The 57,671-nt window shown below is 73.9% G+C and carries 41 protein-coding genes, 1 pseudogene and 1 riboswitch (2 of these 43 running past the window's edge); of the genes and pseudogenes, 25 read left to right on the top strand and 17 right to left on the bottom strand.

The annotated features are described in order from the left end of the window. Nucleotides 1–332: the final stretch of an alpha/beta hydrolase family protein gene (locus AC07AL_RS08940; RefSeq protein WP_478317257.1), read on the top strand. Its footprint begins 1,168 nt before the window's first position; 332 of the gene's 1,500 nt are visible here — the last part of the coding sequence; its start codon lies off the left edge, out of view; the stop codon is at nucleotides 330–332. A 111-nt stretch (nucleotides 333–443) separates the two neighbouring features. Here AC07AL_RS08940 and AC07AL_RS08935 read toward each other — a convergent pair whose 3' ends face one another. Next, entirely contained in the window at nucleotides 444–932 is a 489-nt protein-coding gene (locus tag AC07AL_RS08935; RefSeq protein ID WP_478317254.1) for an SRPBCC family protein, read from the bottom strand. Nucleotides 933–995: 63 nt separating this feature from the next. Here AC07AL_RS08935 and AC07AL_RS08930 point away from each other — a divergent pair, with 63 nt between their 5' ends. Further along, nucleotides 996–1,592 (top strand): TetR/AcrR family transcriptional regulator, encoded by a 597-nt coding sequence (locus tag AC07AL_RS08930; RefSeq protein WP_363586191.1) that lies wholly within the window; start codon nucleotides 996–998, stop codon nucleotides 1,590–1,592. A gap of 41 nt (nucleotides 1,593–1,633) precedes the next feature. Here the strand turns inward: AC07AL_RS08930 and AC07AL_RS08925 are convergent, their stop codons facing one another. The 3 genes from AC07AL_RS08925 to AC07AL_RS08915 all read right to left on the bottom strand — a co-directional run bounded on the left by AC07AL_RS08925 (nucleotide 1,634) and on the right by AC07AL_RS08915 (nucleotide 4,160). Continuing rightward, nucleotides 1,634–2,566, bottom strand: a complete 933-nt coding sequence (locus AC07AL_RS08925; RefSeq protein ID WP_478317253.1) for a glycoside hydrolase family 18 protein — start codon at nucleotides 2,564–2,566, stop codon at nucleotides 1,634–1,636. A 227-nt stretch (nucleotides 2,567–2,793) separates the two neighbouring features. Then, on the bottom strand, nucleotides 2,794–3,219 hold the full coding sequence (locus AC07AL_RS08920) for a VOC family protein (RefSeq protein ID WP_478317252.1): 426 nt from the start codon (nucleotides 3,217–3,219) through the stop codon (nucleotides 2,794–2,796). 122 nt (nucleotides 3,220–3,341) lie between these two features. Next, complete coding sequence (locus tag AC07AL_RS08915; RefSeq protein ID WP_363631840.1) at nucleotides 3,342–4,160, bottom strand: LLM class flavin-dependent oxidoreductase; 819 nt, start codon at nucleotides 4,158–4,160, stop codon at nucleotides 3,342–3,344. A gap of 829 nt (nucleotides 4,161–4,989) precedes the next feature. Between AC07AL_RS08915 and AC07AL_RS08910 the strand changes: the two genes are divergently transcribed. The 13 genes from AC07AL_RS08910 to AC07AL_RS08850 all read left to right on the top strand — a co-directional run bounded on the left by AC07AL_RS08910 (nucleotide 4,990) and on the right by AC07AL_RS08850 (nucleotide 31,445). Then, complete coding sequence (locus AC07AL_RS08910; protein WP_478317251.1) at nucleotides 4,990–11,469, top strand: amino acid adenylation domain-containing protein; 6,480 nt, start codon at nucleotides 4,990–4,992, stop codon at nucleotides 11,467–11,469. Further along, nucleotides 11,466–14,444: a type I polyketide synthase gene (locus tag AC07AL_RS08905; protein WP_363586186.1), complete on the top strand. Its 2,979-nt coding sequence runs from the start codon at nucleotides 11,466–11,468 to the stop codon at nucleotides 14,442–14,444. Before AC07AL_RS08910 ends, AC07AL_RS08905 begins: the two co-directional genes overlap by 4 nt. Further along, a complete protein-coding gene (locus AC07AL_RS08900; protein ID WP_478317250.1) occupies nucleotides 14,441–19,006 on the top strand; it encodes a non-ribosomal peptide synthetase in 4,566 nt (1,521 codons plus the stop codon). Before AC07AL_RS08905 ends, AC07AL_RS08900 begins: the two co-directional genes overlap by 4 nt. A gap of 136 nt (nucleotides 19,007–19,142) precedes the next feature. Then, complete coding sequence (locus tag AC07AL_RS08895) at nucleotides 19,143–20,042, top strand: phytanoyl-CoA dioxygenase family protein (protein ID WP_363619761.1); 900 nt, start codon at nucleotides 19,143–19,145, stop codon at nucleotides 20,040–20,042. A 2-nt stretch (nucleotides 20,043–20,044) separates the two neighbouring features. Further along, a complete protein-coding gene (locus AC07AL_RS08890; protein ID WP_478317249.1) occupies nucleotides 20,045–21,457 on the top strand; it encodes a cytochrome P450 in 1,413 nt (470 codons plus the stop codon). Next, a complete protein-coding gene (locus tag AC07AL_RS08885; RefSeq protein WP_478317248.1) occupies nucleotides 21,454–23,310 on the top strand; it encodes a non-ribosomal peptide synthetase in 1,857 nt (618 codons plus the stop codon). The genes AC07AL_RS08890 and AC07AL_RS08885 overlap by 4 nt, the downstream gene beginning before the upstream one ends. After that, nucleotides 23,307–24,041, top strand: a complete 735-nt coding sequence (locus tag AC07AL_RS08880) for a DUF6875 domain-containing protein (protein ID WP_363631851.1) — start codon at nucleotides 23,307–23,309, stop codon at nucleotides 24,039–24,041. Before AC07AL_RS08885 ends, AC07AL_RS08880 begins: the two co-directional genes overlap by 4 nt. After that, nucleotides 24,038–24,274 carry an MbtH family protein gene (locus tag AC07AL_RS08875; RefSeq protein WP_400808226.1) on the top strand — a complete coding sequence of 79 codons (237 nt, stop codon included), beginning with the start codon at nucleotides 24,038–24,040 and terminating at the stop codon, nucleotides 24,272–24,274. The genes AC07AL_RS08880 and AC07AL_RS08875 overlap by 4 nt, the downstream gene beginning before the upstream one ends. Beyond that, the gene (locus AC07AL_RS08870) at nucleotides 24,271–25,548 is read left to right on the top strand and encodes an ATP-grasp domain-containing protein (RefSeq protein WP_400987354.1); all 1,278 of its coding nucleotides are present in this window, start codon (nucleotides 24,271–24,273) and stop codon (nucleotides 25,546–25,548) included. Before AC07AL_RS08875 ends, AC07AL_RS08870 begins: the two co-directional genes overlap by 4 nt. Before the next feature lie 121 nt (nucleotides 25,549–25,669). Continuing rightward, nucleotides 25,670–26,980, top strand: a complete 1,311-nt coding sequence (locus AC07AL_RS08865; RefSeq protein ID WP_363586178.1) for an MFS transporter — start codon at nucleotides 25,670–25,672, stop codon at nucleotides 26,978–26,980. 132 nt (nucleotides 26,981–27,112) lie between these two features. Beyond that, the gene (locus tag AC07AL_RS08860; protein ID WP_363631853.1) at nucleotides 27,113–28,051 is read left to right on the top strand and encodes a LysR family transcriptional regulator; all 939 of its coding nucleotides are present in this window, start codon (nucleotides 27,113–27,115) and stop codon (nucleotides 28,049–28,051) included. Nucleotides 28,052–28,443: 392 nt separating this feature from the next. Next, nucleotides 28,444–28,614 (top strand): hypothetical protein, encoded by a 171-nt coding sequence (locus AC07AL_RS08855; protein WP_363586176.1) that lies wholly within the window; start codon nucleotides 28,444–28,446, stop codon nucleotides 28,612–28,614. After that, nucleotides 28,611–31,445 (top strand): hypothetical protein, encoded by a 2,835-nt coding sequence (locus AC07AL_RS08850; protein WP_478317247.1) that lies wholly within the window; start codon nucleotides 28,611–28,613, stop codon nucleotides 31,443–31,445. Before AC07AL_RS08855 ends, AC07AL_RS08850 begins: the two co-directional genes overlap by 4 nt. Nucleotides 31,446–31,520: 75 nt before the next feature. On the opposite strand, the gene AC07AL_RS08845 is transcribed toward AC07AL_RS08850, so the two are convergent. After that, nucleotides 31,521–32,060 carry a hypothetical protein gene (locus tag AC07AL_RS08845; RefSeq protein WP_478317246.1) on the bottom strand — a complete coding sequence of 180 codons (540 nt, stop codon included), beginning with the start codon at nucleotides 32,058–32,060 and terminating at the stop codon, nucleotides 31,521–31,523. Nucleotides 32,061–32,424: 364 nt separating this feature from the next. Between AC07AL_RS08845 and AC07AL_RS08840 the strand changes: the two genes are divergently transcribed. The 3 genes from AC07AL_RS08840 to glsA all read left to right on the top strand — a co-directional run bounded on the left by AC07AL_RS08840 (nucleotide 32,425) and on the right by glsA (nucleotide 34,517). Then, nucleotides 32,425–32,847: a DUF6325 family protein gene (locus AC07AL_RS08840; protein ID WP_400328034.1), complete on the top strand. Its 423-nt coding sequence runs from the start codon at nucleotides 32,425–32,427 to the stop codon at nucleotides 32,845–32,847. A 46-nt stretch (nucleotides 32,848–32,893) separates the two neighbouring features. Continuing rightward, nucleotides 32,894–33,196 (top strand): SHOCT domain-containing protein, encoded by a 303-nt coding sequence (locus AC07AL_RS08835; RefSeq protein WP_363586172.1) that lies wholly within the window; start codon nucleotides 32,894–32,896, stop codon nucleotides 33,194–33,196. A 76-nt stretch (nucleotides 33,197–33,272) separates the two neighbouring features. Further along, entirely contained in the window at nucleotides 33,273–34,517 is a 1,245-nt protein-coding gene (gene glsA, locus AC07AL_RS08830) for a glutaminase A (RefSeq protein WP_478317245.1), read from the top strand. Nucleotides 34,518–34,535: 18 nt separating this feature from the next. On the opposite strand, the gene AC07AL_RS08825 is transcribed toward glsA, so the two are convergent. Then, a complete protein-coding gene (locus tag AC07AL_RS08825) occupies nucleotides 34,536–36,236 on the bottom strand; it encodes an AbgT family transporter (RefSeq protein ID WP_363631859.1) in 1,701 nt (566 codons plus the stop codon). After that, nucleotides 36,233–37,732, bottom strand: a complete 1,500-nt coding sequence (locus AC07AL_RS08820) for a leucyl aminopeptidase family protein (RefSeq protein ID WP_478317244.1) — start codon at nucleotides 37,730–37,732, stop codon at nucleotides 36,233–36,235. The genes AC07AL_RS08825 and AC07AL_RS08820 overlap by 4 nt, the downstream gene beginning before the upstream one ends. Nucleotides 37,733–38,039: 307 nt before the next feature. Between AC07AL_RS08820 and AC07AL_RS08815 the strand changes: the two genes are divergently transcribed. Continuing rightward, nucleotides 38,040–38,864, top strand: coding sequence for an SAM-dependent methyltransferase (locus AC07AL_RS08815; protein ID WP_363619732.1), 825 nt, complete (start codon nucleotides 38,040–38,042; stop codon nucleotides 38,862–38,864). Nucleotides 38,865–39,072: 208 nt separating this feature from the next. Here AC07AL_RS08815 and AC07AL_RS08810 read toward each other — a convergent pair whose 3' ends face one another. From AC07AL_RS08810 to AC07AL_RS08795, 4 genes are all read right to left on the bottom strand, one after another. Then, on the bottom strand, nucleotides 39,073–39,429 hold the full coding sequence (locus AC07AL_RS08810) for an immunity 51 family protein (RefSeq protein ID WP_363586167.1): 357 nt from the start codon (nucleotides 39,427–39,429) through the stop codon (nucleotides 39,073–39,075). A 141-nt stretch (nucleotides 39,430–39,570) separates the two neighbouring features. Next, nucleotides 39,571–40,443, bottom strand: coding sequence for a HEAT repeat domain-containing protein (locus AC07AL_RS08805; protein ID WP_400808243.1), 873 nt, complete (start codon nucleotides 40,441–40,443; stop codon nucleotides 39,571–39,573). 168 nt (nucleotides 40,444–40,611) lie between these two features. Further along, nucleotides 40,612–41,925, bottom strand: a complete 1,314-nt coding sequence (locus AC07AL_RS08800) for a cytochrome P450 family protein (RefSeq protein WP_400808246.1) — start codon at nucleotides 41,923–41,925, stop codon at nucleotides 40,612–40,614. Nucleotides 41,926–42,099: 174 nt separating this feature from the next. Continuing rightward, nucleotides 42,100–43,101 (bottom strand): LacI family DNA-binding transcriptional regulator, encoded by a 1,002-nt coding sequence (locus tag AC07AL_RS08795; RefSeq protein ID WP_478317243.1) that lies wholly within the window; start codon nucleotides 43,099–43,101, stop codon nucleotides 42,100–42,102. Nucleotides 43,102–43,280: 179 nt separating this feature from the next. Here AC07AL_RS08795 and AC07AL_RS08790 point away from each other — a divergent pair, with 179 nt between their 5' ends. Both AC07AL_RS08790 and AC07AL_RS08785 read left to right on the top strand, forming a co-directional pair. After that, nucleotides 43,281–44,222 (top strand): nitrilase-related carbon-nitrogen hydrolase, encoded by a 942-nt coding sequence (locus AC07AL_RS08790; RefSeq protein WP_350876327.1) that lies wholly within the window; start codon nucleotides 43,281–43,283, stop codon nucleotides 44,220–44,222. Between the two features lie 253 nt (nucleotides 44,223–44,475). Next, nucleotides 44,476–45,225, top strand: a complete 750-nt coding sequence (locus AC07AL_RS08785) for a DUF4232 domain-containing protein (protein WP_478317242.1) — start codon at nucleotides 44,476–44,478, stop codon at nucleotides 45,223–45,225. Between the two features lie 28 nt (nucleotides 45,226–45,253). Here the strand turns inward: AC07AL_RS08785 and asnB are convergent, their stop codons facing one another. Both asnB and AC07AL_RS08775 read right to left on the bottom strand, forming a co-directional pair. Next, nucleotides 45,254–47,101 carry an asparagine synthase (glutamine-hydrolyzing) gene (gene asnB, locus AC07AL_RS08780; RefSeq protein WP_363583518.1) on the bottom strand — a complete coding sequence of 616 codons (1,848 nt, stop codon included), beginning with the start codon at nucleotides 47,099–47,101 and terminating at the stop codon, nucleotides 45,254–45,256. A gap of 207 nt (nucleotides 47,102–47,308) precedes the next feature. Next, nucleotides 47,309–47,710 (bottom strand): annotated as a pseudogene (locus AC07AL_RS08775) (short-chain fatty acyl-CoA regulator family protein); the annotation flags it as partial. A 155-nt stretch (nucleotides 47,711–47,865) separates the two neighbouring features. Here AC07AL_RS08775 and AC07AL_RS08770 point away from each other — a divergent pair. From AC07AL_RS08770 to AC07AL_RS08760, 3 genes are read left to right on the top strand one after another with little or no spacing between them, the layout of a single operon-like run. Next, nucleotides 47,866–49,371: an MmgE/PrpD family protein gene (locus AC07AL_RS08770; protein ID WP_478317241.1), complete on the top strand. Its 1,506-nt coding sequence runs from the start codon at nucleotides 47,866–47,868 to the stop codon at nucleotides 49,369–49,371. After that, nucleotides 49,371–50,276, top strand: a complete 906-nt coding sequence (gene prpB, locus AC07AL_RS08765; protein WP_478317240.1) for a methylisocitrate lyase — start codon at nucleotides 49,371–49,373, stop codon at nucleotides 50,274–50,276. The genes AC07AL_RS08770 and prpB overlap by 1 nt, the downstream gene beginning before the upstream one ends. Before the next feature lie 20 nt (nucleotides 50,277–50,296). Next, nucleotides 50,297–51,445, top strand: coding sequence for a bifunctional 2-methylcitrate synthase/citrate synthase (locus tag AC07AL_RS08760; RefSeq protein ID WP_478317239.1), 1,149 nt, complete (start codon nucleotides 50,297–50,299; stop codon nucleotides 51,443–51,445). On the opposite strand, the gene AC07AL_RS08755 is transcribed toward AC07AL_RS08760, so the two are convergent. After that, complete coding sequence (locus tag AC07AL_RS08755) at nucleotides 51,391–52,857, bottom strand: short-chain fatty acyl-CoA regulator family protein (RefSeq protein ID WP_478317238.1); 1,467 nt, start codon at nucleotides 52,855–52,857, stop codon at nucleotides 51,391–51,393. The two genes, AC07AL_RS08760 and AC07AL_RS08755, sit on opposite strands and share 55 nt — an antisense overlap. 17 nt (nucleotides 52,858–52,874) lie before the next feature. Further along, nucleotides 52,875–53,735 carry a dihydropteroate synthase gene (gene folP / locus AC07AL_RS08750; protein WP_363619702.1) on the bottom strand — a complete coding sequence of 287 codons (861 nt, stop codon included), beginning with the start codon at nucleotides 53,733–53,735 and terminating at the stop codon, nucleotides 52,875–52,877. A 114-nt stretch (nucleotides 53,736–53,849) separates the two neighbouring features. Here folP and metF point away from each other — a divergent pair, with 114 nt between their 5' ends. Next, nucleotides 53,850–54,767 (top strand): methylenetetrahydrofolate reductase [NAD(P)H], encoded by a 918-nt coding sequence (gene metF / locus AC07AL_RS08745; protein WP_478317237.1) that lies wholly within the window; start codon nucleotides 53,850–53,852, stop codon nucleotides 54,765–54,767. 107 nt (nucleotides 54,768–54,874) lie between these two features. Here metF and metE read toward each other — a convergent pair whose 3' ends face one another. Together metE and AC07AL_RS08735 are read right to left on the bottom strand one after the other, a co-directional pair. Then, entirely contained in the window at nucleotides 54,875–57,190 is a 2,316-nt protein-coding gene (metE, locus tag AC07AL_RS08740) for a 5-methyltetrahydropteroyltriglutamate--homocysteine S-methyltransferase (RefSeq protein ID WP_478317236.1), read from the bottom strand. Between the two features lie 177 nt (nucleotides 57,191–57,367). Further along, nucleotides 57,368–57,564: riboswitch (cobalamin riboswitch) on the bottom strand. 42 nt (nucleotides 57,565–57,606) lie between these two features. Further along, on the bottom strand, nucleotides 57,607–57,671 hold the end of the coding sequence (locus AC07AL_RS08735) for an ECF transporter S component (RefSeq protein WP_478317235.1). The gene runs 841 nt beyond the window's last position; 65 of the gene's 906 nt are visible here — the last part of the coding sequence; its start codon lies off the right edge, out of view — the gene reads right to left on this strand; it ends in the stop codon at nucleotides 57,607–57,609.

The following is a 57,671-nucleotide window of genomic DNA, read 5'->3' as shown; positions in this document are numbered from 1 at the left end:
AGCCGACGCTCGCGCTCACCCAGGCCATCACCCCGGCAACCGACCCGCGCTACCTGCCCCGCCTCACCGAGGCGCTCAAGTCCAGCACCGCGACGAGCTACCGGCTCACCATCCCCGGCGCCGCACATCTCACGTTCATGGACGGCCCCCTGTATCTGCCGCCCGTGCCCTCGATCGTCGGCTCCCTGGGCCGCACGGAGAGCCCGCGCGTCGTCGCCGCGGCCACCCTCGCCTTCCTGGACGCCACTCTGCGAGGCAAACCCGGCGACCTGGCCGGCGTTCTGCCGGCCTACGGCAACCTCACCGTCCACCGCCCGGACAACAGCGGCTGACCAACTGTTCCGGGGCACGTACGCCTGCCGGACGAGGACAACGGCATCAGACGAGATCATCAGCCGGACGGCCGTGCCCGAAACCGCTGGTAGGCGGCCCCGCGTCGTTGTTCACCTGTGGGCGAACGCGCGGAGCAGGCGTACGTACGGGGTCCAGCGGGCCGGGCGGGCCACCGTGCCCGTGCAGGCGAGCTCGGCGCGGTCCAGGCCGTCCTCCAGGCAGGCGTCGTGCATCGGGCGCCAGGCCGCCGGCCAGGTCAGGCGCGCCAGGCCGCCGGCCTTCATCGCGAGGGTGTGCCGCAGCACGGTGCGTTCTTCGTCGACGGGCAGCACCGTGAACTCGTGGAAGCCGTGGAATCCGCGCGGCCCGCTGAAGGTGAAGCGGACCCAGGCCCCGGGCACGTAGGCGGTGACCGTGTAGCGGACCGGGCCGTGGCCGCCGGTCGCGCCGACCGCCAGTGGGCGGTCGAACTCCATCGCGGGCCAGTCCGAGTGCGGCCAGAGCCGGTCCGCCGGGCCGCCTGACAGGTTGTCGACGAGCGCGCCCACCTCGCTCGCCTTGGCGGCCAGCAGGCGCTCGTGCACGTTGTAGACGCCCATGCGTCCTCCCCTTCAGATTATTAGAGACCATCCTCTAATAATCTGGAGGGTACCCTCTGATTCATGGCGAGACCACCCCGCTTCGACACCGACCAGATCCTCGACGCCGCCGTCCGGCTGGCCGCCTCCGCCGGGCCGGCCGGCGTGACCATGTCCGCCGTCGCCCAGGCGATCGGCGCGCCGAGCGGGTCCATGTACCACCGCTTCCCCGGCCGTACGGCACTGCTCGCCGAGATGTGGCTGCGCACCGTGGAGCGTTTCCAGGAGGGGTACTTCGCCGCACTCGGCAGCGCGCCCGACCCCCACCCGGCCGCCCGCGCGGCCGCCCGGCACGTCATCTCCTGGAGCCGCGCCCACCCGCAGGAAGCCTCGCTCCTCCTCTACGGCGCCGAGGAGTTCGGCCGCGCCGACTGGTCCGAGGACCACAAGGAGCGCGCGGACCTCGGCAGCCGGCGCGTGCTCGACTCCATCGCCTCCCTCGCCGAAGCCCTCGGCGCGGCGGGCCCCCGGGACCACGAGCGCATCACCCTGGCCCTGATCGACCTGCCGCTGTCGGTGGTCCGCCGCCATCTGCGCGCCGGGCAGCCACTGCCACCGCACGCAGAAGACCTCACCGAGGAATGCACGACGGCTCTGCTGGCCGGCGCGGGGGCTCCGTGATCGGACTCCCCGAAGCCGGAGTCCTCCGCGGAGCTACACCGTCAGGCCCTGGCCGCCGGGGCGACGAGCGCCTGACGGACGGCGCAGTACCAGCTGGCGGGGCCGGTGGGGCAGTCGGGGCCGTCGACGTTGCGGGAGAGTGCGTACTCCCAGCCCGCGGCACCGGCGAAGTCCGGGTACTTGTCGGCGAGAGCGCGCAGGGTCCGCTGGAGGACCGGCATGTCGACGTAGCCCCCGCAGTCCAGGTTGTCGTTGGTGATGCCGGCGGCGACGACCTTGGACGCGGGGAACTGGTTCTGGATGACCGCGTCGTAGTCGGCGGTGTCGGCGAGGCTGCCGTTGCCGCAGTAGAACTGGGTGTTGTACCAGCGGATCAGGGGGCCGACCTGCTTTTCGAGCGTGCGGTAGTCGAGGAAGGGGAGGTTGCCGCCCTCGGGCAGGGTGAGCTCTCCGGGCCCTGGGGCGAGAGTGATCAGGAAGTCCGGCCCGAAGTCGGAGCGCAGCTGGCGGATGAGCCTCTCGGCGGTCGCCTCGTGGAACGCTTCCTCGACGTCGAGGTCGATGCCGTCCAGCCGGTACGTCCTGAGGGCGTCGCGGACGGGCGGGTAGTACATGCCGAAGTCCTTGTCGAGCAGCCCGTACGTCCCCTGCGCGGCGCCGCCGAGGAGTGCGGTGACCTTGACGCCCTTCGCCTGCACCGAGGCGATGTCACGCCACATCTGAACGTACTTGAGCGCGGAGGGCGGGTCGTCGTTCAGGGTGAGGATCGGGTACTGGGTGGGGTTGTTGAGGTGGAACGCGGCCACCTCCACCACGTCCGCGTGACCGATCAGGGGCACCGGGGAGACGTAGTGGCTGTCCGGGTCACCTGTGGTCGTGCCGGTCTGGTAGAACGCGACGACGTGGCGGGTCGCCGACGTCTTCGCCGCGGGAGAGGTGCCTCGCACCCCATCCGGGTGTCCGTGACTGCTCATGGACGGGTTCCTCCTGGTGGTCGGCCACAGACCTGCTGTGGGTCACCAGGAAGCGTGCCGCCCCGCCTGGAGGGTCGCGCGCATTCCCACCACGCGTCCTGGAATTCCACTCCGCCAGCCCCGTACCACCGCCGCCGCCCATCGGCCCGGCCCGCCGGGTCGAGGCCGGCGAGGTCGGTGTCGCGCTCGGCCCGACGAGCTCCCCGCCTCGCCGGCTCGGGGGAGGCTCAGTCGACGCAGAACTCGTTGCCCTCGACGTCCTGCATCACGATGCACGAATCGTGGCCGTCGTAGAGCAGTTGCACGCGTACCGCGCCGAGCGCGACCAGCCGGGTGCACTCGGCTTCGAGCGTGGCGAGGCGCTCTTCGCCCACGAGCCCGGTGCCGACCCGCACGTCGAGGTGCACCCGGTTCTTGACGACCTTGCCTTCGGGAACGCGCTGGAAGAACAGTCGCGGGCCCTCGCCTGAGGGGTCGCTGCAGGCGGACCACGAACCCCGGTCCTCAGCAGGCTGGGAGCGGTCGTACTCGTCCCAGGTGGCGAACCCCTTCGGCGGCGGCGATTCGTACCCCAGCACCTCGCACCAGAAGCGGGCGACGCGCTGGGGTTCCGCGCAGTCGAAGGTGACTTGGAACTTCTTGATCAATGACATAAGCGCACCATAACAGGGGTGCTGTCGCTCATCTCCGGCCCAGGAGCCGCACGTTGGCGCTCCCGAAACGGCAGGGGCGCGGGTCCTCCAGGAGAACCGGGAGCCACGCAGCCGCGGGAGTGCTAGCCGAACGACGTGGTGACGGTGTGGTGGAGCCGGGCAATCTCGTCCTCCCAGTCGGGGACCGCGCGGGCGGGGACCAGGATGACGTGTTCGACGCCGACGTCCGCGAACTCGGCCAGGCGCTCGCGCAACGCCCGGTCGCCGCCGACGGCATAGACATCGCGGCTGGTGCAGCCCTGCTTGTGGGCCGAGACCTCGGCGTCCAGCTCGCGCCGGAGTTCGGGGGTGTCGATGGCGGGCGGCACGTAGACGAGCTGCACCGCGCGGGTGATGTGCTCGGTGCGGCCGAGGTGCTGCCGCTCCTCGTCGAGGACCTTCAGGCGCCGACGGTACTCGGCAGGGGTGATGAACGCGGGGACCCAGCCGTCCGCGAGGGCGGCGACGCGCCGTACGGTCCCCTCCCTGCCTCCGCCCAGCCACACGGGCGGCACCCCGGTCGGGCCGCTGCCGCTGGATTCCCCGGCGGACTCCCCGACGAGGCGGCGCAGGCGGCGCAGGATGTCCTCCAGGGCGGCGGCCGCTTCGGCGGGGTCCCGGATGAGGGCCTCGCGGGGGCCGCCGATGCCGAGCTGGGCGACGAACCGGCCGTTGGACCGCCGGTACAGATCGGTCAGTTCGCGGACCACGGCGGACGGTTCCAGGCCGGCGGCGACCAGGACGTGCGGACCGAACACCAGGGCGGATGTCCGGTGGGCCACTTCCCGTGCCAGCTCAAGCGGCGGGGGCATGTCGTCCCCGTTGTTGTTGTAGAACCAGAACGAATCGAATCCGTGCTGCTCCACCGCGTCGAGCAATTTCCACAAGTGGTCCCGCGTCACGTCATGACGCAACGAGGTACCGAAACAGAAGCCGAATTGCAGACCCATGAGACCTCCCTGTCGAGATATTGCCTGCGGGGCACGGCCGCCTGCCAGGCGGGCGGTCGATGAATTGGCGGGAGCCATATGAATACCGACTTCAGGTCCGCGATCCACAGGATTTTCCACTCCTGTCGAACCCTTTCGAACCCTGTCGAAATAAGGGGTCTCCGCTCACCGTGCGCAGCCGACGAAGCAGATCAGATACACCTTCGCCTGGAACGTACCACAGGGGTCAAGCCTTCGAGAAGTGCGCCAATCCAGGCCCGAAGCTCATTTACCGAGCCATATAACATCCTTTAACCAATCTTCGCAAGGTCCACAGGTTTCACTCAAACCAACGGTGTGATTCGCCCCAAAGTGCGCTCTTGCGCCGCCCCCGAGGCGGCAGGGGCGTCGGCGGAAGCACTGGATCCGGTGTCGGGAGAGGCGGGCATAGCCCTATGTCCAGAAAGTCGCCTTCCCTGCACCTTCGAGAATGAGACATTCCGTTTGCTCGTTCTTGAAAAACTCCCAGGGTACATACAGACTCGTTTCGTGAACGGACCCCGGCGTGCCGGAGGTCCGACCCGGGGCACCGATCCCCGAGGGCGCCGACCGCACCTTCACGTACGCGCCCCTGGTTCCCCTCTCAATTCGCCGTCGCCGGCATCCGCCCGCTCACGGGCGAACTCTTCGAGTTTGCAGAGCCCCATGCCCGGATGGCCGCACGGCTTCATTCTTCCTCTCGACACCCCGCGCTCGGACCACCGGCCGAGTGCCGCCAGCACGTACGGAAGGGGCAACCGAAGTGAACAGGAGCGACCTGGTTTCGGATTCGGGTCCGGCGCCGGATGCCGAATTCGCGTTCCCGCTCTCGGCCCCGGAGTTCGGTATCTGGCTCACTTGTCGGGACCAGCCGGAGTCCTTCAACATCCACCGCGTCTGGGAACTGCGCGGGCAGCTCGACGAGCAGGCCCTGAAGGGCGCCGTCGAGGAGACCGTCGCCCGGCACCCCGTGTTCGCCCGCCGGCTCGTCGACGAGGACGGCGTGCCCTCCTGGGTTCCCGGCGTGCCGCAGCCGCGATGGACCGCGATGGACACGGCCACGACGGTCGACGCCACGCCCTGGGCGCCCGTCGGACGCCACCGGTTCGACCTGAGACGAGACTGCCCCGTCCGCGTCGACCTGTTCCGGCACCGACCGGACCACCATGTGCTCTCCCTCCTGGTGCACCACATCGCGTGCGACGGGGCGTCGCTGGAGAACGTGCTGGCGGACATCGGTGCCGCGTACAACGCGCGCACCGGCGGCGGGCCCCCCTTCACACCGTCACCGGCACCGCCCGCGGTGTCCGACCCGCCCGCGCCGGCGGAGCCCTCCCGCTTCTGGCCCCTCGAACTGGCGGACGCCCAGTGGCCGGAGGCCCTGCCGCGCACCCCGGGCCCCCGGACGGCCGAAGCCGACGTCCTGGTGCTCCCGCTGCCCCCGGACGAGGCCGACGCGGTGCGCGCGGCGGCCCGCCGCCTGCGCGTCACCCCGTACCTCATGGGACTCGCCGCCCTCTACGCGGCGTTCGCCACGCAGGGCAACGCCCCCGACGTCATGGTCGCCACACCGTTCGCCTCCCGGACACCGGCCACCGTGTCGCTGGTCGGCTGCTTCGCGCGGATGGTCCCGCTGCGCCAGCGGTGGCCCTCGGGAGCCTCCGGCACCGAGCTCTGCGACGGTGTGCGGCGGACCGTCGCCGAGGCGCTGTCCCACGCGCACGAGCCGATCCACGAGAGCGCGGACCTCTTCGACGCCGCGGCGCCCGGACTCACCGTCAGTTTCCAGCTGCGGGACCCCCTTCCGGGGCCGGCACTCGGCGGGCTCACCGTCCGTGCGATGGAAGCGGCGTGGGCGGCGGGCACCGTACCCGGGGCGGAAGCGGTGCGTGAGCCGGCGGCACCCGTCGCAGGTGCACCGGAGGCGCCCGGAGCGACTGAAGCGACTGAAACCCCCGGAGCCCCTGAAGCCCTCGAAGCTCCCGGAGCCGCTCCCCCGGCCGGGCACCCCGGCGGGACGAACGGCCTCACTCGTTTCGACCTCGAATTCGACCTGTGCTTACGGGCGGACGACGCCTCGGTGACGGTGACGCGCCGGGTGCGCGGCGGCACGACCCACGCGGCCGCCGCCGAACTGCTCGCCGTCTACCGCCGGGTCCTGCTCGCCCTCGCCCGCAACCCGGGGGCACCGCTGCCCCGCTCGACGAGCGCGGCGACGCCGTCCCTGATCGTCGGGCCGGCCGATCCGTCGGCGCACGCACAGCCCCTCATGGACCGGTTCGACGCCTGGGTGCGCACACAGCCCCGGCGGCCGGCGGTGCGGTGCGGCGACGACCTCCTCACCTTCGCCGGCCTGGACCGCGAGGTCGCCCGGCTCGCCGCCGCCCTGCGCCGCCACGGCGCGGGCCCGGGCACCGCGGTGGGCGTCCTGCGCGAGCGGGGCGTCGCCCTGGTCGCCTCCGTGCTGGCGGCGTGGCGGGTGCGGGCCCACGTCGTCGCCCTCGACCCCTCCCAGCCCGACTCCCGTCTCGCCTACGTCGTGGCGGACACCGGCACCCGTCTCGTGCTGTGCGACCCCGCGTCACGCCACCGGCTCGACGCCTCGCTCACGATCGTCGACGAGGACGCGCACGCCGGGGCCCCGGACGCGGAGAACGCGCACACCGAGGCCCCGGACGCCGAGAACGCGCACGCCGAAGACGCCCGCCCCCACGATCTGGCGTACGTCCTGCACACCTCGGGCACCACCGGCCGCCCCAAGGGCGTCATGGTCGAGCACCGAGGTCTCGCCGTCCTCGTCGACGCGCAGCCGGCGGGAGCCGGGGCCGCCCGGGTCGGCGTCACCGCCGCCGTCTCCTTCGACGTCTTCTTCCAGCAGCTCCTCTACCTCTTCCGGGGCAGCTGCCTGGTGGTGGCCGACCAGGCCACGTACCGCGATCCGCAGGCGCTGGTGCAGTGGGTCGAGCGCAACGACGTGCGCCTGCTCAGCACCTCGCCGTCGATGTTCGCCGCCATGCGCCCCTTCGGCGTGGAGGAGATGTTCCAACGCACGGGCCTGGAGCTGGACTTCGGGGGCGAGGCGGTCGACGCCACGACCTGGCGCAGGCTGCGCGAGCTGGGTGTCAGGGGATCCAACGGCTACGGTCCGACCGAGGTCACGATCCAGACCACGTGGTGCGGTTTCGACGAGTACGGGACCCCCAGCATCGGCCGGCCCCTCGACGGCACCTCGGCCTACGTCCTGGGCCCCGACCTCCGCCCCGTGCCGGTCGGTTCCCGCGGCGAGCTGTACCTCGCGGGGCCGCTGGTCACCCGCGGCTACCTCAACGCCCCCGCGCTCACGGCCGAGCGCTACCTCCCGGACCCCTTCGCCCCGGCACCCGGCGCCCGGATGTACCGCACGGGGGACCGCGTCACCCTCGGTGCCGACGGACACCTGATCTACCACGGCCGGACCGACCACCAGCTGAAGGTGCGCGGCCAGCGGGTCGACCCGTACGAGGTGGAGGAGGTGCTGCGCGGCACGCCGGGCGTCCAGGACGCCCACGTGGCACGCCAGGGTCCGATCGGGACGGCGGGGCTCCTCGCCTGGGTCACCCCCCGCCGCCCCGGGCCGGTTCCGGTGCCGGGGGAGCTGCGCAGCCTCGCGGCCCGGCGGCTGGCGCCCGCCGCGGTGCCCGCGCACATCGAGGTCGTCGACGCGTTCCCGCTCACGCTCAGCGGAAAGGTCGACGAGCGTGCCCTGCCCGTGCCCGTGCCCGTGCAGCCGCCGGACGGCGGCGCGGACCCCGCCGTCCGGCTCTGGGCGCTGACGCTCGGCCGCCCGCCCGCCTCGAACGGGGACAACTTCTTCTCCTGCGGCGGGAGTTCACTGGACGCGGCCCGGCTCGTCGCCGAGGTCAACCAGGAGTGCGGGGTGCGCGTCGACCTCGCCTCGTTCTTCGGCGACCCGACACCGGAAGGGTTGCGGCACCTGATCGCGCGGGCCGCGCCCGCCGGCGGCGAGGGCCCGTCCACGGCTGCGCCCGCCGGCCTGTCGGCCGCCCAGCGGCGGCTGTGGCTGCTGCACCGGGCGGAGCCGGACAGCCATGAGTTCACCGTGTACTGGGCGCTGCGGCTGAGCGGTCCGCTGGATCCCGGGCGCCTGGAGGCGGCCTGGCACGACGTGCTCACCGCCCACCCCGAGACTCGGCTGCGGGTCATCGACGACGACGTGGCCCCCGGGCGCGGGCAGTGGCCCCTCACGGCGTTCACCGTGAGCGTGCGGGACGTGCCCGGGCACGCCCTGGCGGAGCACCTGCGGCGCGTGGCCCACCGGCCCTTCGACCTGTTCGAGGAGCCCTTGGTCGAGCTGCGGGTGCTCAGGACCGGCCCCGGGGACCACGTGCTGGTCTTCGTCGGCCACCACCTCGTGCTCGACCGCCGCTCCACGGAGCTGATCACCGAGCAGCTGCTGAGCCGGCTGGCCGGCGGCCCGGCGCTCCCGCCCGCCCCGGCGGGCGCCGTCCCCGGGCCGTCGCCCGCCGAGGCCGAACGGCTGCGCCGGTTCTGGGCCGAGGAGCTCGCCGGCGTCTCCGCCCACTCGCCGGTCGCCCTCGGCGGGCCCCGGCCGGGCCCGCACCGGCGCACCGCGGCGACGGTCGGCGTCCCGCTGGACGCGGCGCAGTGGCAGCGCGTGGCCGAGGCGGCGCGTACCCATCGCACCACTGCCCTCGTCCTCGTCCTGTCGGCGTTCGCGGTGACGGCCGACCGCTACGGCGCGGCGGGCGACGTCCTGGTCGGTACCACCATGGACGTCCGACCGCCCGGCTTCAGCGAGGCCGTCGGCCTCTTCGTCAACCCCGTCCCGGTACGGCTGCGCCCCCGCCCCGGCGGCACCGCCGGCGAGGCGGTCGCCCAGGCGCACGCGGCCCTCCTGCGGGCGCACGCACACCGCGCGCACCCCTTCGACGAACTCGTCAGGGAGCTCGGTCTGCGGGCCGGTCCGGGGCAGGCCCCCCTGTTCCAGGTGCTGGTCGACCATGAGCAGCCGGCCACGGCGACGGCCGCGCCGCCCGGCGTCCGCGCCCGCCCGGTGGAGATCCCGGCGGCCATCGCGAAGTACGACGTCGAGATCCTGCTCCGGGAGACCGCTGACGGCGCCCGGCTGGACGTGCTCCACCGCACCGACCGGTGGACGACGGACCAGGCCTGGCAGCTGGCCGAGCGGATCCGCGGGGCGCTGCTCGCGCTGGCGGCCGAGCCCTCCGCACCGGCCGCGCTCCCCGTGGCGCTGGACCCGGGGCGCCTCCCCCTGGAGTGGGGGCGGGGCCCGGAGCCGTTCGCGCCGGTGGTCCCGGTGAGCGAGCTCATCGCCCGGATCGCCCGGGAGGCACCGGAGCGGACCGCCGTGGTCGCCGGGGGCGAGCAGCTCACGTACGGGCGGCTGCGGGCCGACGCCCTGGACCTCGCCGCCCGGCTGACGGCCCGGGGCGCGGGCCGGGGCGCCCGGGTGGCGGTGCTGACCGAGCGGTCCGCGGGCCAGATGACCGCGCTGCTCGGTGTGCACTTCGCCGGTGCCGCGTACGTCCCGCTCGATCCCCGGCACCCCGACTCCCGCATGACGGCGTGCCTGGCCGACTGCGGGGCCTGCGCCGTCGTCGCCGACGCGGCCATGGCCGGGCGGGCGGCGTCCTTCGGGCTGCCGCTGGTCCCGCTGGTCCCCGTGGTCCCCCTGCGCCCGACGCCCGAGCCGGGGGCCGACCGGAGTGCCGCGCCGACGGCCGGGCCGGCGGCCGACCGGAGTGCCGAGCCCGCCGTCCCCCTCCCGCCCGGACCGCACGATCCCGCGTACGTCATCTACACCTCCGGGACGACCGGGCGGCCCAAGGGCGTGGTGATCGAGCACGGCACGCTGGCCGCCTCCACGGCCGCCCGCCGCACCGTCTATCCGGGGCGGCCGGTCTTCCTGCTGCTCTCGCCCGCGGCGTTCGACTCGGCCGCGGCCGGGATCTGGGGAACGCTGTCGGCCGGTGGCCGCCTGGTCGTCGCGAGCGACGACGAGGTCCGCGACCCCGAGGCCCTGGTCACCCTGATCGCCCGGCACCAGGTCACCCGGCTGCTGTGCGTGCCCTCGCTCCACGCCCTGCTGCTCACCGCCGCCGACCGGGCCGGCCCCGACGCGGTGCGAAGCCTGCGCGAGGTCGTCACGGCCGGGGAGCCGCTCCCGGACGAGCTGCTGCGGCGCCACTTCGCCGTCCTGCCCGGGGTGGCGCTGGTCAACGAGTACGGGCCCACCGAGGCCACCGTCTGGGCGAGCTACCGCCGTTACCACGGGCCGGAGGCCGTGGACATCGGCGGCCCGGTGCCGGGGTACCGCCTCTACGTCCTGGACCACGCCCTGCGCCCCGTCCCCCCGGGGGTCGACGGCGAACTGTACGTCGGCGGCGCGGGGGTGGGCCGGGGGTACGTCGGCCGGCCCGCCGAGACGGCCGGCGCCTTCCTGCCCGACCCGTTCAGCGGCGAGCCGGGGGCCCGGATGTACCGCACGGGCGACCGGGTGCGGTGGCAGGGGCCGGAGGCGCTCGCCTTCGTCGGCCGGCTGGACCACCAGATCAAGGTCCGTGGCCACCGGGTGCAGCCCGCCGAGGTGGAGGCGGCGCTGCGCGGCGCCGAGGGCGTCCGGGAGGCGGCCGTGGTCGCCGACGGCGGCGCGCGCCTCGTCGGCTTCGTCACCGGCGGCGGGCGGCCGGAGGCTATCCGGCGCGAAGTCGCCGAGCTCCTACCGGAGTTCATGGTCCCCGCCGTGGTCCACGCGCTGGAGCGGCTGCCCGTCACCCCCAACGGCAAGGTCGACCGGCGGGCCCTGGAGCAGGAGGCGGCCCGGCGCCGGGCCTCGGCGCTCGCCCGGCCCGCCGGGGACGTGTCGCCCGGGCACGCGGCGGTCACCGCGGCGTGGCGGGAGGTCCTGGGCGTCGTCGAGGTTCCCGGCGACGTCAACTTCTTCGACCTCGGGGGGCATTCGCTGCTGGTGCCGGCGCTCCAGGAGGCGCTGCACCGGCACACCGGCGTCCGGCTGCCGATCCTCGACCTCTTCCGCCACAGCACCGTCGCCGACCTCGCGGCCCGACTGGCCCGCGCGAAAACGGACCCGCCGCCCGCCCCCGGGACGGAACCAACGCCCTCAGCCGGGTCGTCCCGTCGCCGACGCGGCGACGCGGCCCGTACGCTCCGCGACCGCCGTGCCCAGGAGGCCGACCGATGAACCGCGACCGTTCCCTCGACATCGCCGTCACCGGCATGACGGGGCGCTTCCCCGGAGCGGCCGATGTGGCACAGCTGTGGCAGGCCCTGCGCGACGGGCGGGTGCTGACCCGGCGCCTGAGCCGGGAGGAGCTGTCGGCCCGCGGCGTCCCCGCGTCCCTCGCCGACGATCCGGCCTACGTCCCCGTCCACGGGTCGCTCGACGATCCCGACCGCTTCGACCACGCGTTCTTCGGCGTCAGCCCCCGCGAGGCCGGGCTGACGGACCCGCAGCACCGCCTGCTGCTGGAGTGCGCCTGGGCCGCCCTGGAGGACGCCGGCCACAGCGTCACGGCCGGCGACGGTCTGCGGACGGCGGTGTACGCGGCCGCCAGCGGCAGCGGTCACCTGCGGGCGCTCCTGGCCTCCGGCTCGCTGGCGCCCCCGGAGTTCGAGGAGGCGCTCCTCGTCAACGAACGCGATTTCCTCGCGACGCGCATCGCCTACAAACTGGGGCTGACCGGGCCCGCGCTCACCGTCCTCACGGCCTGCTCCTCCTCGCTCGTCGCGGCCCACCTGGCCGTCCAGGCGCTGAACAACGGGGAGTGCGACCAGGCCCTGGTGCTCGCCGCGTCGGCCAACGCCCCCCAGGCGGGGCACCTGCCCATGGCCGGCGGAGTGATGTCGCTCAGCGGGCACTGCCGCCCCTTCGACGCCTCGGCGGACGGCACCCTCGGCGGCTCGGGGGCGCTGGGCGTCGTGCTGCGCCGCTACGAGGACGTGGCGGACGGCCCGCTCCCCCTGCACGGAGTGCTGCTGGGCTCCGCCGTCAACAACGACGGCACCGCCAAGGCGGGCTTCCTCGCGCCGTCGGCGGCGGGCCAGGAGCAGGCGATCCGCGCCGCGCTCGCCGCCGCCGACGTCGACGCCGCGTCCGTCGGCTACCTGGAGAGCCACGGCACCGGCACCCGCGTCGGCGACCCCATCGAGTGGTCCGCCGCCTCCTCGGTGTACCGATCGCTGGGTGCCGCTCCCGGCAGCATCCCGGTCGGCGCGCTCAAGGCGACCATCGGCCACCTCGACGCCGCCGCCGGACTCGCCGGGCTGGTGAAGGCGCTGCTGGTGCTCCGGCACGGGTACGTGCCCGCGATTCCCGGGCTGAGCCGGGCCAATTCGCTGCTGGAGCGGGAGGACTCGCCGCTGTCCCTGCCCACCGAGGCCGGGCCGTGGCGGGGCCCGCAGCCGCGCCGGGCCGCGGTGAGCTCGTTCGGCGTGGGCGGGACCAACGTGCACATGGTGGTGGAGCAGCCTCCGGAGCCGGCCGCCGCGCCGCCCGCCCCGCCGTCCGGGCGGGAACGGCTGGTGGTGCTCTCCGCGAAGGACCCGCGGGCCCTCACCCGCATGCGGGAGCGGCTCGCCGCGCACCTGGAGGACGCCGAAGCCGCCCCCTCGCTGGAGGACGTCGGCCGGACCCTCACCCGGCGGGCGGAACTCCCCTACCGCTCCTCGGCGGTGGGCGCGAGCGTGGCCGAGGTCGTGGCGGCGCTGCGGGCCCCGGCCGAGGCGACACCGGAGCCCGCGGCGCACCCCGCCCCGGCGCTGCTGCTCTTCCCGGGGCAGGGGACGCAGTTCCCCGGCATGGCGGCGCCCTTCGCCGCCGCCCTGCCCCCGTTCGCCGACGCGCTGGACGCCTGCCTGGCCGCCTTCTCCCCCGGGCTCGCCCGCGAGGTGGACGAGGCGCTGCACGACGCCGCCTTCCCCGCCGAACGCCTCGCCCGGACGGCGCTCGCCCAGCCCGCGCTCTTCGCCGTCGAGTACGCCGCCGGGACGGCTCTGCTCGCCCTGGGCCTGGTCCCCTGCGCGCTGCTCGGGCACAGCCTGGGGGAGATCACGGCGGCGACCCTGGCCGGCGCGCTCGCCCTCGACGCCGCGGCCCCTCTCGTGGCACGCCGGGCCCTGCTGATGCAGGACTGCGCCCCGGGCGCGATGGTCTCGCTGGCCTGCGGCGAGGCCGAGGCCCGGGCCCTGCTGGCCGAGACCGGTGCCGAGCTGAGCATCGCGGCGGTCAACGCCGCCACCAGCACCGTGCTCGCCGGGTCCCCCGGGGCGGTGGCGGCCTTCCGGGAGCGGATCGGCGGCCGGTACGCGGCCAAGGTGCTGCGGTCGTCCCGTGCCTTCCACTCCCCGCTGATCGAACCGGCGGCCGACGCGCTGCGGGGCACACCGGCGGCCGATGAGGTGCGCCCCGCCGCCCTGGCGTGGATCGAGAACACGGAGGGGCAGCTGCTGCCCGAGGGCTCGCTCACCGACCCCGGCCACTTCGCCCGGGCCGCCCGCCGGCCGGTGCGCTTCGCGGACGCGCTGGCGACGGCCCGGGCGAAGTTCCCCGACGCCGTCGCGGTCGAGGTCGGGCCCGGCCGGGTGCTGAGCGGCTTCGCGGAAGCCGCCGGGCTGCCCGCGATCCCGCTGCTGGGCTCCTCGCCGCCGGCCCCCGCCGCGCCGTCGCACGCCCCGGCCGCTGCCACCGCCCGCCCGGTGCTGGCGGCGATCGGCCGGCTGTGGTGCTCCGGCCTCCCCCTGGACCTCTCCCCGCTCCAGGCCCCGGGGCGCTCCGTCCCCCTGCCGACCTATCCGTTCCACGGCCCGCGCCACCCGGTGCCGGCCGCCCCGGCGCCCGGAGCACCGCCAGGACCACCGCCCGGACCACCCGTCACCGACGCGGCCGATCCCGTCGCGGACACCCCCGTCGCGATCCTCCGCGCCCTGTGGGCCGAACAGCTGGGGGTGACCGACGTGCCCGACACGGCCGACTTCTTCCAGCTGGGCGGTGACTCGCTCACCGTGGCCCGGCTGGCGCGCGGGATGAGCCGCCGGTTCGGCGTCGACGTCCCCGTCGGCGAGCTGCTGCGGGCCCGGTCCATCGGGCTCCAGTACGCGCTGGTGGAGCGGTTGATCGCCCAGCAGATCCTCGACGAGGCCGGGGAGGAGCTCGGATGACCGCCTCACCCCTCGACCGGCTCACCCCCGGGCAGCGCGCCGAACTGGCCGCCCGGCTCCAGGGGCGCAGCCCCGCGGCCGCGTCTCCGGCGGCTGCCGCACCGTCATCGGCGGATTCGGAACCGGCGCTCCCGCCCCGCCCGGAGGCCGCGGCCGGCAGCCACCCCCTCTCCGTCACCCAGTACCGGATGTGGCTCGCCGAGCAGGCGTCCCCCGCCGCGTCGGCGGCCTACACCGTGCCCCTGGCCCTCCAGCTCGCGGGCCCGCTCGACATCGACCGGCTCCGCGCGTGCCTGGACGCCCTCGCCGGGCGCCATCTGGCCCTGCGCACCCGTTTCGGCCAGGAGAACGGGGTGCCCCGGCAGCGCTTCGACCTGCCCGCCCGCATCCCGCTGGAGGTGCGGCCGGTGCCCCCGGGAACGCCGGAGCGGGACCGGGCCCTCGACGCCGAGGCGGCGCGCCCGTTCCGCCTGGACCGGCCCCCGTACGTCCGTGCCGTCCTGCTGGCCCAGGGGCCGCAGCAGCACACCCTCCTCCTGACCTTCCACCACGCCGTCTGCGACGGATGGTCGTTGGGGGTGCTGATCGACGACCTGCTGGACGCGTACGCCGCCGGGGGCGGCCCCGGTTCCGCCCGTCCCGCGCCGGCCGCCCAGCACCTCGACTACGTCCACTGGGAGCAGTCGCCGGACGGGCGGGCCGCGCTGGCCGCCCACGCCGCCCACTGGGCCCGCTCCGGCGGCAGCGCCGACGACGGGGCCGAACTCCCCTTCGCCGTCGACCCGACCGCCTCGGAGCAGACCGCCTCGCAGCAGACCGCCCGGATGCCGCACGCCGAGCTGGCGCTGCCCCCGGACCTCACCCGGCAGGTCCACGCGTTCGCCCGGCGGTACGCCTGCACGGCGCACGCGGTGTGGCTCGCCGCGTTCGCGGCCACCTGGAGCGCGGTCACCGGCGCCCGGACGGCCTCCGTGAGCGTTCCCACCGCCAACCGGGCGGCGGAGCGCTACGACCTCACCGTGGGCGCCTTCGTCTCCGCTATGCCCCTCGCCCTGTCCCTGCCCCCCGCGCTGGGCTTCGCCGCGCTGGCCCGGCGGACCGGCGAGCAGCTCCTGACCGGTTCCCGACACCCGACCCTCCCCCTGACCTCCGACGACATCGCCGTGCCCGTACCCGCCGCCGCCTTCGTCCTGACCCACGAGGACAACCGGCCGCGCCCGGCCGGCCCCCTCACGGTCACCCCCCTGCCGGTGCGCGTCCAGGGCGACCAGGGCGCGCTGACCGTGCAGCTCACGGAACACGCCGACACCGCCGCCGTCCGGCTGACCGGCTCCCCGCAGCACTACACCGACGCGGCCCTCGCCCGGCTCGGACGGGCCTACCGACGCTGCCTCGCCTCCGTGCTCGCCGCCCCCGACGCGCCGCTGGCCGCGCTGGACACACGCGACCCGGCCGAGCGCGAGACCATCGCGGCCGCCTCCACGGCGCCGCCCGCGGCCGGGGCCCGCCTGCCCTACGACGCCTTCGCGGACTGGGCGCGGCGCACCCCCGAGGCCTTCGCCGTCTGGGACGCCGCCGGCGGTCACCTCACCTACCGGGCGCTGCACGAGCGCACCGAGCGCGCGGCGGCCCACCTCGCCCTGGCCGGGGTCGGCCCCGGCTCGGCGGTGGCCCTGGACGTACCGGCGGGCGCCGACTACCCGGCGCTGGCCCTGGCGGTCTGGCGGCTCGGCGGCTGGATCATCGCGCTGCGCCCCGACGACCCCGTGGAACGCCGCCGCGCCCTGCTGCGCAGCGCCCGGGCGGACTTCCTCGTCCGCACGGCCGACGCCCCCGGGCACGATGCCGACGGGGACCATGCCGACGAAGACCGTGCCGACGGCGGCGCGCCGGGGAGGGCACTCCGGACGATCCGGCTCCCCCGAGGGGGCGCGCGCGAGCTCCCGGCCACCGGGGCGGCGGTGCCGCCCGTGGCCCGCACGGGCCCGCAGGACCTGGCCTACGCGGTGTTCACCTCCGGCACGACCGGTACGCCCAAGTGCGTCCCGGTGCCGCTGGGGGCGCTGGCCAACGAGCTCGCCTGGCGCCGCGAGGCGATCGGCCTCGCCGCCCCCGACCGGGTGCTCCAGACCATTCCCCTGGTCTTCGACCCGTCGCTGTGGCAGTGCTTCGGACCGCTGGTCGCCGGGGCCGGCGTGGTCTTCCCCGGCGTCGACCTCGGGGCGCATCCGGCCGCCCTGGTGGAGGCCGCCCTGGAGCACTCCGCGACCGTGGTCGACGTCGTCCCGTCCCTGCTCGCGGCCCTGGACGACGAGGACCTGCGCCGGCTGCCGGCCCGGGTCGTCTTCTGCGGCGGGGAGGCGCTGCCCTCGGCGCAGGCCGACCGCTACCTGCGCGTCGGCCGCGGTGAACTGCGCAACCAGTACGGGCCGTCCGAGACCTGCATCGACGCCACGTCGTACCGGTGCGCGGCGGGGGCCGAGGGCGGCACCGCCCCCGTCGGCCACCCCATCTCCGGCGTGCGCCTGCACATCCTCGACGGCGCGCTGCGTCCGGTGCCCATCGGGGTCACCGGCGAGCTGTACATCGGCGGCACCGGGGTGGCGCGCGGCTACCGGGGCCGTCCGGCCGAGACGGCGGCCCGGTTCCTGCCCGACCCGGCCGGTCCCCCGGGCTCGCGGATGTACCGCACCGGGGACCGGGTGCGGTGGAACGCCGACGGGAGCGTGCAATTCGTCGGCCGCAGCGACAACCAGGTCAAGGTGCGCGGCCACCGGGTGGAGCTGGAGGAGGTCGACCGGCACGTCGTGGACGCGCCGGGGGTGCGGGAGGCGGCCACCGTCGTCGTCGGGGAACGCGTCAGCCGCCTGGTGGGCTTCGTCACCGGCGAGCCCGCCCCGGACCCGGCGGCGGTGCGCGCCCATCTGGCCCGTACCCTCCCGCCGTACATGGTGCCCGGCGAGATCCGGGTGCTCCCTCGGCTGCCGGTGACCGCCAATGGCAAGGCGGACCGCCGCGCGCTGCTGGCGATGGTGCGCTCCGCGCGCACGGCGGCGGGCCCCGCCGCCGCCCACGACCGGGTGGCCGCCGCCGTGGTGGAGGCGTTCGCGGCGGCGCTCGACCGGCCGTCGGCCACCCTGGACGACCATCTCTACGACCTCGGCGGGGCGTCGCTGGGGGCGGCCCGGATCGCCTCCGCGCTGAGCCGCCGCCTCGGGGCGGAGGTCCCCGTGCGCACCGTCCTGACGCATCCGCTGGCCGCCGAACTCGCCACCGAGGTCAGGACGTTGCTCGCAGCAGCAGCAGCACCGCCGCCTCCCGCCGACGCCGGAGCCGGCGCTTCCCAGACACCCGAACAGCTCCTGGTGGCCCAGCAGGAGCGGGCCCTCGGACACCCCGCTCCCCCGATTCCGCTGCTGCTCGGGCTCGACGCCCCCGTGGATCCGCGGGACGTGGAGCGGGCGGTCCGCGCACTGGTCGCCCGGCACGAGGCCCTGCGGCCGGCGGCCCCGCAGGCCGTGCCCGGGACGACGGAGGCGACACCGGGGGCCGCCGGATCGGGACAGCACGACGCGTGGCAGCCCTGCCCCGTGGCCCCACTGCCGGACCAGCCCGCCCAGGTCCACTGGGACACCGCACTGATCGAGCGGCCACTGCCCGCAGGATCACCGGGGCTGGAGGTCGTCCTGCTGACCGGAGAGGACGGCACCGTCCGGCACCTGCTGCTGAGGCTGGCCCGCCACCGGGGCGACGGCGCCTCCGTGGGCATCCTCGCCGACGAGCTCCTCAACCTGCTCGCCGGACGCGACCTGCCCCGGCCGGCCCCGCGCTACAGCGACTACGCCCGCGCCAGGGCCTCCCGCCGCACGGCCCGGCGCGCCGAACTGGAACAGTACTGGCGCACCAGCCTGGGCCCGGTCCCCCCGGACCCGTTCGCCGAGCGCCGCACCGGCCCGAGGACCTTCCGCAACCACGGGGTGCGGAAGGTCCTCCCCGCCGACGCGTACGCGCGCCTCCAGCGGGCGGGCCGGACGGCGGGCACGACCACCACGGCCGCCTTCCTCGACCTGCTCGGCCGGATCGTCTCCCGGATGTCGGGCGGCACGTCCACGGTGATCGGCATGCCGGTCTCCCACCGCTCGGCGGCCACCGAGGAAACGCTCGTCGGCCGCGCCGTCGACCTGCTGCCGGTGGTGCTCGGCGCCACCGGGGCCGGCCACGCCCACCGGGCGCTGCTGTCGGCCCTGGACCACGCCGACCTGCCGCTGCTGCACATCGCCGAGCTCGCCGATCCGGTCGACCCCGCGCTCCGGCCGCCGGTCTGCGCGGCCGGGCTGGTCGTCCACGGGCAGGAGGAGAACCCGGCCGTGGTGCCGGACGACCCGCCCCACGACACCGTGCCCGAGCACTGGGCGGACCTCGACCTCGTCCTCCACGTGCAACCGGCCCGCTCGGGAGGGTGTTCGGTGCTCCTGACCGGAGCCGTCGGCCTCTTCCCGCAGGCCGAGCTGCGCGAGCACCTCGCCCGGGCCCTGGCGGAGCTCGAACCCGACCAGGGCTGAGGCCCGGCCCCCCAGCCGCACCCGCCCCAGCCCTACCCGCCCCGGCCGTACCCCCCGCGCGGTGCGCCCGTCGCGCCCGCGTCCCAACCGCCCGCTCTCCGACATATCCGACGCATCCGACACAAGGGGAAAAGTCATGGACGAAGAGCAGAAGTACCTGTTCGACCTGCGCGGCTACCTGGTCCTGGAGGACATCCTCTCCGCGCAGGAACTCGCCTCCGTCAACGCCGCCCTCGACGGCCACGGCCTGTGGGACGGCGAGAACAAGCTCGACTACCCGCTGCTCAAGCGGTACAACCCGTTCATCGCCAACGCCGGCCCCCTCCACACCACCCCGCGCCCGGTGCGCGACCTGATCAGCCACGAGAAGGTGCTGCCGCACCTGGAGGAGGTGCTCGGCCCCGACCTGCGCTACGACGAGGGGCAGGTGCTCTACGCCCGCAAGGGCGCCGGAGCGCTGATCCTGCACAACGGGAACACCCCGTGGGAGTACCCCCCGCTGACCTACCAGGTCCGCGACGGCCGGATCTACGGCGGACACCTGATCGTCGCGTTCTGCCTCACCGACGCCCTCGCCGACCAGGGCGGCTTCGCGGTGGTCCCCGGCAGCCACAAGTCGGCCTTCGAGATCCCGGAGGACTTCCAGACCTGGCAGAAGGTCGGCGACTGGGTCTCCCGCGTCCCGGTCAGGGCCGGCTCGGTGGTCCTCTTCGCGGACACCGCCACCCACGGCAGCTGGCCCTGGGCCGCCGACTTCGAACGCCGGGTCGTCTTCTGCCGCTACACCGCGGGCATGGTGCAGCACACCGCTCCCGCGCCCGTGCCCGAGGACCTCCCGGGCGAGGAGTGGACCCCGGTCGAACGCCGGCTGCTCCGCCCGCCGTTCGCCTGGCACTTCCACGACCGGGGCAGGGGCTACACGGAGCAGCAGCGCACCTCGGTGCGCACCGCCGAGGGCTGGACGATGAACGACCACTCCCAGCAGATCATCACGCTCGCGGAGGACGCGGAGAAGTCCGCCGAGGGGCGGGGCTAGCCATGGCGAGCATCACCGTGAGTTCGGTCGGCTACGAGGAGTTCGACCAGGAGCTCGGCAGCGACCCCCTGGGGCTGATGACGCGGCTGCGCGACGAGGGGACGGTCAGCGCCGTCCCGCTGGACGACGGCACGCGGCTGATCGTCGCGGCGGAGCCCGCCGTCGCCGCCGCGGCCCTCGCCCACGGCACCCGCAACCACCGCGGGCTGCTGCGCGAACTGGTGGGCAGCGGACTGTTCGTGGTCGCCTCCGGGGAGCAGTGGCGCCATCGCCGCGCCCTGCTGCGCCCGATGTTCTCGGCCCGGGCCGTGGCGGAGTTGCACACCCTGGTGCTGGAGAGCGCGGAGGACTTCGTGCGCCGTCGGCTGCTGCCCGCGGCGGGCCGCGAGTTCGACCTCGGACACACCCTCCAGCAGCTGAGCATCGAGATCATCCTCCGGCTCGTGGACCCGGAGCTGACCGGCGCCGAACTGGCGTCCCTGGCCTCGACGGTGGACACGGCCGTCCACTACCTGGACCGGCGGCTGTTCGCCCCGCAGACCGTCACCGACGCGGACGGCGAGGCGTTCGCGCGGGACAGGGCGGTGCTGGAGGAGTTCATCGCGCACCGGGCGGCCCAAGTACCCGCGGCGGCCACGGCCGACGGGGTTCTGCCGTCGCTCGTCGCCGCCCTGCGCCAGCGGGGGGACACGCTCGGCGACCGTCCCGAGGACGTGCTGCGCGAGGAACTGATGTCGATCTTCGTGGCCGGCGTGGAGACCATGGGCACCCTGCTCACCTGGACCTTCCACAACCTGGCCGGCTCGCCCCGGGCCCTGGCCCGCACCCTCGACGAGGTCCGCTCCACCGACCTCGGCGCCCTGCGCGCCGCGCCGTCGATCCCCCAGGGGACCTTGCCGTACACCCTGGCGGTGGTCGAGGAATCCCTGCGGCTGCACCCGCCCGCGTGGGCGCTCTTCCGCCGCATCGACACCCCCGTCGAAGCGGCCGGCGTACGGCTGGAGCCCGGCGACCTCGTCCTGGCCAGCACCTACGCCATCCACCGCGCCCCGGCCCTGTGGGAGGCACCCGAGGAGTTCCGCCCGGATCGCTTCCTGGGCCGGCGCCCGCCCGTCCAGCAGTACTTCCCCTTCGGGGCGGGCCCCCACCAGTGCCTGGGGCGGCAGTTCTCGCTGCTGGAGGCGCAGCTCGCCACGGCGACGATCCTCGCGCACGGCCGGTTCACCCTGCTGGGCGACCGGGCCGCGACCGGGCTCCGACCGGCCATCGCCCTGACGCCGGACCCCAGCCCGCGCGCCGTGTTCACCCCGCACCCCGACACCGGCACCGGCACCGGCACCGGCACGGGCACGGGCACGGGCACCGCAACCATCGGGCTCAGCGACACCCGCAAGCACCCCTCGGGGGCACGATGACGACCGCGCCGCACGCCCGGATCGAGCAGTGCTTCACCGCCGTCGCCGAGGCGTTCCCCGAGCGCGTGGCGTTGGCCGACCGGTACGGCGAGATCCGCTACGGGGAGCTCCTGACGCGGGCGCGCACCGCGGCGGCGTCGCTGCGGGCGAAGGGCGTCGACTCCGGTACCGCCGTGCTGATCGTCGGGCACGGCGACCGCCGGACCGTCCTCGCCATGCTGGCCGTCCTGATCGCGGGCGGCTGCTACGTGCCGGTGGACCCCCGGTACCCGGCGGACCGCGTCCGGCTCATGGCCGGCACGGCCCGGGCGTCCCTGGCCCTGCACGCCGGCGACGGCGGTGACAGCGCCGACAGCGCGACCGTGGCGGACCTGGGCATCCCCGTGCACGACATCGCCTCCCTCCTCGCGGAGCGGACCACCACGGCGGTGCCGTCCTCACCGGCCGGCCCCGACGCCCTGGCCTACGTCATGTTCACCTCCGGCACCACGGGAGCCCCCAAGGCCGTGGGCGTCACCCACCGGGGGGTCACCGGGCTGGCGCTCGGGGCGGAGTCCCTGCGGCTGGGCCCCGGCGACGGCGTGCTCCTGCACTCCACCCTCGCCTTCGACGCGTCCACGTTCGAGATCTGGTCCCCGCTGCTGGCCGGGGCCCGGATCACGGCCGCGGACCGACACCCCCTCGCACTCCACGAACTGGCCGCCCTGCTGGCCCGGCCGCAGATCACCACGGCCTGGCTGACGGCCCCGCTCTTCCGCCTCATGGCCACCCACCACGGTCCGGCGCTGGGCACCCTGCGCACCCTCGTCACCGGCGGTGACACCGTCCCGGCCGGCACCGCGCGCTCCTTCACCGCCGCCCACCCCGCCACCCGGCTGGTCAACGGCTACGGCCCGACCGAGAACACCACCTTCAGCACCCTGGGGGACGCCTCCGCGTGGGACCGCGAGCACTCCGCCGCGTTCCCGATCGGCACCGCCGTCGCGGGAACGACGTGCCACGTCCTCGACGAACGGCTGCGGCCCGTCGCCCCGGGCGCGGTGGGCGAGCTCTACCTCGGCGGCCCCCGGCTCGCCCGCGGCTACCTGCACGACCCCGCCGCGACCGCCGCGCGGTTCGTGCCCGACCCCTTCTCCGCGCGGCCCGGTGCCCGCATGTACCGCACCGGTGACCGCGTACGGCACCTCCCCGACGGCGCCCTGGACTTCCTCGGGCGCGCCGACGACGAGGTGAAGGTCAGGGGCTTCCGCACCGATCCGGCGGAGGCGGCGGCGGTCCTCGCCGCCGACCCCGCCGTCGACGACGCCGTGGTCATCGCCGGTACCGGTCCCGACGGTGCCGTCCTGACCGCCTTCCTCACGCCGGCGTCCGTCGACACCGACGCGGTGCGCCGGGGCGCGTGGCAGCGGGCACCGCGCCATCTGGTGGCCGAGCGGATCATCGCGGTCGACGCCCTTCCGCTGGGGCCCACCGGAAAGGTGGACCGCGCCGCCCTCGCCCGTCTCGCGGACGCCCGGACGCACGACGCGGACGACGCGGACGACGCGAATCCTCGGACGCACGACGCGGACGCCCGGACGCACGACACCGCCGCCCAGGGCCACCCCGCACTCGCCGCGGCTTGGGAGTCCCAGACGGGGCACCACCCGCTGCCCGACTCCGACTTCTTCGCCGACGGCGGCACCTCCCTGGGGCTGATGCGCCTGGTCGAACAGGTGCGCACCCAGCTCGGACCGACCCTCGACTTCGCCCAGCTCTACGCCGCTCCCACGTACGCCGATCTGTGCCGGCTGACCGCCCCGAGCGCCACCCCGGCACCCCCCGGCGACCGAGCCCAGGAGACCGTCGCATGACGCAGGTGATGCAGGATCAGGACAATGATCTGGCCAGAATGGACGGCCTGTGGATCCGGGTGATCGAACCCCAGTCACCCGCCCGGCACGCCCGGGACTTCGCCCAGGTCCACACCTGGCTGCGCCAGTACATCAGCCGGCCCCACGACGAGATCGGCCGCACCGGGCCGGTCTGCCCCTTCATCCCACCCGCCCTCAGCGGCAAGGACGCCCAGTTCAGCTTCCGCTACGACGTCACCGGGAAGGACGAGCAGCAGCTGCGCGAGGCCCTGGAGGCGGAGATGTCCACGTTCGCCCTCGGCACGGAGCGCAGCCGTACGCACACCGGAGCCTCCCTCGACTGCCGCATCGTGGTGCTGCCGGCCACCGGGCCGGAGGGCTGGCGGGTCCTCGACGAGGCGTACGAAGACCTGAAGAACAACGCGGTCGCCCACGGGCTGATGGTCGGCCAGTTCCACCCGCACTGCGACGAACGGGCCGTGCGCAACCCGCTCTTCCCCGTCTCCGTGGCCCCTGTCGGCCTGTTCGCGATCCGCCGGATGGCGCCCCACGATGTGCTCTTCTTGTACAAGCACCGCGCCTGGTTCAGGATTTACGATCAGAACTTCCGCGCCCACTACGAACGGGGCCGCGTACGCGACCCGCTCCTGCGCGAGTTGTACGTGACCGCTGTGGAACGTCACGGCCTGCCCGAGCTCGCCCCGAAGGCAAAGGAGAACGACGCGCCGTGACCGAGGACCAGTACCGCATCGTCGTCAACCACGAGGAGCAGTACTCGATCTGGCCCACCTACCACGACGTCCCCCAGGGGTGGCGGACGGTGGGCGAGCCGGCGTCCCGCGAGGACTGCCTGCGCAGGATCGAGGAGGAGTGGGACGACATGACCCCGAAGTCCGCCCGGCGCGAGGCGGCCCCCGCCGCACCGGCCCCCGCGGGCCCGGCCGGCTCCCCGGGGTCCCCGTGACCGACACGCTTCCCACGGTCGCCGTCGTCTACGGCAGGGGGTCGGCGGGGCCGGCCGAGATCCTCGGCGCCGCCCGCGGCCTGTGCGACGTGGTCTTCGTCTGCGACCCGGCCGTACCGGGCGTGGCGCCGCTGCTCGCGGGGATGCGCCGGCGGGCGCGGGTCTGCGAGATCAGCGGACACGACACCCCCGCCGCCGAACTGCTGCGCGAGCACGGCCCCGCGGGCATCGTCACCTTCAGCGAGTACTGCCTCGCCGGCACCGCGCGGCTGGCCCAGGCCCTCGGCCTGCCCTACCACCGGCCGGACACCGTCCGGCTGCTCACCGACAAGGCCGACCAGCGCGCGGCGTTCGCGGCGGCGGGGGTCGACCACACCCCGAGCGTCGTGGTGCGCTCCGCCGCCGAGGTCGACACCGCCGTGGCCCGCCTGGGCTACCCCGTGGTGCTCAAACCCCGTACCGGGGCGGGCAGTCAGGACACCGTACGGCTGGCAGACCCCGAGCAGCAGCGGCGCGCCCTGGCCGACGTCGGCCTCGCCCCCGGGCCCGGTGACGGGCCGGCGGGCCCGGGCGGCGGCCCGCGCGACTTCGTCGTGGAGAAGTACCTGCCCGGGGACCCCGCGGTGGCCGGACCGGGCTGGGGGGACTACGTCTCCGTCGAGGCCGTCGTGCAGCACGCGGAGGTCACGACCCTCTGCGTCACCGGCAAGTTCGCCCTGGCGGACCCGCTGCGGGAGACCGGACTGTTCCTGCCCGCCACCCTCACGCCCGCCGTGGAGAAGGACGTCGCCGAGCTCGCCGCGGCCGCGGTCCGGGCCCTCGGCGTGACGACCGGGGTGACCCACACGGAGGTGAAGCTCACCCCGGACGGCCCCCGCGTCATCGAGGTCAACGGACGCGTCGGCGGGCGCGCCGTGGGCCTGCTGGACCGGGCGCTGGGCATCGATCTTCTGGCCCTCGCCTTCGAGTTGGCCCTGGAGCGCGGCGTCGAGCCCGTCACGGCCCCCCGGCCGGCGGCGGTGACCTTCGAGTACTTCATCGTGCCACCGCGCACGGTCGGCACCGTCCGGGCGATCGACGGCGCCGACGCCGTACGGGCCCTCCCCGGCGTCGGCGAGGTCGACGTGGCGACGGCCCCTGGGCAGCCCGTCGACTGGCGCCACCCCGCACAGCGCCTGGCGTTCGTCCGGGGCGCCGTCGCCACCCATGACGAACTGCTCCGGCTCATCACGTCCGTCCATGACAGATTCCACCTGGAGTTCGCACCCCAGTGAAGAGAACGTTCCCCACCACAGACCGGCCGCGCACGCCCCGCCGAGAGCGTCGAAGAGCAGGTGCCCCGCAGTGTCCCGCAGTCCTTCATCGTGGAAAAGTGGAACAGCAGAGAGGTAGTCGATGCTCGACAAGGTGCGACAGCCGCTGAAACACCGGCCCTTCCGGCGGGTGTGGCTGGGCGAGACCGTCTCCCTGGTGGGGGACTACAGCTTCGAGGTCGCCTTCATCTGGCTGATCCTGAACGAGACCGGATCGACGACCACGCTGGCCACGATCCTGCTCGTCCAGGCCGTCCCCCGGGGCGTGCTGATGCTGGTGGGCGGCGCGGTGACCGACCGGCTCTCCCCGCGCGCCGTCATGTTCTGCTCCCACACGCTCAGGGGGCTCGCCGTCGCCACGCTGGGGCTGGTCGCCCTGACGGACCACGTGAGCACGTGGCACCTCTACGCCCTCGGCGCGCTCACCGGCGTCGCCGAAGCGTTCTTCTGGCCGGCCGCCGGCAGCATCATCCCCTCCCTCCTGCCGCCCGAGCACCTCGCCCGGGGCAACGCGCTCGTCGGCTTCGGGGAGCAGGGGGCCCGGCTGCTGGGGCCGATCCTGGGCGGCGCCCTCGTGGCCGCGGTGGGGACGTCGACCACCATCCTGCTCAATGCCTTCACCTTCTTCTTCGCCGCCCTGACGGTCTTCGGCGCACCCCGCAGACAACCGTCCGACCAGGCGGGCGACCAGGCCTCCGACCAGGCGGGCGAGGCCGACGAGGGCGCCAAGTCGTTCACGGCGATCCGGCGGGAGATCGTCGAGGGTCTCCGCTACGCCGGACGCAGCAGGGAGATCCGCACCGTCCTCCTGCTGATCGGCGCGGCGGCCCTCAGCTACAGCGGCCTCTTCAGCGTGGGGCTTCCCGCGCTGGCCAAGACCTTCCCCCAGGGCTCGCTCGCACTGGGCGTCCTGCTGTCCGCCTGGGGACTGGGGCAGCTGATCGGCACCATCGGCGCGGTCTTCACCGGGCTGCCGCGCCGCTGGGGACTGCTCATCATCGGGATGACGCTCTGCGAGGGGACCGCCTTCGTACTGCTGGGCTTCCTTCCCAGCGTGTGGAGCGCGGCGGTGGTGCTCACCCTGCTGGGGATCGGCGTCGCGTACTCCAGCGACGTCGCGCTGCCGACGTTCATCCAGACCAGGACCCCGACGGACGTGCTGGGCCGGGTCAGCAGCGTGATGGAACTGCCCCGGGCCACGCTGGAACCGCTCTCCATCGCGGCCATGGGCCTGCTGGTCGGCTGGGACATACAGTGGGCGTTCGTGCTCGCCGCGATTCCCATGCTGGCCGTCGGCCTCCACCTGGCCCTCGACCGCGAGGCCCGCGCGCTGAGCACCACGGCCTCGGAGGAGCATCCGGCGGCGAAGGATCCGGATCCCCTCGTCTTATAGGCCCTGTCCGCCGGTGGTGGCCGGCGACCGGCGTCTCGTCGACCACCTCATAGCCTGGGACCCGTCCACCTGGGACGCGACGAGGCGCCGCCTCGTGCACCCGAGGACGACGTGGGGAGGGGAGGGGAGTCGATGAGTCTTCGTCAGTTCGAGTACGCCCTGGCCGTTGCCGAGGAGGGTTCGGTGACGGCCGCGGCGGAGCTGCTGCACGTCGCCCAGCCGTCGGTGTCCCAGCAGATCCGCGCCCTGGAGCGGGAGCTCGGTGTGGAGCTGTTCGCCCGCACGCCGACCGGGCTGGTGCCCACCGTGGTCGGCCGCGCGTTCCTGCGGGAGGCGGAGGCCGCGGTGAGCGCGGCGCGGCGGGCGAGGGCGACGGCGCGGGCCGGCGCCGACGAGCTGGTGGGCGAGCTGACGGTCGCGGTGCAGATGGGCTTCGGCACCCGGCAACTGCCGGGCGCCTTGGGCGCGCTGCGCCGCCGCTTCCCCCGGCTGGAGGTCACCGTCTTCGAGGAGCCGAGCTCCGCCGAGATGGAGCGGCTGGGCCGCCGGGGCACGCTGGACCTCGCCCTGATGGCGGTGTGCGAGCGGAGCCCCGCCGACGCCCACCACCTCGGCGACGAGGAGTTCGTCGTGGTGCTGGGCGCCGGGCACCGGCTGCTCGCCACGGACCGGGTCGAGCTGCGCGACCTGGACGGGGAGCCGTGGGTGCGGTTCGACCGCGACAGCGCGCTCGACGGCGTGCTGCTGGACGTGCTGCTCGAGAACGGGCTGACCCCGACCACGGTCGCCCGGGTGTCCCAGACGGCGACGGCCGTACGCTGGGCCGCCCACGGGCTGGGGGTGACACTCGTCCCGGCCTCCGCGGTGCCCCACGGCCACGAGCACCTCGCGCGCCCGGTGTCCCCGCCCGTCTCCCAGCCCGTCATCGCCGTCGTCCGCCACGCTGCGGGCCCGGCGGAAACGGCCCTGCTCGAACTCCTGCGTCAGGAGACCTGGTCCGAGCCCTTCTTCGCTCCACCGCCTGGGCTCATTCCCGCGATCGGCACACCGGGAATCCGCCCAGGCCGGTGATCTCGAATGGCCGCGCTTTCCGGCCACAACCCCGGATTCCTCGGACAACGCGACAGAATATCGCTGTCGAACCTCCTCCGGAACGGGTGCGGCCACGGCTACCACCGAGCCGATGGTCGCCCGGGCCAACGGATGCGGCGGCTCACGGGTTCACGATCCCGAGCAGAAGATTCGGGAAAGGAATTTCCACCGGTCAAAGGAGTGCAGCAAATACCAGAATTGTGAAGTGTGCATGGCATTTGCCCTTGCTTACTTGATTCGCCCAAATCCCTTCCGTTCCCGGAACGAATCTGACAGCATCGTCCGCTATCCGGCGACCGAATGTCGGTGATCACTGCGCCGGTGCGCCCGCGGGTGTCCGTCCACGGCCGATCTGTGCCTGGATCGGATCAATGGGTGGGCCGGGATACGACTGGGGGGAGAACCTGATGCTCGGCTTCGTCGTGCGCCGACCGCGCGGGCGACCGCCGCTGGCGGCTGCCGCCCCGCTGCTGTCGGCCTTCCCCATCGGACGCCGCCGTCGGGACGTGGCCACCCGGCTGCGCCACGTGGAGGAGCGGTGACCCCCCGGACCGGCACCACCGTACCCACCACCGCGCCCACCACCGGGACCGCTCCCGGGACCGCCCACCGCCCCGCGCGCTGGGTCCGCACCAGGCTGCGGGCGAACCCGCTGGCCGCGCTGCTCATGGCGGCCCTGGCGTTCGTCGCCGTCTTCCTGGCGGCGGCCTTCCCCCGCATCGCGGACCGGGGCGCGGACACGGCGCTCCAGGACTTCGTCGGTCACAAGGGCCTCAACCAGACCAGCCTGCAGACCACGTCCAAGACGCGGGACGACGACAAGGCCGCCGAACTCGACCGGGTGCAGCGGCAGCTCACCGAGATGGTCGGTCGACAGCTGACGCTGACCCAGTCGGGCCAGGCCTACGGCGCCCGCGCCCTGGGCGACCGCGGCATGGGCAATCCGGAGTACGACCGGTTCGCGGAAAGGAGGACCGACCCGGCCCTCGGCCTGCTCTACCTGCACGACCTGGCCGCCCGGGCCACCCTCACCGACGGCACCTGGCCGACCCCCGGCGCCGCCGGCGGTCCGCTGCCGATCGTGATCAGCGAGAAGGCCGCCGAGAGCATCCACATCAAGCTCGGTGACGTCATCGACAACGGCACCGAGGGTTCGGGCGCCAAGCGGACCACCGTGGTGGTCGGCCTCTACCAGGTCAACGACCCCCAGGACCCGTTCTGGGAGGAGCTCGGCTGCCCGGCCCGCGCCTGCCTGAGGGCCGACCCCGAGCACGAGCACTGGATGACCAGCGGATTCGTCGACGGCGACAGCCTGCCCGCGCTGGCCCGCTGGGGTTCGAACGCCGAGAACTTCTGGCGGCTGCCCGTCGACGCCGCCTCGCTGCACGCCGACCAGCTCGACCGCACCCGCGGCATCCTCAGCTCCTTCCTGACCGGGCGCGACGCCACCGCCCTGGCCGACGCGACCCGGCGTCCCGACCTGCACACCTCCTCGGGCCTTCCCGAAATCCTCAACCGGGCGGACGACCGCTACCAGGCCTCGCTGCCGCTCAGCACGATCGGCCCGGCCGCCGTCGCGGGCGTCGCCACCGTGGTGCTGTTCCTGGCCGCCGCCCTCACCACCGACCGGCGCACCGCCGAGATCAGGCTGCTCCAGGCCCGCGGCGGCTCCCGTGCCGGGGTGCTGCGACGGCTGATCGCCGAGGGCGCGGTCACCGTCCTGCCGGCCACCGTGCTCGGAACGGCCCTCGCCCTGGTGCTGCTGCCCACCCCCCGCTGGGACCGCGCGGTGCTGGCGGCCCTGGCCGCGGCCCTGATCGCGCTGCTGGCCTTCCCGGCCCGCGCGGCCCTGCTGTGGGCACGCCGGCGGCCGGCCGGCGGCCGACGCCGACTGGTCGGCGAACTCGCCGTCCTCGCCGTCACCGCCGCGGCCGTGGCAGAGGTCCGGCACCGGGGCGTCGGCACCGGCTCCGGGCCGGATCCACTGCTGGTGGCCGCCCCGCTCCTGCTCGCCGTCACCGGCGGCCTGCTGCTGGCCCGGATCGAGCCGGTGGTGGTCGGCCGGCTGGCCGCCCTCGTCGGCCGAGGCCGCGGCCTGATCGGCTTCCTCGGCCTGGCCCGCGCCGCCCGCGACGACTCGGGCCGCCGCAGGCCCTCCGCGCTGCCGCTGCTCGCCCTGGTCATCGCCGTCACCACGACCGGCTTCGGCGCCACCGTGCTCGACACCGTCGATCACGCCCGGACCCGCGCCGCGCGCATCGCCACGGGCGGGGACATCGGCGTCTCCCTCCCGGGCTACGCCACCCTGTCCGAGTCGTTCACCAAGGCCGCCGACGCCCTGCCGGGCGTGCGGGCCTCGACCGCGGTCTGGGTCGAGCCCAACGCCCGCATCGTCGGCGCCGACCAGCGCTACACCGAGGCCTACCTGATCATGGTGGTCGATCCGGCGGCGTACGCCGAGATCGCCCGGACCCTCGGGGCCGGCGAGTTCGATCCGGCGAAGTTGGCCGGGGCGGCCGGCGGCCGGGACACCCCGGTGCCCGCGCTGGTCAGCCGCGACCTGGCCGAGCGCCTGGCCGCAGGGTCGTCCCAGGTGCGCACGCCCAACGGCAACGACCTGCGCCTCGCCGTCGCCGGGACCGTCGGCGCCACCCCCGCCCTGCCGGACCCGGGCAAGCCGTTCGCCGTCGTTCCCGCCGGCCCCGCCTGGGAGCGACTGCCGGACGCCAAGCGGGTGAACCAGTGGTTCGCCGTCGGCGAGATCGACCCCGAAGGGGTCAGGACGGCACTGCGGGACAACGGCGGGGTCCAGCCGACCGGCCTGGCCAAGATGATCGCGGACGACGCCGCAGCCGTCGGCAAGGCCGTCCGCGGCCTGCCCGCGGGATACACGGTGCACAGCAGCCGGGAGACCGTCGCCGAGCTCGGCGACGACCCGCTGCAGCACGCCGCCGGGCGGCTGTTCCGGTACTCGGGTGCCGCCGGCGCCGGGTTCGCCCTGCTCGCGGTGCTGCTGACGCTGTTCCGGGCCGCGCCCGACCGCACGGCCGTGCTCGCCCGGCTGCGCACCATGGGCCTGCGACCCCGCCAGGGGCTGGCGCTGATCGTCGCCGAGGCGCTGCCGCGGACCCTGGTGGCGGCCGTCGGCGGCGGGCTGGTCGCGGTGGCGGCGGTCGCCCTGCTGGGCGGCGCGTTCGACATCTCGACCCTGGTCGGTGCCAGGGTCGAGGAGGTCGTCACCCCCGCGCTGATGCCGGTGCTACTGCCCACCGCGGGCCTGGCCCTGCTGGTCGGCCTCGGGGTGGTGCTGGAGACGCTGGTCGCCGGCCGGCGCCAGATCGCCACCGAACTGCGGGCGGGGGAGCAGTCGTGACACCGCGACGGCGGCTCTCCGCGATCACCGGATGACCGGCCCTCGACCCGGTGGTCGAGGGCACGCGGTGGCGCGTCAGCCCTGGTCCAGCTTGGACAGGGCATCGGTGATCAGGCGGGTGGCGAAGTCGTGGTCGTCGCCGGACACCCGGTTGACGTGCTCCGCGAGCAGGGTGGCCGTGGCTTCCAGGGGGTTCATCTCGGCGTCGGTCCAGGGCCCGTACTGCGCGCGCCACAGGTTGGGGCTCAGGCCGCTGCCCGCGGCGATCACCAGGCCGGCCATGGTGGGGATGACCTCGGGGCGGAAGGTCCTGGGCATCATCCGCATCGTGGCCACGAGGGTGGGCACCACGTGCTCGATGACGTCCTTGTCGTGCTCCTCGCAGGCCGACCGCAGCCAGTTCATGAACAGGTAGATGAGCGTGCACGCGCCGTCCAGCAGCGCGTTGAACTCTTCGGGGCCCACGGATGCGGCGAACTCGTCGACCAGCCGCTGCTGTACGGGGTCCGTCCCGGTCCTACCGTCGTAGACGGCCTTGAGCCGGGAGTCGATCATCATGAGCGCGGTGCTCACATCGCCGACGGCGGCGTATCGGGGGTCACAAGGCGATGACACGGGACTCCTTCTCACACGGCCGCGGCGGGTGCGCGGCAGGTCCGGTCGCAGGGTTCGTCGGCCGGTCGGGTCACCGCCCGACGGTACCGCTCCCCGTTGCGGCCGGGCGCCCGTTTCCGCCCCTCGCCCACGCCCCGGCGGGCCGCCCGCGCTCACCCGTCCGCGGCGGCTTTCCGCAGGTCCCGGTGGTACGGCGGATCGCCGGGGGCGGTGGTGCGGCCCCCGGCGATCCGGTTCCACTCGTCAACAGCGCGCCCTCAGTACGTCATCAGTACGGGTGAGCCGTCCGCGCGGTCGCGGCGGCGCTGGGGGCGGCGGAGGATGAGGGTACGGGCGGGACGCGACGCGGAAGGGGCGTGACGCCATGGACGTCGGGCCGGTCGAGTACGCCGTCATGGCCTTCCCGGGCAACCGGTTCCGGGGGGCGATCCTGCCGGAGCTCAAGCGCCTGACCTCCGAGGGGATCATCCGCATCCTCGACCTCACCTTCATCAAGAGGGACGAGCGGGGGACGGTCCGCGTCCTCGAACTCGATGCCCTGGACAGCGACGAAGCCGCCGTGTTCGCCGAACTGGACGGCGAGATCATGGGCCTGCTGAGCGACGAGGACCTGGCCAGCGTCTGCGACGAGATCCCGGCGGGGTGCTCGGCGGCGATCATCGTCTGGGAGCACCGCTGGGCCGCGCCGCTGCTGCGGGCACTCGACGACGCGGACGGGGTCCTGGTCACGCGCGAGCACGTGCCGCACACCGTGGTGGCGGCCGACCTCGCCGCGATCGGTCTCTGAAAGATCGGACTCCAAAAGGGGAGCCGGACTCCGAGAAGGAGCTGTCATGATCGGCCGTCGTCTGTCGCGCAGCGGGCGCCCGGGGCTCATCGGCACCGCCGCCCGCACCGCCGTCATCGCCGGGACCGCCACGTCCGTGTCGAGCAGGGTCGCCGCCCGGCACCAGCAGGCAACCGCGCAGGCGGCCCCGGCACCGCCGTCGCCCGCACCCGCGTCTCAGGCCGTGCCGGGCGCCGCGCCGAACGACCAGACGCTCGCCCAGCTCGAACGCCTCGTCGAACTGCGGCAGAGCGGGATGCTGACCGACGACGAGTTCACGGCGGCCAAGCAACGCCTCCTCACCTCGTGAACCCCCTCCGCCGGACGGCGCCCGCACGGGGGCAGGGCCCGACCGGGCCCGCGCGCTGCGCCGCCGTGGTGCGGTGATGGAGCCCGTGACGGCGGTGCTCGCCGAACTCGTCGAACGGCACCGCGCCGATACCGCCGGTGACGTCGCCCGCTACATCCCCGAACTCGCCCGCGCCGACCCGCACGCCTTCGGCCTCGCCATGGTCAGCGTCCAGGGCCACGCCTATCAGGCCGGTGACGCGTCGGCCGCCTTCACGATCCAGTCGGTCTCGAAGCCCTTCGTGTACTCGCTGGCACTGTCGGAGCTGGGGCTGGCCGAGGTGGCCAGGAGGGTCGGGTTCGAGCCGAGCGGGGAGCCGTTCAACGCGATCAGCCTGGAGGCCGGCACCGGGCGCCCGGCGAACCCGCTGATCAACGCCGGGGCGATCGTGACGACCGCGCTGATCGGCGGCGACTGCGAGGCCGCGTTCGAACGGATCCGCGACACCCTGTCGGGCTTCGCCGGCCGTCGGCTGACGGTCGACGAGGACGTCTACCGGTCCGAGGCCGCCACCGGGGACCGCAACCGGGCGCTGGCCTACCTCACGCTCTCCCAGGGCGTGCTGGAGCGCCCGGCCCAGCAGGCCTGCGACGTGTACTTCCGCCAGTGCGCGATCGAGGTCACCGCCGTCGACCTGGCCGTCATGGGCGCCACGCTGGCCAACGGCGGGCGCAACCCGGTGACCGGGCGCCGCGTCGTGGACGCCGACGCGGCGAGCGCGACGCTGTCGGTCATGGCCACCTGCGGCATGTACGACCACAGCGGGGAATGGATGCTGAGGGTGGGCTTGCCGGCCAAGAGCGGCGTCGGCGGAGGGGTCTGCGCCGTGAGCCCCGGCCAGTTCGGCGTCGGCGTGTTCAGCCCCCCGCTGGACCCTCGGGGCAACAGCGTCCGCGCGAGCGCCGTCCTGCGGGAGCTGTCCGCCGAACTGGGCCTGCACGTCCTGCGGCACACCGAGCGTGCGCGCTCACCGCTCCAGGCGGTGCGCACCGACCACGGCGCGCACCACCTGGAGCTGTTGGGCGACCTCGGTTTCGCCGCCGCCGAGGAGATCGTCCACTGCGTCCGTCGCCTGGCCCGCGATCAGCCCCGGCCGCTGGTCACGGTCGACCTCTCCCACGTCACCGCCGTGCGCCCGATCGCCCGCAGGCTGCTGGCCGACTGCGCCGCCGGCCTCCGGGCCCGGACGACGGTGCGCTTCGTCGACCCCGCGGGCCTGGTCCGAAGGCCGTCCGCAGACCGGAGCGACACCCCGGCCGAGAGATCCGAGAGAGCCGAGTGAGCACCGGCAAGCACGCGTTCACAGCTTGACGGGTGCGCCCGGCCCCATCGGGATGCCGATGGCGTACCAGGCGACGAAGAACAGCAGCCAGGCCACCGCCACGATGACCGTGTAGGGGATCATCAGGGAGATGACGGTGCCGACACCGGCCTGCTTCCTGAACTTCTGGCACTGCAGGACGATGAACGGCAGGTAGACCATCAGCGGGGTGACGACGTTCGTCGGGGAGTCGCCGACCCGGTAGGCGGCCAGCACGGTCTGCGGCGCGACGCCGAGGCGGATGAACAGGGGCACGAAGATCGGCGCGAAGATCGCCCACTTGGGGATGATCCCGGGGATGATCAGGTTGATGACGTAGGTCAGCAGGATGAAGGCGATCAGGAGCCAGATCGCACCGATGTTCGCGCTCTCCAGCTGGTCGGCGAGCTGCACGGCGACCACCGTGGCGATGTTGCTGTAATTGAAGTACGAGATGAACTGGGCGATGATCAGCAGCAGGAAGATCAGGCCGCCGAGCCCGGCGAAGGTCTTGGTGATCGCGTCCATCGCGGCGGCGCTGCCGCGCAGGGTCCTCGCGCCCGCGCCGAAGGCCAGGCCCATCACCAGGAACGCGATCATGATGATGACGATCAGGCCGTCCATGAACGGCGAGTCCTCGAACAGGCTCCCCGTTTCCGGGTTGCGCAGCGGCGCGCCGGGGATGAACGCGAGCAGCGTGACGGCCACCACGAGCGCGATCAGCGAGAGGCCGGCGTAGCGCAGCCCCCGGGCCTCGGCCGCGGTGTCGACGGGGGGCTCCTCGCTGTCCGCGACGGCGGCGGTGTCCCGCGGCTGCCAGGGGCCCAGGCGGGGTTCGATGATGCGTTCGGTGATGAAGGTGATGACGATGGTGAGGAACAGGGTGGAGCCGATCGCGAAGTAGTAGTTCGCGGTCAGGTTGAGGGACTGCCCGGGGTTGACGAGCCTGATCGCCTGGTTGGTGATCTCGGTCATGATGCCGTCGATCGGGGCGATGAGCAGGTTGACGCTGAAGGCCGCGCTGACTCCGCCGAAGGCCGCGGCGATCCCGGCGAGCGGGTGGCGCCCGGCGCTGATGAAGGCGACCGCTCCCAGCGGGATGAGGACGAGGTAGCCGGCGTCGGAGGCGATGCTGGACAGGATGCCGGCGAAGACGATGATCGCGGTGAGGGTCTCCGGTGGTGAGATCCTGACCAGGCGTCGGATCAGGGCCGCGATCAGTCCGGCCTCCTCCGCGAGCCCGACGCCGACCATGATGACGAGGATGACCGCGACGACGCCGAAGTCGTTGAAGTTGTGCGCCGCGGAGGTGAACAGGAACCGGACGCCGTCGCCGGACAGCAGGCTCTCGACCTTCGTCGTCTCGACGACGGTCTCGTAGTGGTGGGTGTACGTCGACTCCGGCGGCAGGTGGGTGCCCGCGTACTCGGTGCCGCCCTCGTGGACCTGCGTGGCCGGGTAGGGAACGGACTTGACCGTCTCGCCGGTGACGTGGACGTCGAACGCGGCCAGGACCGCCGACAGCACGATCACCAGGACGCACAGCAGCAGGAAGATGATGGCCGGGTGCGGGACCTTGTTCCCGATCTTCTCGATGGCGTCCAGGACGCGCCCCGATCCTCCGCCGGACTTTCCGTTCCCGGAGGCGGTGGCGCTCTTGTCCTGCGGGCCGTCGGCCTGGGCGTGGGCGAGGGCGCTCACCGGCCGGCCTCCTCACTGATCGAGCGGGTGGAGTCGGTCCGCGCGGCCGTCGACGGAGGGGTGAAGGCCAGCGCGAGCTCTGCGAGCAGGCGCGCGCCGAAGCCGGTGCAGCCCTTGGTGCGCCAGCCGCTCGGCTTGTCGTTCTGGGCCGGCCCGGCGATGTCGATGTGCGCCCAGGGGCGGCCGGCGACGAACTCCTCCAGGAACAGCGCGGCATGGATCGCCCCGCCGTTGGGGCCGCCCATGTTCTTCAGGTCCGCCACCTCCGAGTCCAGCTCCGGCCGGTAGCGCCGCGACAGCGGCAGCTGCCAGGCCGGCTCGCCGGTGCGGGCGGCGGCGTCCAGGACCTGGTCGACCAGCGGCTGGGCGTTGCCGAACACGCCCGCGGTCTCGGCGCCGAGCGCCCGCAGACACGCGCCGGTCAGGGTGGCGATGTCCACGATCGCGTCCCCCGGCTCCTCGCCGGCCAGGACCAGGGCGTCCGCCATGACCAGGCGGCCCTCCGCGTCGGCGTTGACCACCTCCACGCTCGTGCCGCCGCGCATCCACAGCACGTCGCCCAGCTTGAGCGCCGAGCCCGAGGGCATGTTGTCCGTGCACATCAGGTAGCCCGTCACGGCCGTCCGGCAGCCGAGCCCGGCCAGGACGCACAGGGCCGCCAGGATCGCCCCTGCACCGGACATGTCGTTCTTCATCGTCGCGTGCACGGCGTCGGCGGGCTTGAGGCTGATGCCCCCGGAGTCGTACGTGATGCCCTTGCCCACCAGGGCCAGCCGGGGCGTCCCGTCACCGGCGCCGGAGGGCAGGTAGGTGAGCTTGATCATGCGGGCTTCGTCCACGCCGCCCCGGTTCACGCCCAGCAGGCCGCCGCAGCCCAGCTCCTCCAGCTCCCGCTGCCCGAACACCTCCACCCTCAGGCCGCACTGCGCGCCGAGCCGCACCGCAACCTCGGCCAGGTCCGGCGCGGTCAGCAGGCTGGGCGGCGCGCTGGCCAGGTCCCGGGCCAGCATCGTCGCGCGGGCCAGCCACACCCCGCGCTCTGCGCCCCGCTCGACGGCCTCGCGCGAGTCCGAATCCGAACCCGAGCCCGAACCCTCCACGACCGTGACAGTCTCCAGCGCCGTGCCGGACGGCTCGCGCTTGAGCGGATCGAAGCCGTAACGGGCCAGCAGCACCCCCTCCACCAACGCCTGCGCCGCCTCCGCCGGCTTCGCACCCGCCCCGGACGGCACCACGACGGCCAGCCGCGAACGGCCCGGCACCGCGAGCGCCACGGCTGCCCCGGCGTCCCTCAGCACATCGGGACCTGCCTCACCCTCCGGCCCCGTCCCGTAGAGCACGACGTCCGGCCCGTCCTCCCGGGGCACCAGCAGCACCCGGCCCGTCGCCCCCGTCATGCCGGCGGCCTCCACGGCCCCCGGGCCCAGCCCGATCCACGCCGGCACCGCCACCGCCCCTTGGACCACCGGCAGCCCCACCGCCTCCGGATCTCGCACCGCCTCCGGATCCCGGGCCGGCACGACGTCAACCCTCGGAACGCGGCTCCACGAAGGAATGAGATCGAGGGCTGCCCTGCTCTGCGCCACTGTGCTCTCCTCTGCTGGGGCGGCGGTCCAGAGGCCGCCGGTCCCAGCAGCCGCTCCCCAGTAAGACGCACGGTCAGGGCGCTTCCAGGACACGCCACGCGCTGTGCCCCCAAACGCACGAACGCCCGGCGCACCGGCGTCGGCGCGCAGGCGGGGGTGGGATGACACACCCTAGGCTTGAGGCCGCACTGGTCCGAGGGACGGGGAGTCGGCTGCCGTGACCGATCGCAGCACAGAGGATGATCAGTCGAAGCCGAGCATCGCCCGGGTCTACGACTATCTGCTCGGCGGCAAGGACAACTACGCCGTCGACCGCGAGATCGGCGACTTCTTCATCAAGGACCTGCCCGGTTCGCGGGCGATGGCCTTCGCCAATCGCGGGGCCCTCGTTCGCGCCGTGGCGGCCATGGCCCGCGACGGCGTCTCCCAGTTCGTCGACATGGGCAGCGGCCTGCCCACCGCCGACAACGTGCACCAGGTCGCCCAGCGGCACCGTCCGGACGCGCGCGTCGTCTACGTCGACCACGACCCGGTCGTGGTCGCGCACAGCCGGGCCCTGCTGGCCGCCGACGACCGCACCACCGTGATCCGGGCGGACCTGCGCGCGCCGGAGGAGCTCTACCACGACCCCGGCCTACAGGAGTTGATCGACTTCGACGAGCCGGTGGGCGTCGTCTTCAGCGCCGTGCTGCACCACCTCACCGATGCCGAACGCCCCGCCGAGCTCGCGCGCTGGTGGGTGGACCGGGTGCCGTCGGGCAGTCAGGTCTACATCTCCCACTTCCGCTCCGGCGGGAACGAGGAGACCCGGCTCATGGAGCAGAAGCTGCAGAGCAGTTTCGGCCGCGGCCGCTGGCGCACCGACGAGGAGATCACCGGCCTGTTCGACGGCCTTGAGCTCCTCGAACCGGGCCTGGTCCCCTGCTCCCTGTGGCGGCCGGACCCCGCGCCGGACGACGACGGCACCGGGAACGGCGTGGACAGGCCCGCTCCGACGGTGTGGGAACAGCTGATCTCCTGCGCACTGGCCCGCAAGCCGTAGCCGGCTGTTGGCCCGCGCGCCCCGTACACCGGTCCCTCCACGATCCGTTTCGCCACCGCCGCAACCGCTGTCGCATCGCTCCGCGACGTCGCCGACGGCTTCCGGTGCAGGCGGACCGAACGTGTCAGCCGCAGCCGCCGTGAGGGTGCCGCCCGGCGCGCGGGTCGTCCCCCACCCCGCGGTACGGCGGGAGGCGCCCGGCCGACAGTCAGTCGAAGTCGTCCGGATCGACGCCGCGTATCAACTCGGCGAGCCGGGCGCGGTCGTGGAACGCCTGACTCAGGAGCGCGGCGAGGCGTTGCAGAGCGTCCAGGTCCCGACTGCGGGCGATGAACATCCCCGCCTCGGGATCGTAGGTCAGCCGCTCCGACACCTCCGGCGCGTGCGCGAGCACCGCGGCCCGGGCGACGCCCGCCCAGCCGTACCCGTTGCCGTACTGGCCGCAGGCCTCGAACTCGTCCTCGACGGCGACCATGGCGTCGTCGGTGAGCATCAGGTAGTAGGACTCCGGCTCGTGGTCGTAGGCGGAGAGGATCAGGGGTGCGTAGGTCGTCCGATCAGTCATGGGACCGACCTTAGCGGCGGGGTCCGACAGCGGCGGGGTCCGACAGCGGCGGGGTCCGACAGCGGCGGGGTCCGACAGCGGCGGGGTCCGACAGCGGCGGGCGAAGGCTCTCGGGCCGCACTACCGGATCGTCAACTCCCGTTACCCGACCCGCCTGCGACTCTGCACGACAAGGGCGACGATCTCCTCGGGCAGTTCGTCGTCCACCGCGATCCGGACCTCCGTCACCGTGCCGGGCCAGTCGGCGATCAGGTCGTTGCTCAGCGCGTCGTTCTCCATGGCGGCCATGAGTTCGCCTCCCCGGACCGTCTGTCCGGGCACCACCAGGACCTCTGTCACACACCACGGGACGCCCATCTTGGGCGTCACCACGAACTCCACCGGCCCGAGCTCGCGCCAGACCGGGGGCGTCGGCGGCCCGCCGATGCGCTGCTCGACCAGGTCCAGAGCCGTTCCGGCGCGCCGGGCGAAGTCGGAGTCGTCCGCGAGGTGCTCACGCAGCAACGGCCCGACCGCGCGGGCATCGCCCAGCCGGGCCAGCGTCTCCACCGCCTCGGACCGCATCGCGGGGTCCGCCAGACACCCGACGACGGCCTCCGTGTGTTCAGCGGACCCGTTCTCTGCCAGACCGAGCAACGCCCGGCGACGGAACTCCGGCCTACCGGACCGAAGTTGGCGCTCCAGGAACGGCACCGTCCGCGGGTCCCTGACATGTGCGAACGTCTCACGGGCCAGCAGCGATTCGAGCGAGGGGTCGTCCGCCAGCGCGTCGAACAACCCGTCCGGGAGAGCCTCCGCCAGGAGTACCTGCAGCGAGGCGGGGCGCCGGTACTCGTCCCGGTCGCGGCTCACGATCTCCGCCAGGTCCCAGCTCTTCTCCGCCCGGCCCGCGAACACGTCGAGGAGTCGGCGAAGGCTCACCGGTCCGGCAGCCACCAGGTCCTCCAGGGCGCCGCCGTCCCCGTGCATGTAGCGCGCGAGGAGGCTGTCGATCCCGTCGGTGGTCAAGTCCATGGAAGTCAGCCGGCTTTCGGTGGGTCAGCGGGTCGCGGTAGGTGCCCGGACAGTCTCTCGCGGCCGCCCGGGCGTTCAACATTCCGTCGTGTGCGAGTACTTCCCGGCCACTCACCCCCGCGCCTTGCTCGGGGACACTGCGCGCGTGCCCTTGCCGTTCTCTGCCAGCTAGGCCGGGTGTGCCTCGTTCCTGGCCGGCGCCGTGTGGCTCGGGGGTTGGAGGCGTACGGGGAGGGTCTTCAGGTGCCAGTTGAGCGGGTTGGTGCCGCGTTGCAGGTGCTCCGGGTCGACGGCGAGTTGCAGGTCGGGTACCCGGCTGAACAGCGCGGCCAGGGCGACGGCGGCCTCCTCCTGGGCGAGGTGCGCGCCCAGGCAGCGGTGCGCGCCGTGTCCGAAGCCGAGGTGGGGCTCCTTGCTGTGGCGGGTGCGGCCGAGGTCGAGGCGGTCGGGGTCGGCGAAGGCGGCGGGGTCCCGGTTGGCCGCGGACACGATCGGGAGGACGGCTTCTCCGGCGCACACCGGGGTGGCGCCGACGGTGGTGTCGCGGGTGGCGTAACGGGGCAGCGCACGCACGACGGGCCCGCAGTAGCGCATGAGTTCATCGACGGCGTGCGGCATGAGGGCGGGGTCCTCGCGCAGCAGGGCGAGCTGGTCGGGGTGGGCGAGGAGCGCTTCGGTGCTGTTGGCGATGAGGTTGACGGTGGTGATGTGCCCGGCGACGACCAGGTTGGTGATGAGCGAGACGAGCTCGTCGGTGCTCAGGCGGTCGTCGTGGTGGGGCGCGAGCAGTTCGGAGATGAGGTCGTCGCCCGGGTCGGCGGTGTGGAGGCCGACGAGGAGGTGGGCGTCGGCGACCATGCCGGCGAGCGCGTCGCCCAGTTCCTCGCCGCAGGTGCCGGCGGCCAGGGTGGCGCTGCGGCTCCGCCAGCGGTCGCGGTCGGCTTCGGGGACGGCGATGAGTTCGCAGATGACGGTGATGGGCAGCGGTCGGGCGAAGTGTTCGATCAGGTCGACGACGCCGTCCTCGGCGTGGTCCGGCAGGCGGTCGAGCAGGTCGGCGGCGATGGCTTCGATCCGGGGGCGCAGCGCGGCCACGCGGCGCGGGGAGAACGCGGCGGCGACCAGGCCGCGCAGACGACGGTGGTCGGAGCCGTCCGAGTCGAAGATCCCGGCGCGCAGGTACTTCTCGTAGCCCGCGTACATGCCGCGGGCCTGCCAGGTCTGTTCGGTGCGGTGGGCCACCTTCGCGCCGGGGACGGTCGCGGCGTCGATGGTGAAGTCGGGATCGCTCATGATCGTGCGGATGTCGTCGTGGCGGGTCGCCACCCACATGGGGTCGACGCCTCGGACGCAGCCCCGCACCAGGTGCTCGCGTTCGCGGATGTGCGCGTAGGAGGTGAACGGATCGCGGACCAGCTCCTGATCCGCCAGGTCCAGTGGTTCGTCGCCGGACTCGGTGGTGGTCCGGCCTTGCGTCGTCATGGTGAGCGCTCCCAACGGGTGGTCGTTCCGTGACGGCATCATGGCGGCCGGACCGCGCCCCACCTGCCGCTATCGGTGCCAATCCACCCGAACGAATGCATTCGCCCTCGACCCCGGAGACGAGGACGCCCGGTCGTCGTCCGGGGCCGCGGTCGGTCTCCGTTCGGGTCGGTGTCAGCCGCGACCGGCGGTGGAAGCCCGGACGTGGAGTTCCCAGGCGTGGGTCCGTACCACGCCCGATTCCGCCGCGCCCGACAGCAGGTCGCTGAGCAGGGCCGCGCATTCGCGGCCGTACTCCGCCGCGCGCAGGTCCACCGCCGTCACCTGCGGGCTCGACCCGCGTGCCGCGGCGCCGTCGACGCAGGCGGCCACCAGCACCTCGGTTCCGGCCCGCAGGCCTGCCCGGGCCACGGCTGCCAGCACGCCGGGCACCGCGCCGTCGGGGGCGCAGACCACGGCGTCCAGGCCCGGGGTGCCGGCGAGCAGGTCCGTGGTGGCGGCCTCGGCCTCGGTCGGCGTGGCCGCGAACGGGACCGTTCGCACGGCGACCTCGAGGCCGTGGCGCCCGGTCCAGTCGGCGGCGGCGGCCCGCAGGGCGGCCGCCCAGTCGGATCCCGGGCCGGGGGCCAGCAGCGCCGGGCGGCGTGCACCGCGCTGCGCGAGGTGGTCCAGCAGGGCGGCGAGCGAGGTGGCGTTGTCGCACACCACCGATCCGCTGGGTGCGGCCCCGCCTCCGAGGTAGCGCTCCCCGGTGACCACGGGTACGCCGGCGGCCAGCAGACCGGGCACGGCCGGGTCGTCGACCTCCGGATCGATGACCATCAGCCCGTCGACCCGGGCGGCCAGCCCGCCCTCCGCCGCCTTCCCGGGGGCCAGCAGCACCACGTCGAGGCCATCCTCGCGGGCTCGCTCGACGGCGCCGAACGCCAGCTTCATGTAGTAGTCGAGGCGGGTCGCCGTGCGCGGCAGGTACAGGCCCACTGCCCCGGTGCTGGAGCGGCGCAGGCTGCGCGCCGCCGAGTTCGGCCGGTAGCCGAGCTCTCGGGCCGCGGCCTGGACGCGTTCACGCGTCGCCTCGGCCACCCGGCCGGATCCGAGGAGGGCGTCGGAGGCGGTGCTCTTGGACACCCCGGCCGCCCGGGCCACGTCGAACAGGGTCACGGATCGGCTGGTCACAGCCCGGAAGTCTAGACGCAGAACCGGAGGCCACCCGTGGTCCGGGCGTCTGCGATGCTCCTCGAACCCCCTTGCCGGAACGTTCCGGCAAGGCTTAGGGTCACCCGTGCCGGAACGTTCCGGCACAGCTTCGGCCGCTGCTCCCGACACCATGACCCGAGATGACCCGAGGACCCGCCATGCGCCTGATCACCGCCCTGAACCCGCCCGCATCCCCGGCCCGCACCCGCGCGCCCCGGCGCGCCGCCCTGCGGGTCGCCCTCGTCCAGCAGCGCTGGCACGCGGACCCCGAGCAGCACCGGGCCGGCCTGCTGGAGGGAATCCGCCTCGCCGCCGAACAGGGCGCCGCCCTCGTCGCCCTCCAGGAGCTCACGCTCTCCCCGTACTTCGCCGTGCTGCGCCAGTCCGACCACCCGCAGGCCGTCGAGCCCGAGGACCTGCGCACCGGCCCGACCTTCGCGTTCGCCGCGGCCGCCGCCCGCGAGCACGGCATCCACGTGCACGCCTCGCTCTTCGAGAAGGCCGACGGGCCGGACGGCCCCGACGGCCTCGGCTACAACACCGCGATCCTCGTCGCCCCCGACGGCACCCTGGTGCAGCGCACCCGCAAGCTGCACATCCCCGTGACCGAGGGCTACTACGAGGACACCTGGTTCCGCCAGGGCCCGGCCGGCGAGGACGCCTTCCCCCTCGCCGAGGTGGGCGACGCCGCCGTCGGCCTGCCGACCTGCTGGGACCAGTGGTTCCCCGAGCTCGCCCGCGCCTACTCCCTCGCCGGCGCCGACGTGCTCGTCTACCCGACCGCCATCGGCTCCGAGCCGGGCCACCCCGGCTTCGACACCCAGCCGCTGTGGCAGCAGGTCATCACCGGCAACGCCATCGCCAACGCCACCTTCATGGTCGTCCCCAACCGCATCGGCACCGAAGGCGAACTCACCTTCTACGGCAGCTCGTTCATCGTCGACCCGTACGGCCGCGTGCTCGCCCGGGCACCGCGCGACGAGGCCGCCGTCCTGGTCGCCGACCTCGACCTCGACCAGCGCCACGACTGGCTCGAACTCTTCCCCTTCAACACCACCCGCCGCCCCGACGCCTACGCGCCCCTGACCGCCCAGCGCTGACGCCCCCGGCCTCCCCGGCCCGGTTCCGGCCAGGAAACGGGGAGGCCCGGCTGCGGGGCTGCGGGGCTGAAGGCGAGCGAAGTGGTGAGCCCGGGGCTCGCGGTGTCAATGGTGTTGCGCCTGGCCGATTGTCACAGTCCGATCCTCGCGATGTCCTGACGATTGTGACGCCGCGCGTGCCACCGAAAGTCACTGATTGACCGTCATGGTGGGTGTCCAGCAAGCCAGCACGCACCGTCATCGGGGAGCCACCATGTCCGTCCGCCGCCGTCGCCCGCTGCTCGTCACCGCCGTCCTCGCCGTCGGCGCCGGACTCGTCCTGACCGCCTGCGGGCCCGACAACACCGACCCGGCCGCCGGCCCGAAGGCCTCCCCCACCACCGCGGCCGTCACACCCGCCCCCACCGGCGCGGCCCCCGCAACCGGGGCACCGACCGCCCCGACCACGGGCCCGGCCTCGCACACCCCCACGGGCGCACCCCACACACCGTCCGGCACCAGCCCCTCCACCAGCACCCGACCCGGCACCGGCAACGCACCCGCCCCCACCGACGCCACCCCCTGCGACATCAACAACCTCTCCATCCACGTCACCACACGCCCCGGAACACCCAGCCAGCGGGTCATCGAAGTCCACAACACCGGCACCAAGGCCTGCAGCCTCAGCTCCTCCCCCGGCGTCAACCTCGGCAACTCCACCGCCCGCGACCAGAGCAACAACATCCGGCCCGTACTCGCCAGCGGCACCCAGCGCTTCCCCGTCCCCGCCGGCCAGAACGCCTACGCCGTCATCGACCTCAACCCCGGCGGCGCCACCACCGGCACCACCCCCGACATCAACGAACTCAACGTCCTCGCCGACCAGGACGACACCAACATGCCCCTCGCCGCCACCCACAACTTCCCACTCACCAGCGACACCCGCGTCCTCAACCCCCACCTGGGCAACTACCGCGCCACCACCGCCGACGCCGTCACCTCCATGACAGCCGCCGGCAAGTAACCCCGACACCCTCGGCGAGGCCGCGAGGTCAGAAGGCCAGGGCGGGGCGGTGGTGGTCGAGCCACAGCGCGAGGTCGACGACCCGCTCCAGGCGGAGCCGGTGGCCCCACGGCAACTGCTCGGCAGGCGTGTCGATGGCCGCCCCGACGACCGTCTCGTCGGCGATGTCCCGTACGTGCGGTGCGTCCAGCGCCTCGCGGGCCAGCCGCTGTAGACCTGCGTTGTAGTCGGGGTGGTGGGTGGCCGGGTAGTGGTTCTTCGGCCGCCACAGCACCGAGTCGGGGGCGATGCCCCGGCCGAGGTCGCGCAGCAGGCTCTTCTCCCGGCCGTCGTGGTTCTTCATCGCCCAGGGGGTGTTGAAGGCGTACTCGACGAGGCGGTGGTCGCAGTAGGGCACGCGCACCTCCAGGCCCTGGGCCATGGAGAGGCGGTCCTTGCGGTGCAGGAGTTGGCGCAGCCAGCGGGTGAGCGAGAGGTGCTGCATCTCGCGCAGGCGGTGTTCGGCGGCGCTCTCGGAGTCGAGGCGGGGGACGGCGGCCACGGCGGTGCGGTAGGTGTCGGCGCGGAACTCGGGGATGCGCAGCCGGGCGGCGAGGTCGGGGTGGAGCGGCATGGCGGCCTGGTCCCCGGTCACCAGGAGCCAGGGGAAGGCGCGAGCGGCGAGCGCCTTCGGGTGGTGGAACCACGGGTAGCCTCCGAAGACCTCGTCGGCGGCCTCGCCGGAGAGGGCGACGGTGGAGTGCTTGCGGATCTCTCCGAACAGCAGGTAGAGCGAGGTATCCATGTCGCCGACGCCGATCGGCGAGTCCCGGGCGACGACCACGGCGCGCCGGTTGTCCGGGTCGAGCAGGGCACGGGGGTCGAGGACGACGGTGGAGTGCCGGGTGCCGATGAACGCGCCGGCCTCGGCGGCGAAGGGGGTGTCGTGGCCGGTACGCAGCACGTCGCCGGTGAACTGTTCGGCCTGGTCGCTGTAGTCGACGGCGTAGGAGCGCAGCGTGGCCTGCGGCCCTTCGCGGAGCCGGAGTTCGTCGGCGATCAGGGCGGTGACGACGGTGGAGTCGAGGCCGCCCGAGAGCAGGCTGCACAGCGGGACGTCGGCCTCCAGCTGGGTACGGGCGGCGCGGTCGACCAGGCCACCGATCAGCTCGGTGGTGGTCTGCGGGTCGTCGGTGTGCGGGCGGGCGGTCAGCTCCCAGTAGCGCCGTTCGCGGATGCCGTCGCGGTCGAGGACGAGCATGCTGCCGGGGTGCACCTCGCGGACGCCGGCCCAGACGGTGGGGCCGGTGTTGAACAGGAGGCTGTAGGCCTCGCGCAGGCCGTCGGCGTCCACGGTGGGGGTCACCTCGGGGTGGGCGAACAGGGCCTTGGGTTCGGAACCGAAGGCGAGGCCGCCGTCGGTTTCGGCCCAGAACAGCGGCTTGACCCCGAGCCGGTCGCGGACCAGCAGCAGGCGCTGCTCGCGGTCGTCCCAGACGGCGAAGGCGTACATGCCCTCCAGGTGGTCGACCAGGGCGTCTCCCCACTCCTGGTAGGCGCGCAGGACCACCTCGGTGTCGCTCCGTGTCTCGAACCGGTGGCCCCTGGCGGCGAGTTCGGATCTCAGCCGGTGGTGGTTGTAGACCTCGCCGCTGTAGGTGAGCACCACCTGCGGGTGTTCGGGGCGGTCGGTCATGGGCTGGGTGCCGCCCTCGATGTCGATGACGGCGAGGCGGCGGTGGCCGAGCGCGGCGTGGCGGCCGAGCCAGACCCCGCCGGCGTCGGGTCCGCGCAGGGCCATGGTGTCGGTCATCGCCTGGATGACGGAGGCGGCCCCGTGGCCGATGTCCTGGTGGAAGGACTGGTGGAAGGACACCCAGCCGGTGATCCCGCACATGCTCGCGCTCCTGGGGTGAAGGGGTGTGCTCTGCCGGACGCTGTCGGCGACAGCGCCCGGCCCAGAAGTCGGGCCGGACGTCCGGGAAGTTCCGGGCAACCGCAGGATTCCCGGGGCGGGTCGGGCGGTGCCCGCGCGAAGCCCACCGGGGGTGCACCGCCGGGCGTCGGGCTCGGACGGCCGGGCCGGTACGTCGGCCGGCGGCGTTCAGTTCCGGGGATCGGGCAGCGCGGGGTACGGGATGAAGGTGCTGGTGTGCTCGTCGAGCGCCAGCGGCCGGCCGATGGCGGGCGCGGCGCGCTGCGGGCACGCCGGGCGTTCGCACACCTTGCAGCCGAGCCCGATCGGGGTGGCAGCCGCCACGTCGCCGAGGTCCAGTCCCGCCGAGTACACGAGCCGTGCGGCGTGGCGGAGTTCGCAGCCGAGGCCGATGGCGAAGGTCTTGCCGGGGCGGCCCCAGCCGCCGGGTGAGCGGGTGACGGCGCGGGCGGTCCAGAGGTAGCGCCGGCCGTCGGGCATGGCGGCGACCTGGACGTGGACCCGGCCGGGGGCGGCGAAGGATTCGTAGACGTTCCACAGCGGGCAGGTGCCGCCGGTGCGGGAGAAGTGGAGGAGCCGGTTCCCCGGCGGGGTTCGCAGGTTTCGCAGGTTCGCAGGAATCCGCCGTACGGATTCCACCGATTGGCATGCTGGATCATCGGCCGTCCGACGAGCAGGCTCGGTCATGCAAGACCGAGAGCCATCGAGCGCCCCCGAGGAGTCCCGTGATCGAGCACCACGTCCGCGTCCACCCCAGTGCCGACCGGCTGCCGCGTGAGGAGCAGCTCGCCTGGAAGCTGGCCGCCGTCGCGACCGGCACCGAGGAGCTGGACCCGGCCAGCGTGAACATGGCCGTCAACCGGGTGATCGACAACGCGGCGGTGGCCGTCGCGTCGCTGCTGCGCCGGCCCGTGACGGTGGCCCGCGCCCAGGCGCTCGCCCACCGCGGCGCGCCGGGCGCCCGGGTGTTCGGCAGCACCGCCCGGGTCTCGCCGGAGTGGGCGGCCTGGGCCAACGGCACGGCCGTGCGCGAGCTGGACTTCCACGACACCTACCTCGCCGCCGACTACTCCCACCCCGGCGACAACATCCCGCCGCTGCTGGCCGTCGCCCAGCACACCGGCCGCAGCGGGGCCGACCTGCTGCGCGGCATCGTCGCCGCCTACGAGGTCCACGTCGCCCTGGTGCGGGGCATCTGCCTGCACGCCCACCGGATCGACCACGTCGCGCACCTGAGCGCGGCCACCGCCTGCGGACTCGGCGCGCTGCTGCGGCTGCCGACCGAGACCGTGTACCAGGCGGTGCAGCAGGCCGTACACACCACCACGGCCACCCGGCAGTCCCGCAAGGGCGAGATCTCCAGCTGGAAGGCCTTCGCCCCCGCCTTCGCCGGCAAGGCCGCGATCGAGGCGGTGGACCGGGCGATGCGCGGTGAGACCTCCCCGTCCCCCGTCTACGAGGGCGAGGACGGCTTCCTCGCCTGGCTGCTCGACGGCCCGCAGTCCGACTACACCGTGCCGCTGCCCGCGCCCGGCGAGCCGAGGCGGGCGATCCTGGACACCTACACCAAGGAGCACTCCGCCGAGTACCAGGCCCAGGCGATCATCGACCTGGCCCGGCGGCTGCGCGAGAGGACCGGGCCGCTGGACGGCGTCCGCTCGGTCGTCCTGCACACCAGCCACCACACCCACCACGTCATCGGCTCCGGCTCGGGCGACCCGCAGAAGTACGACCCGCACGCCAGCCGGGAGACCCTCGACCACTCGATCCCGTACATCCTCGCCGTCGCCCTGGAGGACGGCGCCTGGCACCACGAGCGCTCCTACGCCCCCGAACGGGCCCAACGCCCGGAGACCGTGGCGCTCTGGCAGAAGATCACCACGGTCGAGGACCCGGAGTGGACCGCCCGCTACCACGACCCCGATCCGCAACGCCGGGCCTTCGGCGGGCGCGTGGTGATCACCCGGGACGACGGCACGGTGATCCAGGACGAGCTGGCCGTCGCCGACGCCCACCCGGCCGGCGCGCGCCCCTTCGACCGCCCCGCGTACGAGCGGAAGTTCCGCACCCTGGCCGAGGGCATCGTCTCCCCCGCCGACCAGGACCGCTTCCTGGCAGCCGCCGCAGACCTCGCCGAGCTGAAGGCCGCGGACCTGGACGAGCTCTTCCCGGCCGTCGACACCGCGGCCGTGCGCGCGTTCGACGCACTCCTCCCGAAGGGCCTGTTCTGATGCTGCACACCCGCACCACCCCCGGCCAGCGCCGCCGCGCCCTGCGCGAACGCCTCGCCACCGGGCGGCTGTTGACGATGCCCGGCGCGCTCAACCCGCTCTCCGCCCGGCTCATCCAGGACCTCGGCTTCGAGGCCGCCTACCTCTCCGGCGCCGTCCTCGCCGCCGACCTCGGCCTGCCCGACATCGGCCTCACCACCGCCACCGAGGTCGCCGCCCGCGCCCAGCAGACCACCCGGGCCACCGACCTCCCGGTGCTGATCGACGCCGACACCGGCTTCGGCGAACCCATGAACGCCGCCCGCACCGTCCAGCTGATGGAGGACGCCGGCCTCGCCGGCCTGCACCTGGAGGACCAGGTCAACCCCAAGCGCTGCGGCCACCTCGACGGCAAGGCGGTCGTCCCCCGCGAGGACATGACCCGCCGCCTGCGGGCCGCCGTCGACGCCCGCCGCGACCCCGACTTCCTGCTGATGGCCCGCACCGACGCCCGCTCCGTCGAGGGACTGCGCGCGGCGATCGACCGGGCCAAGGCCTACGTCGACGCCGGAGCCGACGCGATCTTCCCCGAAGCCCTCGCCGACGAGGCCGAGTTCGAGGCCTTCCGCAAGGCCGTCGACGTCCCGCTGCTCGCCAACATGACCGAGTTCGGCAAGTCCCCGCTGCTCGACGCCCGCACCCTCCAGGACCTCGGGTACGAGATCGCGCTCTACCCCGTCACCCTGCTGCGCCTGGCCATGGGCGCGGTGGAGGACGGCCTGCGCACCCTCGCCGCCGAGGGCACCCAGGAGTCGCTGCTGCCGCGCATGCAGACCCGCTCCCGGCTGTACGAACTCCTCGGCTACGAGCAGTACGCGGCCTTCGACTCGGCCGTCTTCGACTTCACCCTCCCGCCCGGCGCCTGACCCCGCATCGGAGACCAGCCATGCCCACCACCGCACCCGGGATCCACCGCGGACTCGCCGGTGTCGTCGTCGACACCACCGGGATCTCCACCGTCATCCAGGAGACCAACTCCCTCACCTACCGCGGCTACCCCGTCCAGGACCTCGCCGCCCAGCGCTCCTTCGAGGAGGTCGCCTACCTGCTGTGGCACGGCGAGCTGCCCGACCCCGGACAGCTGCGGGAGTTCCGGGCCCGCGAGGCCGCCCTGCGCCCGCTCGACCGCACCACCGCCGAACTGCTCGCCAAGCTGCCCGAGACCTGCCACCCGATGGACGTGCTGCGCACCGCCGTCAGCTTCTTCGGCGCCGAGGACCCCACCGAGGACGACGGCCGCCCCGCGCCCCACCTCGCCAAGTCCCTCACCCTGCTGGCGAAACTGCCGACCGTCGTCGCCGCCGACCAGCGCCGCCGCCGGGGCCTGGCGCCCGTCCCGCCGGACCCCGGGCTCGGCTACGCGGAGAACTTCTTCCACATGTGCTTCGGCGCGGTGCCCGCCCCGGAGGTGGTCCGCTGCTTCGAGATCTCCCTCGTGCTGTACGCCGAGCACAGCTTCAACGCCTCCACCTTCACCGCCCGCGTCGTCACCTCCACCCTCTCCGACCTCTACAGCGCCGTCACCGCCGCGATCGGCGCACTCAAGGGCCCCCTGCACGGCGGCGCCAACGAGGCCGTGATGCACATGCTGGAGGAGATCGGCGACACCGCCCGGGCCGCGCAGTGGCTCGACGAGGCACTCGCCGCCAAGCGGAAGATCATGGGCTTCGGCCACCGCGTCTACCAGCACGGCGACTCCCGCGTCCCGATCATGCAGGCCGCCCTGGACGCCCTGGTGGCCCGCAGCGCCGACCCCGGGACGGCCCGGCTGGCCGCCCTGCACGCCGCACTGCGCGAGGCGATGCTGGAACGCAAGGGCATCCACCCCAACCTCGACTACCCCGCCGGCCTCGCCTACCACCTGATGGGCTTCGACACCCCCGTCTTCACACCTGTCTTCGTGATGAGCCGCATCACCGGCTGGACCGCCCACATCACCGAACAGCTCGCCCACAACTCCCTGATCCGCCCGCTCGCCTGCTACGACGGCCCCGGCCAGCGCCCGGTGCCGGGGCTGTCACCGAGCACGGCGTAGGGAACGCGGCTGCGGCGGTCCGGCTCGACCGCCAGGCGCCCGCCCGCCGGCGGGCGGGCGCGCTGGACACAGTCGCGGCGCTCGCAGATCCGGCAGCCCAGCCCGATCGGGGTCGCCGCTCCCGGAGCGTCGAGCGCGACGCCCTCGGCGTAGACGAGGCGGTGGGCGTGGCGCAGCTCGCAGCCGAGCGCGACGGCGAACTCGCTGCGCGGTGCGCGGTGCCCGAAGCCGCCGTGGGAGACGGTGCGGGCGATCCAGAAGTAGCGCTTCCCGTCCGGCATCTCGGCGACCTGGGTGAGGATCCGGCCGGGCGCGGAGAAGGCCTCGTAGACCGTCCAGAGCGGGCAGGTGCCGCCCAGGCGGGAGAAGTGGAAGTCGGTCGCGGACTGGCGCTTGGAGATGTTGCCCGCCCGGTCGGCGCGCAGGAAGGAGAACGGGACGCCGCGTCGGCCCGGACGCTGGAGGGTGCTCAGCCGGTGGCAGACCGTCTCGAACCCGACCCCGAAGCGGGCCTGGAGCAGCTCGATGTCGTACCGAAGCTCCTCGGCGGCCGTGTGGAAGGCGGTGTACGGCATCAGCAGGGCGCCGGCGAAGTAGTTGGCCAGGCCGATCCTGGCCAGGTCGGCGGCCTGGGGTGAGGTGAGGCCGGGCCCGGCCGCCGCCACGAGCGTGTCGAGCAGCGGCCGGTGCTCCAGCAGGGCCAGTTGGGTGGCGAGTTGGAAGGCACGCCGGCCGCCGGCCAGCCACGGTGAGAGCCGCAGCGTGCCGGCCGCCGGGTCGTAGCGCCGCAGGTCGCCGGGCCGCCGGTGGTCGGCGTCCAGCACCCGCACCCCGTGCCGCTCGCCGAGGCGGGCGGCCAGCGCGGCGGCGGTGCGGCCCGCGGTCGTCGTCGCCAGGCACCGCGCGGTCCGCTCCGCCGCCTCGTCCAGGGCGGCGATGTGGTTGTGATGGGTGTAGAAGAAGTCCCTGACCTCGTCATGGGGTTCGGCCGGGCGGATGCCCGCCCCGGTGCCGGGCTCACCGAGGTCGACGACCCGCGCGAGCGCCTCGCGGTAGCCGCGGTGCAGCGCGACCAGGGCCCGTGCCACCTCCGGGTGGTTCCGGCTCACCTCCGCGATCTCCTCCGTCGGCACGGCTCCGCCACAGGCCTCGTCCGCGAGCGCGGTGCGCAGGTCGGTGCCGAGGCGTTCCTCCTCGGCCTCGGAGAAGAACTCCGGGTCGACCCCGAGCACCTCGGCGATCCGCAGCAGCACGGCGGCGGTCAGCGGGCGCTGGCTGTGCTCGATCTGGTTGAGGTAGCTGGTCGAGATGCCGAGCTCGCGCGCCAGCTCGACCTGGTTCATGCCGTGCTCGCGGCGCAGTCGGCGCAGCTTGGCGTGGGCGTAGATCTTCCGCCCGGTCGGACGTGGCATGGCGCGTACTTCCTCTCTCAGACCCGGTTGGTTCGGATCGCGGCCTCGACCCGGACGGCGTCGGCGGTGTCACGGACCTCGTGTACCCGCACCGCCCAGGCGCCCTGCGCGGCGGCCAGGACGCTGGCCGCCGCGGTGGCCGCGTCGCGTTCACGGGCCGGACGGGCCTCGCCCGTCCGCGGGTCGGCCAGCAGCTCGCCCAGGAAGCGCTTGCGCGAGGCCGCCACCAGGAGCGGGCGCCCCAGTACGCGCCAGGCGTCCAGTGACGCCAGCAGCGCCCAGTCGTCCTGCCGGCGTTTGGCGAAGCCGAGGCCCGGGTCCACGATGACCTGGGCGGGGTCGACCCCGGCCGACACCACCGTGTCCATCTGCCGTGCGACCTCGCGGATCACCTCGGCCGCGACGTCCTCGTACGCGGCCAGTTCGTCCATGTGGGCGGACTGCCCGCGCCAGTGCATGACGACGAAGGGCACTCCGGCCCTGGCCGCGGCGCGGGCCATGCCCGCGTCGGCCCGGCCCCCGCTGACGTCGTTGATGATCCGGGCGCCAGCCTCCACCGCCGCTTCGGCGACCCGGGCCCGCATCGTGTCGATGCTGACCAGGACGCCCTTGTCGGTGAGCGAGCGCACCACCGGCAGGACCCGGCGCAGTTCCTCCTCCTCGGACACCCTGGTCGCTCCCGGCCGGGTCGACTCCCCGCCGACGTCCACGATGTCCGCGCCCTGCTCGGCCAGCAGCAGTCCACGGTCCACCGCGCGCCCCGGGTCCAGCCAGCGGCCGCCGTCCGAGAACGAGTCGGGGGTCACGTTCACGACTCCCATCACCGCGCACCGATCCCATCCGGGCAGTCCCGACAATACCTGCGAAGGTCTTTTCATGCGCCCATTGTGCCGCCCGCCCCACCCGTCTCCCAACTCGTACCACCGAGAGAATTCGTATCACAGAGTGGACACCTGAGGACTACCGCGAGCCCGGCTGGTTAACCTCCTGCCATGACACTCGGAATTCCCTCCACGCGCACGGATCGGGCGACCTCCGTCCGCGAACTCCTCGCGACCGGCAGGCTTTCCTATTCCTTCGAATTCATGCCGCCCCGGAGCGCCGAAGCGGAGGTCGGCCTGTGGAATGCGATCCGGCGCCTGGAAGCGCTGTCCCCCACCTTCGTCTCCGTGACCTACGGTGCCGGCGGGTCGACACGGGAGCGGACGGTGAACGTCACCGGCCGCATCGCGCAGGAGACCACCCTCACGCCGACCGCCCACCTGACCGCAGTCGGCCACAGCGTCGCCGAACTGCGGAACATCCTCGGCCACTACGCTGACCAGGGAGTTCGCAACATCCTGGCGCTGCGCGGCGACCCGCCGGGCGATCCGCTGGGCACCTGGCACCGCCACGCCGACGGGGTGGAGTACGCCTCCGACCTGGTGCGGCTGATCAAGGAGTCCGGCGACTTCTGCGTCGGCGTGGCCGCGTTCCCGGACCTGCACCCGAGGTCCCCCGACTGGGATTCCGAGATCAGGCACTTCATCGAGAAGTGCCGGGCGGGAGCCGACTACGCCATCACCCAGATGTTCTTCGACGTGGACAGCTACCTCCGTTTCCGGGATCGGCTGGAATCGGCCGGATGCACCGTTCCGGTCATTCCGGAGATTATGCCGGTGACCAGTATCCGGTCGCTTCGCAGGATTCCGACACTGACCACTGCCGCCATTCCCGATAATCTCTCCGAGAGCATGCTGAAGCACCAGGACAACCCGAAGGCCGTCCGGTCGATCGGTATCGATCACGCCACCGGAATGTGCCGGCGCCTGCTCTCCGAGGGAGTTCCCGGGCTGCATTTCATGACCATGAACTTCTCCACGGTGACGACGGAGATCTACCAGAACCTCGGGCTTCCCGGGTCCGGGTGAAACGGGCCGGGCCGCCGTTGCGGAAGCCCGCCCGGGGACGGTCCCGGGCCCACCCGGCCGGGCGCCGCACGGCGTGCGGGGCCCGGCCGGGTCGCGTCACCGGGGGGTCAGCCGGCGAGCTCCGCGCGCAGGTGGCGGGCGGCGCCGACGAGGCTGTCGAGCGAGGCGCGGGTCTCCGTCCAGCCGCGGGTCTTCAGGCCGCAGTCGGGGTTGACCCAGAGCCGCTCGGCGGGGATGGCGGCCAGGCCTGCGCGCAGCAGTTCCACGGCCTCCTCGGTGCTCGGGACGCGCGGGGAGTGGATGTCCCAGACGCCCGGGCCGACCTCGCGCGGGTAGCCGACCCCGGCGAGTTCGCCGGCGACCTCCATGTGCGAGCGGGTGGCCTCCAGCGAGATGACGTCCGCGTCGAGTTCGTCGATCGCCGTCATGATCGCGCCGAACTCGGCGTAGCACATGTGGGTGTGGACCTGGGTGTCGGCCCGCACCCCGGAGGTGGCGAGGCGGAAGGACTCGGTCGCCCACGCCAGGTACGCCGGGCGGTCGGCGGCGCGCAGCGGCAGGGTCTCGCGCAGGGCCGGCTCGTCGACCTGGACGACGGCCGCGCCGGCGGCCTCCAGGTCGGTGACCTCGTCGCGCAGGGCGAGGGCGACCTGGCGGGCGGTGTCGCCGAGCGGCTGGTCGTCGCGGACGAAGGACCAGGCGAGCATCGTGACGGGGCCGGTGAGCATGCCCTTGACCGGGCGGTCGGTGAGGCCCTGCGCGTAGCCGAACCAGTCGACGGTCATCGGGTGCGGGCGGGAGATGTCCCCGGCCAGGACCGGCGGGCGCACGTACCGGGTGCCGTAGGACTGCACCCAGCCGTGCCGGGTGGCGAGGTAGCCGGTGAGCTGTTCGGCGAAGTACTGGACCATGTCGTTGCGCTCGGGCTCGCCGTGCACCAGGACGTCCAGTCCGGCCTTCTCCTGGAAGGCGATGACCTCCCGGACCTCCGCCTCGATGCGCTCCCGGTAGGCCGGGGCGTCGATCCGGCCCGCCGTGAGGTCGGCCCGCGCGACCCGCAGTTCGGAGGTCTGCGGGAACGAGCCGATCGTGGTGGTCGGCAGCAGCGGCAGGCCGAGCCGGGCGCGCTGGGCCTCGGCCCGCTGTGGGTAGGCCTGGGCGCGGCGGGCGTCGTCGGCGGTGACGGCGGCGGTACGGGCGCGCACCGCCGGGTCGTGGGTGATCGGCGAGTTGGCGCGCGAGGCGAGGTCGGCGCGGTTGGCGGCCAGGTCGGCGGCGATCGCCCCCGTGCCCTCGCGCAGGCCCCGGGCCAGCAGCGCCACCTCCCTGGCCTTCTGCTTGGCGAAGGCGAGCCAGCGCAGGATCTGCGGGTCGACGTCGCGTTCGGCGGCGGCGTCCAACGGCACGTGCAGGAGGGAGCAGGACGGCGCGACGTCGACCCGCTCGGCGAGGCCCAGCAGGGTCGCCAGGGTGGCCAGCGACTTCTCCAGGTCGTTGATCCAGATGTTGCGCCCGTCGACCACCCCGGCGACCAGCCGCTTGCCGGGCAGCCCGCCGACGGCGGCCAGATCATCCAGGTTCGCCGCGGCGGGCCCCGTGAAGTCCAGCGCCAGGCCCTCGACCGGGGCCTTGGCCAGCACCGGCAGGGCCTCACCCAGGCGGTCGAAGTAGCTCGCGACCAGCAGCTTCGGACGGTCCGCCAGGCCGCCCAGCTCACGGTAGGCGCGGGCGGCGGCGTTCAGCTCGGCCGGGGTGCGGTCCTGCACCAGCGCGGGCTCGTCCAGCTGCACCCACTCGGCGCCGGCCGCCTTCAGGTCCGCCAGCAGCTGCGCGTAGACGGGCAGCAGCCGGTCCAGCAGGGTGATCGGCTGGAAGTCCTCGGCGACACCGGGGGCGGGCTTGGCGAGCAGCAGGTAGGTGAGGGGGCCGACCAGCACGGGGCGTGCGGTGTGGCCGAGCGCCAGCGCCTCCCGGAACTCCCCGACGGCCTTGGCCGGGTTCGCGGTGAAGACGGTGTCCGGGCCGAGTTCGGGCACCAGGTAGTGGTAGTTGGCGTCGAACCACTTGGTCATCTCCAGCGGCGCGACCTCCTGGGTGCCGCGCGCCATGGCGAAGTAGCCGTCCAGCGCGTCCGCCTCGACGGCCGCCCGGTGGCGGGCCGGGATCGCGCCGACGGCGACCGTGGTGTCCAGTACGTGGTCGTAGAGCGAGAAGTCGCCGGTGGGCACTTCCGAGGCCCCGGCCTGGGCGAGCTGCGCCCAGTTCTCCCGGCGCAGGCCGACCGCCGTCTCCCGCAGGGCGTCGGCGGTGACCGTGCCCTTCCAGTAGCCCTCGATGGCCTTCTTCAGCTCCCGGCCCTGGCCCTGCCGGGGGTAGCCGTACACGGTGGCCCTGGTTGCCGCGGCTGCGGACTTCGTGGTCAAGGGACTCTCCTTCGCGAGTCTGGCTCCTCAAGTGCCCGGGGACGGGACGAGAGCGCGAAGGGATGACGAACCGGGCGGCGGCTCACGTCGACGCGTGTGCCCGATCCGCCTGGTATGGTCGCCGACCCGCCCACGAGGTCACCGGGATATCCGCACGCGGAACGGTCCGCGGGCGGGCAACGGGCAGGTCTTCGGACTCGTGGGCGCACCGGGCCTGTTGGCGTCCGGTACCTACTGGCCATCGCTTCCCAGACCCGTCCCGGGTCCAGTGCGTATGACGGCGGTCGTTCCCACTCACCGCTGCGGGGCAGTCCCGGATTCCCACCGGGTTCCCTCTTGCGACGTCCTGCCTGGCGGGCAGGACGAACCAGCTGCGTCGCCAGCTTAGGGGCAAACCGCCGGGGCCGACGCGGAATTCACGGAATCCGTCCGCATGGTGAGACTCCCTCGCCGCTCGCGGAGCCGATGGCGGAGCCGTTCG

The sequence above is a fragment of the Kitasatospora sp. NPDC043949 genome (genome assembly GCF_056435365.1).
This window is presented reverse-complemented; position numbering and strand designations above follow the sequence as displayed.

Excerpts from the sequence above, each read along its gene's own strand:
- AC07AL_RS08935 (WP_478317254.1), bottom strand. The coding sequence starts at position 932 with ATGGGCGTCTACAACGTGCACGAGCGCCTGCTGGCCGCCAAGGCGAGC.
- AC07AL_RS08930 (WP_363586191.1), top strand. The coding sequence starts at position 996 with ATGGCGAGACCACCCCGCTTCGACACCGACCAGATCCTCGACGCCGCC.
- AC07AL_RS08925 (WP_478317253.1), bottom strand. The coding sequence starts at position 2,566 with ATGAGCAGTCACGGACACCCGGATGGGGTGCGAGGCACCTCTCCCGCG.
- AC07AL_RS08920 (WP_478317252.1), bottom strand. The coding sequence starts at position 3,219 with ATGTCATTGATCAAGAAGTTCCAAGTCACCTTCGACTGCGCGGAACCC.
- AC07AL_RS08905 (WP_363586186.1), top strand. The coding sequence starts at position 11,466 with ATGAACCGCGACCGTTCCCTCGACATCGCCGTCACCGGCATGACGGGG.
- AC07AL_RS08900 (WP_478317250.1), top strand. The coding sequence starts at position 14,441 with ATGACCGCCTCACCCCTCGACCGGCTCACCCCCGGGCAGCGCGCCGAA.
- AC07AL_RS08895 (WP_363619761.1), top strand. The coding sequence starts at position 19,143 with ATGGACGAAGAGCAGAAGTACCTGTTCGACCTGCGCGGCTACCTGGTC.
- AC07AL_RS08890 (WP_478317249.1), top strand. The coding sequence starts at position 20,045 with ATGGCGAGCATCACCGTGAGTTCGGTCGGCTACGAGGAGTTCGACCAG.
- AC07AL_RS08885 (WP_478317248.1), top strand. The coding sequence starts at position 21,454 with ATGACGACCGCGCCGCACGCCCGGATCGAGCAGTGCTTCACCGCCGTC.
- AC07AL_RS08880 (WP_363631851.1), top strand. The coding sequence starts at position 23,307 with ATGACGCAGGTGATGCAGGATCAGGACAATGATCTGGCCAGAATGGAC.
- AC07AL_RS08865 (WP_363586178.1), top strand. The coding sequence starts at position 25,670 with ATGCTCGACAAGGTGCGACAGCCGCTGAAACACCGGCCCTTCCGGCGG.
- AC07AL_RS08860 (WP_363631853.1), top strand. The coding sequence starts at position 27,113 with ATGAGTCTTCGTCAGTTCGAGTACGCCCTGGCCGTTGCCGAGGAGGGT.
- AC07AL_RS08855 (WP_363586176.1), top strand. The coding sequence starts at position 28,444 with ATGGGTGGGCCGGGATACGACTGGGGGGAGAACCTGATGCTCGGCTTC.
- AC07AL_RS08840 (WP_400328034.1), top strand. The coding sequence starts at position 32,425 with ATGGACGTCGGGCCGGTCGAGTACGCCGTCATGGCCTTCCCGGGCAAC.
- AC07AL_RS08835 (WP_363586172.1), top strand. The coding sequence starts at position 32,894 with ATGATCGGCCGTCGTCTGTCGCGCAGCGGGCGCCCGGGGCTCATCGGC.
- glsA (WP_478317245.1), top strand. The coding sequence starts at position 33,273 with ATGGAGCCCGTGACGGCGGTGCTCGCCGAACTCGTCGAACGGCACCGC.
- AC07AL_RS08810 (WP_363586167.1), bottom strand. The coding sequence starts at position 39,429 with ATGACTGATCGGACGACCTACGCACCCCTGATCCTCTCCGCCTACGAC.
- AC07AL_RS08805 (WP_400808243.1), bottom strand. The coding sequence starts at position 40,443 with ATGGACTTGACCACCGACGGGATCGACAGCCTCCTCGCGCGCTACATG.
- AC07AL_RS08800 (WP_400808246.1), bottom strand. The coding sequence starts at position 41,925 with ATGACGACGCAAGGCCGGACCACCACCGAGTCCGGCGACGAACCACTG.
- AC07AL_RS08790 (WP_350876327.1), top strand. The coding sequence starts at position 43,281 with ATGCGCCTGATCACCGCCCTGAACCCGCCCGCATCCCCGGCCCGCACC.
- AC07AL_RS08785 (WP_478317242.1), top strand. The coding sequence starts at position 44,476 with ATGTCCGTCCGCCGCCGTCGCCCGCTGCTCGTCACCGCCGTCCTCGCC.
- asnB (WP_363583518.1), bottom strand. The coding sequence starts at position 47,101 with ATGTGCGGGATCACCGGCTGGGTGTCCTTCCACCAGTCCTTCCACCAG.
- prpB (WP_478317240.1), top strand. The coding sequence starts at position 49,371 with ATGCTGCACACCCGCACCACCCCCGGCCAGCGCCGCCGCGCCCTGCGC.
- AC07AL_RS08760 (WP_478317239.1), top strand. The coding sequence starts at position 50,297 with ATGCCCACCACCGCACCCGGGATCCACCGCGGACTCGCCGGTGTCGTC.
- AC07AL_RS08755 (WP_478317238.1), bottom strand. The coding sequence starts at position 52,857 with ATGCCACGTCCGACCGGGCGGAAGATCTACGCCCACGCCAAGCTGCGC.
- folP (WP_363619702.1), bottom strand. The coding sequence starts at position 53,735 with ATGAAAAGACCTTCGCAGGTATTGTCGGGACTGCCCGGATGGGATCGG.
- metF (WP_478317237.1), top strand. The coding sequence starts at position 53,850 with ATGACACTCGGAATTCCCTCCACGCGCACGGATCGGGCGACCTCCGTC.